The organism is Sphingomonas sp. DC4900 (assembly GCF_049896485.1).
In the GTDB taxonomy this organism is placed as follows: domain Bacteria; phylum Pseudomonadota; class Alphaproteobacteria; order Sphingomonadales; family Sphingomonadaceae; genus Sphingomonas; species Sphingomonas aquatilis.
The window spans coordinates 223,935-280,972 of record NZ_JAFCUK010000001.1; the positions used below are offsets into that span (position 1 = coordinate 223,935).

Sequence of the window (57,038 nt, forward strand, 5' to 3'; positions counted from 1 at the left end):
CATCGATCGCTTTGCCGTTCGCCATAGCCGCTTTCCCGCCGCCTGCCAGCCGGATAGGCTCGCGCGCACAGAGGAGAGGGGCATGATCATATTGGGGGATAGCGGCCTGCTGCGGCCGGGCCGATGGCGGTGGCTGGCGGCGCTCGGCTGGATGGTCGCGCTGTTCGCGGTGATGAGCGTCCTGCTCTTCCCCGGCTGGCTGCATGCGGCGCCTGCCTATCGTAACGCAGTGCGGATCGGATCGGTGCTGGTCGCCTATGCGGTCTATGCGCTGGCGGTCCGCTACGGCGAGCGGCGCGCGCCGGTGGAGATCGCCGCCCGGCCGCTGCTGCCCGAACTGGTCGCCGGCCTCGCGATCGGGGCGGGAATGTTCGCGCTGGTCTTCACTAGCCTGCGCCTGCTCGGCGTCTACACGCTCGCGCCCGGCCAATGGGGCGACTGGCCGACCGACATCGTCTGGGCGCTGCGCACCGGCTTTGCCGAGGAATTGCTGCTGCGCCTCGTCGTGTTCCGCCTGCTGATGCGCGCGGGCGGCCTGTGGCCGGCGCTGGCGATCTCGGCGCTGCTGTTCGGGGCGATGCACCTCGCCAACCCCAATGCGACGCTGGTCGCCGCGCTGGCGATCGCGGTGGAGGCGGGGCTGATGCTCGCCGCTTTCTACCTCGTCACCGGACGCATCTGGATGGCGGTGGGGGTGCATGCCGCGTGGAATTTCGTCCAGGGGCCAGTGTTCGGTGCGCGCGTCTCCGGAGGCACCGATACGGGCAGCCTGTTCGTCAGCGCGCCGGTGCAGGGCAGCCCCGACTGGCTGAGCGGCGGCGCCTTCGGACCCGAAGCGTCGCTGCCCGCGGTGATCGTCGGCTTCGTCATCTTCGTCGTGGTGCTGCGGGCGGCGTTGCGGCGTTGGAACCGGGAACCCGTTCGCTGAGTAGAACCATCATGACCCGCCATGTCGCCCTCGCCGCCCTGATGCTCGCCGCCTGCTCCAGCCAGCCGCAGGCCGACGCGACGCCAACCCGGACGCCGGAGGCCACGCCCCGCACGGCGGCACGTGCGCCCGCGACGGCGAAGACGGGTGCGCCGGTCACGCCGAAACCCGGCGTGCTCAAGACGTTCGGCGACTGGCAGGTCGGCTGCGACAATGGGCTGGTGTGCACCATGGCGTCGCTGCTGCCCGACGATGGTGCCGGTGCGGGCGCGACGCTCAACCTCACGCGCGACCCGGGCCCGCAGGGTCGCTATCATGCGATGTCGGGGGAGGGCGTAACCGATGCATCGGGGCGCACGCCCGCGGCCCGTTTCACCGTCGACGGTCGTGATCTTGGCCGCGACGCGAATGCCCTCGCCGCCGCGATGGCGAACGGTCGGGTTCTGAAGGTGCCCGGCGGCACGATCTCGCTGAAGGGTGCCTCGGCCGCGTTGCGCTACATCGATGCGATGCAGGGGCGCGCCGGGACCGTGACGGCCACCGTCGCGAAGGGCGCCAAGCCCGCAGCGAGCGTGCCGCCCGCACCGGCGCTGCCGATCGTCGCCGCACAGCGGCTGACGCCCTATACCGCCAAGCTGTCAGCATCCGTCGTCGCAACGATGAAGCGGATCGGCCGGTGCGACCTGTCCGAAGGGATGGACTCGACCCCCTCGGTCGCCAGGACGCCGGACGGTCGCCTGCTGGTGATCCAGCCCTGTTCGGCGGGGGCGTATAACGTCATCGGCGCGCTGTTCGTCGTCCGCGGCACCGACGTCCGCCCGGCGCAGACCGACGCGCCCGCCGGCTTCGACGCGACCGGCGCGGATTCGCAGACCCCCGTCCACAGCGTCGTCAACGGTGATTTCGACCGCAACGTCCTGACCAGTTACGCCAAGGGCCGTGGCCTGGGGGATTGCGGTGTGGGCCAGACCTTCGCGTGGGACGGCAGCCGCTATCGTCTGGTGTCGCAGGACGAGATGAGCGAATGCCGCGGCAACACCGACTATATCGCGACATGGCGCGCGACGATGCGGCCGTGACGCCTTGCGGCGGCTGGCGCGCTTACGGCGCCGGCCGCTCCGGCTGCGCTTCGGCGAGGTAGAGGCCGAACAGCCCCTTGGGGTCGGTCCATTCGCGGATCGGCGTCCACCCGCCCGAACGCAGCAGGATACGCGCATCGCGCGAGGCGTATTTGTGGCTGTTCTCGGTGTGGATGCTTTCGCCCGCACCGATGGCGAAGGGGCGCCCTTCGATGGTGAAGGCGACGTCGCGCTGCGCCACCAGATGCATCTCGATCCGCGCCCGATCGTCGTTCCAGCGCGCTTCGTGCGCGAAGGCGTCGACCGGGATCGTGCCGTCCAGCTCGCGATTGATCCGGTCCAGCAGGTTGAGGTTGAACGCCGCCGTCACGCCCGCCGCATCGTCATAGGCGGCGACCAGCGTGCTTTCGTCCTTGATCCGGTCCATGCCGATCAGCAGCATCGCGCCTTCGCCCAGCGACGCGCGCATCGCGCGCAACAGGTCGACCGCCATCAGCGGGATCATGTTGCCGATCGTCGAACCGGGGAAGAAGCCGAGCTTCGGCGTGTCCGCCACCTCGGCCGGCAGCGTCAGCGGCCGCATGAAGTCCGCCTCGAACGGCAGCACGGTCAAATCGGGGAAGGCCTCGCTGAGCACGCGCGAGGATTCGCGCAGGAAATCGCCCGAAATGTCGATCGGCACATAGGCGGACGGCGCGGCACAGCGCAGCAGCAGCGGCGTCTTGGTCGACGATCCCGACCCGAACTCCACCACCGCGCGGCCGCGGCCGACGACCTCGGTCACCTCGGGGCAGATCTCTTCCAGGATCGCGGTTTCGGTGCGCGTCGGATAATATTCCGGCAGCACGGTGATGTCCTCGAACAGCTCCGATCCGCGGCGATCGTAGAACCAGCGCGCGGGGATCGCGCGCGGGCGCCGCTCGAGCCCCGACAGCACGTCGGCACGGAATTGCGGATCGGCGAGGCTCGCCTGACCGTCCTCGATTTCGGGCTTCAGCATCAGATATCCTTGGCGAGCCGGACGCCGGTGAATTGCCAGCGCTGGTGGGGGTAGAAGAAATTGCGATAGCAGGGGCGCACATGGCCGCGGGGCGTGGCGCAGCTGCCGCCGCGCAGCACGAACTGCCCGCTCATGAACTTGCCATTATATTCGCCGACCGCGCCGTCGACGGTGCGAAAGCCGGGGTAGGGGCGATAGGCGCTGCCCGTCCATTCCCACACGTCGCCGAAAAAGGCGGGATCGCCGGGGGCGGCGGGGCGCGGCTCGACCGGGCCGGCGGCGTCCATCTGGTTGCCACCCGCCGCGTCGGCTGCTTGCGCAGCGGCCTCCCATTCGAATTCGGTCGGCAGGCGCGCGCCAGCCCAGGCGGCATAGGCGTCCGCTTCGTACAGGCTGACGTGCGTCACCGGCGCGGCGGGATCGATCGGCCGGCGCCCGTCCAGGCCGAAGCGCGTCCACACGCCGTCCTGCCGTTCCCAATACAGCGGCGCGGCGATACCGTTCGCCTTCACCCATGCCCAACCGTCGGCAAGCCAGTGCCCCGCGTCCGCATAGCCGCCGTCGGCGATGAACGCCGCCCATTCGCCATTGGTGACCGTGCGGTCGGCGATCGCATGGCGGGCGAGCAACGCATCGTGCCGCGGCCCCTCGCAATCGAAGGCGAAACCATCGCCATCGTGCCCGACGCGGACGATTCCCGCATCGCGCTCGATCCAGCGGATCGGCCCGGGCATGGCGACCGGCACCTTGGGCGCAGCGGGCCACAGCGCGGGCTCCAGCGGATTTTCACCGAACAGGTGCAGGATATCGGTAACGAGCAGTTCCTGATGCTGCTCTTCGTGATGACAGCCCAGCGCCACCAGCTCGCACGCGGCATCGGGCAGGTCGGGCAATGCCGATAGCAGCGCCGCATCGACATAGGCGCGATAGGCCAGCACCTCGTCCAGCGTTGGCCGGGTGATCATGCCGCGGCGGTCGCGTGCATGGCGGCGGCCTTCCGCCTCGTAATAGCTGTTGAACAGGAACGGGAAGCGTTCGTCATGCAGCACATAGCCGTCCACGTGATCGCGGAGCACGAAGGTTTCGAAGAACCAGGTCGTATGCGCGAGATGCCATTTGGCCGGCGAGGCATCGGGCATCGACTGCACGCTGGCGTCCGCGTCGGAGAGCGGCGCGGTCAACGCGACGGTAAGGGCGCGGACCCGATCATAACGTGCGGCAAGGGCGGCGTCGGGGCCGGGTGCGATCTTCAACATGGCCGGCCCCTCCTGCGCAAGGCGCGTCCGTCACGCGCGCGCAAGATGCTGAAGCGCATGACAGCTCAAAGAGTTGCGCCGAGCCGATGATAAAGTGGATTCGTCCCGATCGATATCCGGAGCGATGCTAAGTCCTCCCCCGCCAGGGGGAGGTGGCATGCCGAAGGCATGACGGAGGGGGAGGTCAGCGCAGCGCTCCGGCCCCTGTCCGCCTCTCCCGTCCCGCCTCCCACAGCGCCATCCCCGGCGGGAGAGGACCAGCCCGCCCCATCGCACGGCGATTGCCCCAGCCTCTTGAAAGCAAAGGCCGCCGAACCCGTCACACGCGCCAATCCCTTTGACGCGCGCGCCAAAGCCGATAGGGTCCGCGCGATGGACGACACCCACGCCGCGCCGATCCCGCGCTCGCTCTTCGCCTTTTCGATCTTCTACGGCGGCATGGTCTGCATCGCGGGCGTGCTCGGCAACAAGCAGGTGGCGCTGGGGCCGTTGTCCGCGCTCGGTCCGCTGGTCGGGCTGGGGCCGCTGGCGGTGGAGGCGGGAATCTTCGCCTTTCTGCTGCTCGTCGTCACCTCCAGCGCAATGGCCGAACTGCACGGGCGCAGCATCGCCAACCGGCTGGTGCAGATCGGCTTCGTGCCGCTGATCGTTTCGATCCTGTTGTCGTTCATCGTCCATGCGCTGCCCGCCGCGCCCGAGATGCAGCCGGCCAATCGCGATGCTATCCAACTCGTGCTCGGCGGTACGTGGCGCATCTGGCTGGGCGGAATCGTCGCCTATGGCATCTCGCAGACGCTGAACGTCACGATCTTCGCGGCGCTGAAGGGGCGCGAGGGCGGCGGCCTCCTCTGGCTGCGTGCCGGCATCGCCAGCATGCTCAGCCAGATCGTCGATACCTTGCTGTTCGTCACCATCGCCTTCGCCGGCGTCTTCCCGATCGGCGAGCTGCTGGCCGGGCAGATGATCGTCAAGGTCGTGCTCTCGGCGCTCCTCGTGCCGCCGCTGATCTACGTGTTCGTCGGCCTCGGCAAGCGGCTCGACCGCCAGGCCTAAGTTCCCCAAGTCCTCCCCCGCCAGGGGGAGGTGGCAGCGAAGCTGACGGAGGGGGCGGTCAGCGACGCCGCCCGTTATGACCCGCCGCGCGTCGGTCCGGCGGCAGGACTATGAGGACCGCCCTCGGACCGCTAAAGGCCGCCGCATGACCGACTCCGCCGCCACCGCTGCCCTGCTCGCCAAGGCCGAAACGCTGACCGAGGCTCTGCCCTATCTGCAGCGCTATGCCGGTCAGACCTTCGTCGTGAAATACGGCGGCCATGCGATGGGCGATCCGGAACTGGCGCGCGATTTCGCCGAAGACGTCGTGTTGTTGAAGGCGGTCGGCATCAATCCCGTCGTCGTCCACGGCGGCGGGCCGCAGATCGGCGCGATGCTGAAGCGGCTTGGGGTCGAATCGCGCTTCATCGACGGCCTGCGCGTCACCGATGCCGAAACCGCGCGCATCGCCGAAATGGTGCTGGCCGGATCGATCAACAAGGAAATCGTCGCCTGGATCGGGCAGGCGGGGGGCCGCGCGGTCGGCATTTCGGGCAAGGACGCGAACCTCGTCACCGCGATGAAGGTCGGGCGCGACACGCCCGATACGTTGCAGGGGATCGAACGTCACGTCGATCTGGGCTTCGTCGGCGAACCGGTGGCGGTCGACCGCACCATCATTGACACGCTGTCGGCCAGCGGCATCATCCCCGTCGTCGCGCCGATCGCTCTGGGTGCGGACGGGCATACCTACAACATCAACGCCGATACGATGGCGGGGGCGATCGCCGCGGCGCTGGGTGCCTCGCGCTTCTTCCTGCTCACCGACGTCGCGGGCGTGCTGGACAAGGACAAGGTGCTTTTGACCGACCTCGACCCTGCGGGCATCGCGGCGCTGAAGGCGGACGGCACGATCTCGGGCGGCATGATCCCCAAGGTGGATACCTGCGTCGCCGCGGTCGAGGCGGGTGTGGACGCCGCGGTGATCCTCGACGGGCGGGTGCCGCATGCGATGCTGCTCGAAATCTTCACCTCGGCGGGCGCGGGGACGTTGGTCCACGCCTGACCGACAGCGCTTGGCCGCGCCGGGTTTAATCGCTAGGTCCGGCCTCTACCCATAATCCGGAGCCCAGGCGTGGTCGCGCTTTCCCTGATTCAGATCATCATGATCCTGCTCGACGTGCTGTGGTGGATCATCATGGTCCAGTTCGTGCTGTCGCTGCTGATCGTGTTCAACGTCATCAACACGTCGAACAATTTCGTGCGCTCGCTGCACTACGGGCTCGATTCGCTGACGGAGCCGCTCTACCGCCCGCTCCGCCGCGTTCTGCCCAACATAAATGGAATCGATCTGGCGCCGCTCGCGGTGCTAATCATCATCCGCATCCTAGACTCCGTCCTCCTCCCCAATATCGCCGCTGCGATCCTGACCAACGGCGCGGCCTGAGGCGTCGCCGATGGCCGCCTGGACGGTGCGCGACGATGGCATCGTCCTTGCCGTTCGAGTGACACCCCGTAGTGGGCGCGATGCCTTACTGGCTGCCACCGAAGATCATTTTGCCGCGCGACTGGCCGCCGCACCGGTCGACGGCAAGGCGAATGCGGCGCTTCTCGCGCTGGTGGCGGACCGGTTCGGCGTTCCGAAGCGCGCGGTCGCGCTTATCGGCGGAGACACCGCGCGATTGAAGCGGCTGCATGTTGCGGGGGATGCGGCCGTGCTGGCGAAAACCGCTGCCGCCCTCTATGACGTGGCGCCATGACCGCCACGATCATCGACGGCAAGGCGCACGCCCTTGCGCTCCGTACCCGCACCGCCGCGCATGTCGCCGCCTTCCGCGACGCGACCGGCCGGGCGCCCGGCCTAGCCGTCGTCCTGGTCGGCGAGGATCCGGCGTCGTCGGTCTATGTCCGTTCCAAGGGCAAGGCGACGCGTGAGGCCGGGATGGAGAGCTTCGAGCATCGCCTGCCCGCCGACACGGATGCGGATGCTTTATTGGCTCTGGTACGGCGGCTGAATGCCGATCCGACCGTCGACGGCATCCTTGTTCAGCTGCCCCTGCCGAAGCATATCGATGCCGAAGCGGTGCTGCTCGCGATCGATCCGGACAAGGACGTCGACGGTTTTCACCCGGTCAACGCGGGACGCCTCGCGATCGGTGCGGAGGGGTTCGTGCCCTGTACGCCGCTGGGTTGTCTGATGCTGCTGCGCGACATCCATCCCAGCCTGTCGGGCATGGAGGCGGTGGTCGTCGGTCGGTCGAACATCGTCGGCAAGCCGATGGCACAGCTGTTGTTGCAGCAAAGCTGCACCGTCACCGTCGTCCACAGCCGCACGCGCGATGTCGCGGCGCATTGCCGGGCCGCCGATATCGTCGTCGCGGCGGTGGGCATCCCCCATTTCATCCAGGGCGACTGGATCAAGCCGGGCGCGACGGTGATCGACGTGGGCATCAACCGGACCGAGACGGGGCTGGTCGGCGACGTCGATTTCGCTGCCGCCAAGGACGTGGCTGGCGCCATCACGCCGGTCCCCGGCGGCGTCGGTCCGATGACGATCGCCTGTCTGATCCGCAACACGTACATATCCGCCTGCCGCCGCGAGGGCGTGAGCGTCGCATCGTGATCGAGCTGTTCGTCTCGTCGCTCATCACCTTCTTCGTGGTGATCGACCCGCCGGGGTGCGCACCCATCTATGCCGGCCTGTCGTCGGGCGCGTCGCCGCTGCAGCGCCGCAGCATGGCCATCCGCGCGGTCGGCGTAGCAAGCGCGATCCTGTTCGTCTTCGCGCTGTTCGGCGAGAAACTGCTCCACGGCCTGGGCATCAGCCTGGCGAGCTTCCGCATCGCGGGCGGCATCATGCTGTTCCTCATCGCGCTGGAAATGGTGTTCGAGAAGCGCACGCAGCGCCGCGAGGATCGCGCCGCGGAGGTCGCCGCCGATCCGGAAGTGGAGGACGTGTCGATCTTCCCGATGGCGATGCCGATGATCGCCGGACCGGGATCGATCGCGACCGTGATGCTGCTAATGGCGCGTACGAACGGGCTGGAAGCGACGCTGGTCGTGCTGGCCGCGATGGTGACGATCCTGCTGCTTACGCTGGTCGCGCTGCTCGCCGCGGGGCCGCTGATGCGGCTGCTCGGTACGCGGATCGAGGCGGTGATCACGCGTCTGCTCGGCGTTCTGCTGGCGGCGCTGGCGGTGCAGTTCGTGATGGACGGGTTGCAGGTCAGCCTGCGCTGATCGGCTTTATCGCGGCGCCACCAGCGGTGCGAAGCGGGCGACCTGACGACCGATCAGGCACAGTTGATCGTAGACGGCGGGATCGCTCGCGCCACCTTCGTCATCGAATTTGGTGATCTGCGTGTTAATGGCCGCGGCAAAGGGCGTCGGCCAGCCGCGCAACGCGTGGACGATCGAGCGCAGCGCCGCAATCGTCGATCCCGTCGCCTGCCAGCCATAAGCGGTGGCGATCAGCCCCACGGGCAGGTCGGCGAGATAGGGGCGTTCGTCGCGCGCGGTTTCCTCCAGCAGGTCGAGCGCGTTCTTGACCACGCCCGAGATGCTGCCGTGATAGCCCGGGCTGGCGATGATGACCGCCGATGCGCCGCGCACCGCGGCGACGAACGCCTGTTCGTCCTCCGTCCGGCTCGTCGCGCGCGGATCGTAGAGCGGCAGGCGCGCCATGTCGGCGCCGCCGAACATCCGCGTTGCAAAGCCCTCGCGTTCCGCCGCGTCGAGCGCAATGCGCAACGCGCGCTCGGTCGAGGAAACTCCGCCGATCGTGCCGCCGATACCGACGACGAGCGGGGGTGAGGAGGGCTGCTGGGTCATGACCCCGCGATAGCGCTCCCCGCGAGCCTGCGCCAGCCGCTGGCGTTCGCGCCTGCAAAAGGGTAAATGGGCCTGCACCTCCCCCACAGCGTCCGGCCCTTGCGCGTGCTGTTATAGGATAGTAATACACGTCATGGCTGACCGCTGGGACGAGCCGATGCGTCACGAACCGATCGATACCAACCGCCGCGGCAGCATCGGCCAGCGCTACGACCTCGACGACGGGGAAGATCGCTTCGAATCGGCGCCGCGCTGGCGTCGCGACGAGGCGCGGGCGCCGGACGAGGATCGGTACGCCGGGCGGTTCGACGCCTTCCTCGATTCCGAACAGGACGCCGTGGCAGAGCCGCCGCCCCGTCGGCCTCGCCATATCGGCCGCTGGATTTTGCGCGGTATCGCCGCGGGCATCGTCCTGCTGGTCATCGCGATCGGCTGGCTCGCCGTGACCGCGCCACTCAGCAAGTCGCTGCAGCCGCCGACGCCGCCGTCGATTACGCTGACCGCGGACGACGGCACGCCGATCGCCCGGCGGGGGGCGATCATCGACAAGCCGGTCGACGCCGCCAAGCTTCCCCCGCACGTCACCGAGGCGTTTCTGGCGATCGAGGACCGGCGCTTCCGGTCGCACTGGGGCATCGATCCGCGCGGCATCTTGCGCGCTTTCGTCCACAACGTCGGATCGGGCGGCGTGCGGGAGGGGGGCAGCACGATCACGCAGCAGCTCGCCAAGAACGCCTTTCTCGACTCAGACCGCACCGCGGCGCGCAAAATCCGCGAGGTCATGATCGCCTTCTGGTTGGAAGCGTGGCTGTCGAAGGATGAAATCCTGTCGCGGTATCTGTCGAACGTCTATTTCGGCGACAACGTCTATGGCCTGCGCGCGGCGTCGAAACATTATTTCGGCCGCGAACCGGAAAAGATGAATATCGGGCAGGCGGCGATGCTGGCGGGGCTGGTCAAGGCGCCCTCGCGCCTTGCCCCGACGAGCAATCTGGAAGGTGCGCGCAAGCGCGAGATGGTCGTGGTGCGCGCGATGGTCGATGCCGGGTTCCTGACCAAGGCCGAAGCCGCAGATGTCCAGCCGCAGCGCGTGCTGGCGAGCCGCCCGACGAGCCTGCCGAGCGGCACCTATTTTGCCGACTGGGTGCTGCCGCAGGCGCGCGACCAGGCGGGCGAGATCAAGACCGAAGCGACGGTGAAGACGACGCTCGACCGCCGATTGCAGCGCACCGCCGAACGTGTCGTGCGGCAGGCGGGGCTGCGGCAGGCGCAAGTGGCGCTGGTCGCGATGCGACGCGACGGCCGCGTTGTCGCGATGGTCGGCGGCAAGGATTACACCAAAAGCCCGTTCAACCGGGCGACGCAGGCGCAGCGACAGCCCGGATCGACGTTCAAACTGTTCGTCTACCTTGCCGCGATGCGGAAGGGCATGACGCCCGACACGATGGCGGACGACACGCCGGTCGAGATCGCCGGGTGGAAGCCGAAGAACGACGATGGGCGCTATCTGGGGCCCATCCCGCTGCGCCGTGCCTTCGCGCGTTCGTCCAACGTGGTCGCGGCTCGGCTGACGCAGGAAGTCGGGGTGCGCAACGTCATCAAGGCGGCGCGCGACCTGGGCATCACGACGCCGATCCCGAACGAGGCGACGATCGGCCTCGGCACGGCGGAAGTCTCGTTGCTCGAACTGACCGCAGCCTATGCGGCGATCGCCAACGGCCAATATCCGGTGCGACCGCGCGGGCTGGAAGAAACGGGCGACAACAAGAGCTGGTACGAATCGCTGACCGGCGGCACCACCAAGATGCCCGACGACATCCGCGAGAAGATGCTCGACCTGCTGTCGTCGTCGCTGCGCGGTACGGGACGCGAGGCCGTGCTGAGCACGGACGCTTATGGCAAGACCGGCACGTCGCAACAGAGCCGCGATGCGTGGTTTATCGGCTTTGCCGGCGATCTGGTCGTCGGTGTCTGGGTCGGCAACGACGACAGCTCGCCCAATCCTGGCCTGCACGGCGGCGGCGTACCGGCGCAAATCTGGCGGAACTTCATGGTTTCCGCGCTCGGCCTCGCGCCGCCACAGGCACCGGTGGTGGTCGAGGAGAATGCCAGCGATCCCGAAACGATCGTCGGGCCGGAAGACCCCGTCGGCGACATGATCGACCAGGCGGGGCCGGAGGTCGAAGGAACGCTCGACGGCCTGGGCCTGCAGATGAAGATGGGGCGCGACGGCAGCATCAGCATCACGCCCGGCCGCGACCGCGAACCGGATGCCCCACGAGAGCCTCGCGAGCCGCGTGCACGGGGTGATGAGGGTGGCGAACGGGAATGATCCGGACGGCCCAAGGCATTTCGATGAATCAGCCCAACCTTCGGCTTTACAAACTACTCCTGCGGCGATGACGCGGAGGGACGATGCAGCCGGTGCAGCTCCGGCTGATGTCGGCCCATCTTTTCCGGTCACCGTTCACTGTGCCAGCCCGTGCTCACTGACGCTGATCCTAGCGGCGGAGGACGACCCGATCCTGCCGATAGCCGGCGGCCACCAACTCGCCGCGCTCGGCCGCCGGGGGAATGCGATCCGGTGGTGCCCTCTCCCTTATGCCGGCCACGACTTCAATGCGGCCTATGAGGGCATTCCCAATCAGACGGTGCGTCAGATGGTCGGACGGTTCCTGGCCGAGAATGATCCCGGCCCGGCCCGCTGATCCATTACTTCGTCGCCATCCACGCGCGGACCTTATCCTCCAGTACCGGCATCGGCAGCGCGCCGCTGTCGAGGACGGCGGCGTGGAAGCCGCGCGGGTCGAAGGATGCGCCCTGCTTGGCCTGTGCTTCCGCTTTCAGTTTCAGGATGGTGAGCTGGCCGATCTTGTACGCGAGCGCTTGCCCCGGGATGGCGATGTAGCGTTCGACCTCGGCGGTCGCGTCCGTCTTTGCCATGGCGGAGTGGGTCAGCATGTAGTCGATCGCCTGCTCGCGGCTCCACCCTTTTGCATGGATTCCCGTGTCGACGACGAGGCGCATTGCGCGCAGCATTTCGTCGTTCAGGCCGCCCATCCGCTGGTAGGGATCGGTTTCCATGCCCAGCGGCTTCCACAGCGTTTCCGCATAGAGCGCCCACCCTTCGACATAGGCGGTGTTGCCGCCGAAGCGCATGAAGGCGGGCAGCGCGGCATTTTCCTGCGCGAGACTGATCTGGAAGTGATGGCCCGGCACCGCTTCGTGCAGGAACAGCGTTTCCATGCCCCAGGTGTAGCGGACCGGCAGGTCATAGGTGTTGTAGTAGAAGACGCCCGGCCGCGTCCCGTCGGGGGTGCCGCCCTGATAGCTGCCTGCCGCATCGCTCTTCGCGCGGTAATCGGGCACCGGCCGGATCTCGAGCGGCGTCTTGGGGATGACGCCGAACTGTTCGCGCACGCGGGCGTCGATGCGCTTGCCGATCGCCTCAAAGCCTTCGCGGACGGCTTCGGCGCTCGTTGGCTGGAAGCGCTTTTCGGTGCGGAGATAGTCGAAGAAGGCGGGCAGCGTGCCTGTGAAGCCCGCAGCGGTCTTCTGCGCCTCCATTTCGCGCGTGATGCGCGTGACTTCGCTGAGGCCCAATTGGTGGACCTGTTCGGCCGCCAGCGGCAGCGTCGTATTCTGCTCGATGCGATAGGCATAGAGCGCCGCGCCGCCGGGCAGGGCCGACAGGCCGACGGTCGCGCGCGCCTTGGGCAGATAGTCGGTCTTCAGGAAATCGCGCATGCGCGTGTGCGCCGGGGTGATGACGTCGCGAACCTGCGCGGCATAGGCCGCGGTCAACCGCTGCCGGTCCGCCGCGGAGATGCTGGCGGGGAACATCGTGACCGGCGCGTAGAACACCGATCCTTCGACGCCCTGCGCGATCAGCGCGTCGAACTGCGCGATCATATTCTCGACGACCAGCCGCGGCTGGACGACGCCTTTCGCCATGCCTTCGCGGAAGCGGGCGATCGCGCGATCGTATAGCGCCGCATAGCCGGCGTTGCGCTTCAGATTGTTCTCGTAATCGGTGACCGTCTTGAACGGTGCCGCCCCCTTGCCGCCCGCGAAATCGGGATAGAAGGTCTGGAAACCGCTGAAATGATCCATCGGCAGCAGCCGGTCGACCGCCTGGATCGCGGGGGCATAGCCGCGCAGGTTGATCTCCGCCTGGTTGCGGAACACGTCATAGGCGAGCTGGTCGACGCGGGTCAGCTTCGACCGGTCGATCGCCTTCAGCGCGGCGAGGTCGGATTCGAGATTACGCTTGTCGCGCGCGGTCGCGGGATCGCTGATGTAATCGCCGAAGCGATCCGCATAGCGCAGGTCGCCGCGGAAGATCGCACTGATCGGGTTCAGCGCCAGATCGCGTTCGTCGCTGTCGTAAAATAGGCGCTTGAGCTTCATGTCCTCCGCGCCATCGCCGGGCAGCGGGGCGGGCGGCGGCAGTGCCTGGCCGAGGGCCGGCGCGGCGACGGAGGCGAGCAGCAAGGCCGCAGCAAGAAAACGCATCTATAAATCCCCTTCTACAGCGCCACTTAGCAAGGCCGGGCGGGGATGCGATAGCCATGGTTGACGCTGTACCCCGTTGCGCCGCAAGGCAGGGGCATGCGCTTCTTTTCCGACAATGCCGCGACCGTGCATCCCCGCGTGATGGCGGCGATGGCCGACGCCAACCGCCTCGATACCGCCTATGACGGCGATGGCCTGTCGCGCAGCCTCGATGCGCGTCTGTCCGATCTGTTCGGCACGGATGTCGCGGCCTTGTGGGTGCCGACCGGGACCGCGGCCAACTGCCTCGCGCTCGCCGCGCTGTGTCCGCCGCATGGCGGGGTGATCTGCCACCGCGACGCGCATATCCAGAACGATGAGGGCGGCGCGCCGGAGTTTTTCACCCACGGCGCCAAGCTGTTCCTGGCCGACGGTGACGGTGCGAAGGTGACGCCCGAGACGATCGCGGCGGTGGCCGATGCGATCCCCAACGACGTCCACCGTGTGCAGCCGCATGCGATCTCGATCACCAACGCCACCGAATATGGCCGGGTCTACACGCCGGACGACGTGGCGGCGATCGGCACGCTGGCGAAGCGCCGGGGTCTAGGCCTGCACATGGACGGTGCGCGCTTCGCCAATGCGGTGGCGACGCTCGGCTGCACGCCCGCCGCGGTGACGTGGCAAGCGGGCGTCGACGCGCTGAGCTTCGGCTTCGTCAAGAACGGCGCGATGAGTGCGGAACTGCTGGTCTTCTTCCGCCCGGACCTTGCCGACGTGACCCGCTATCGCCGCAAGCGGGCCGGGCTGCTGTTTTCGAAGGGGCGCTATCTCGCCGCGCAGGTGATCGCGATGCTGGAGGACGACCTGTGGCTGGCGAACGCACGCGCCGCCAATGCCTGCGCCAGCGCACTCGCGGCAGCGGCTGGCGGCCGGCTGGTCCACCCGGTCGAGGCGAATGAGGTGTTCCTGCGGGTGACGCCCGAGGAAGCGGCGGCGCTGAGGGCGCAGGGCTTCGATTTCTACGATTGGGCGCCCGGCGAAATCCGGCTGGTAACGGCGTGGGACAGCGCGGCGGATCATGTCGCGGCACTCGCCAAGGCGATCGCGGCGCTGTGAGCGACACCGTGACGGGAGGGGCGCCGCCGCCACAATCGACCCGGGCCGCGATCCTGATCCCGTTCGCCATCGTCACGCTGATCTGGGGATCGACATGGCTGGTGATTCGCGATCAGCTGGGCGTCGTGCCGCCGAGCTGGTCGGTGACGTATCGCTTCATCGTCGCAGGGATCGCGATGGCGCTGGTCGCGACGGTGAAAGGCGAACGGTGGGCGCTCGATACACGCGGCTGGGTGTTCGCGGGCGCGGTCGGGCTGCTGCAATTCTGCCTGAACTTCAACTTCGTCTATCGGGCGGAACATTACATCACGTCGGGGCTGGTCGCGGTGGTGTTCGCGATGCTGCTCGTGCCCAATGCGCTGCTGGCGCGCCTGTTTCTCGGCCAGCGGATGGGGCGGCAGCTGATTGCCGGGTCCGCCGTGGCGATGGCGGGCATCGCGCTGCTGTTCCTGCACGAAGCGCGGACCGGACCGGCGGGCGCCGCGGCGACGCTGGCAGGGATCGGTTTTACTGCCATCGCGATCCTGTCGGCGTCCGGTGCCAACGTGTTGCAGGCGACGCCGACCGCGAAACGCTATCCGATGCTGTCGACGCTGGCGGTCGCGATGCTGATCGGGGCGGCGATCGACGGGGCGGTCGCCTGGACGCTGACCGGACCACCGGTGGTCGAGATGCGCGCGGGTTATTGGGCGGGCATCCTGTATCTGGGGCTGTTCGGCTCGGCCTTCGCCTTCCCGCTCTATTACCGCGTGCTGCGCGTGATCGGGCCGGCCAAGGCGGCCTATTCCAGCGTCATCGTCCCCGTCATCGCGATGCTGCTGTCGACGCTGTTCGAGGATTATCACTGGTCGCCGCTCGCCGCGGCGGGCGCGGGGCTGGCCGGCATCGGACTGGTCATCGCATTGAGCGCGCGCAGGCCCAACCGGTAATCGGGATAGGCCGGGCGCCAGCCGAGCAGGCGTTTGGCCTTGCCGTTCGCGACGCGGCGGTTCTCGGCGTAAAAGGCGCGTGCCATCGGCGAGAGCGTCTCCAGCGCGACGATCGGTGGCGGCGGAAGGCGGAGCAGCCCGGCGGCGAAGGCGACCACGTCGTCCTGCGGGCAGGGGCGATCGTCGGCGAGATTATAGGCGCCCGGCGGGGCATTGCGGGCGGCAAGGACGCCGGTGACGATATCGTCGACATTGACGCGGCTGAACACCTGGGTCGGCAGGCCGACACGATGGGCGCGACCCTCTGCCACGCGCTCGAGCGGCGAGCGGCCGGGGCCGTAGATGCCGGGCAGGCGGAAAACATGCGCGCCGCGGGACAGCCAGGCGGCATCGGCGGCGGTGCGCGCGGAGCGGCGGCCCGAGCCGGTGGGGGCGGTTTCGTCGACCCAGGCGCCGCCCGCGTCGCCATAGACCCCTGTCGAGGACAGATAGCCGAGCCAGCGGTCGTGCAGCGCATCGCCGTAGCGGGACAGGACGGGGTCGGCGTCCCCCTCCGGCGGGACCGAGGACAGGACATGGGTGGCGGTGGCCAGCGCGGCGCGGACGGCGGGTTCGTCGTCGAAGCGAAGCGTGCCGTTCCGGCCGTCGCGGGTGGTGCCGATGGTTGCGTCCGGCCAGGCGGCGGCGATGCGGGCGGCGGTGTAGCCGAGGCCGAAGATCAGGAGCATGGGGTTTCCCCGCATGCTCCGTCACCCCGGACTTGGTCCGGGGTCCACTCTGCGGCTAGGGGGACGGCTGGCGCCACTTGCCGTTCCCTTGCGGCCCGGTGGACCCCGGACCAAGTCCGGGGTGACGAGAAGGAGGGGCCACTCACTGCGCCATCGGGCCGTTGTAGGTGGTGCCGAAATAATCGCCCTTGTTCCACGTCGGGCGCTGTGGCGCGTCGGCGACGGCGCGGGCGATGGCGTAATTGGTCGCGACGAAGCGGACGCCCTGATCCCACAGGATCGGCTGGCTGAGGTCGTCGCAGGGACGATGGTAGCAGTGCTCCAGGAAATCCTCGAACGGCTTGGCGCCGGCGCCCTTGACCCCCGGCCACAGGAACAGCGAGGGAATGCCCTTCTTGACGAAGTTGAAGTGATCCGAACGGGTGAAGAACCCCTGTTCGGGCATCGGATCGGGCGACAGGCCGATGCCGATCGCGTTCACCGCCTTTGTCACGATCGGGCCGAGGCTGGAACGGTCGGCACCGAAAGCGATCATATCCTCGAACGTATAGAGCAGCACCGGCATGTCGAGGTTGATATCCGCGACGATCGTTTGGAGCGGCACGGTGGGATGATCGACGAAATAGCTCGATCCGATCAGCCCTTTCTCCTCGCCCGTCACGGCGAGGAACATCACCGTCCGCTTGGGGCGCGTGGGCGCCGTGGCGAAGCGTTTGGCCTCTTCGATCAGGCTGGCGATGCCGATCGCATTGTCGAGCGCGCCGTTGTTGATCCGATCGCGGCCGGGCGCGTCGTCGGGGCGGGCGGGCGAGACGCCGATATGGTCGAGGTGCGCCGACAGGATGACGACCTCCTTGCCGACCATGGGGTCGGTGCCGGGGACGATGCCGACGACGTTGCTGCTGGCGGCGGGGGTGAAGCTGGTTCGCGTCGTTGCCGCGAGCGTGCCACTGAGCGCGACGGGCGTGTAGGTCGGGTCGGCGCGCTGCGCTTCGGCGACGATCGCCGACCAGGGCGTCGCGGCGCCCTCGAACAGGGTCGCGGCGGCGGCCTGGCTCAGCGTGCCGAGCACCGGGGTGGTGGGTGCGGCGCTGGTGCCGGTGCCGTCGGGCTTGGCCCAGGTGGTCTTGGGCGAGGCATAGCCGCCGACCAGCGCCGCGAACGGACGCTGGCGCGGACCGGCGCGCGGGGCATCCAGCATGACGATGCCGACGGCGCCGCGGGCCGCCGCGATCTGCGCCTTGGTGGCGGCGGAGCCGAAATAGGCACGCTCTTCGCCGGGAAAGCGCGTCGGCGATCCGGCGAAGATCGCGACGATCTTGCCGCGCACATCCATGCCCCGATAGTCGTCGACGCCGAATTGCGGCGCGACGATGCCGCGGCCGGCGAAGACGACCGGCGCCGTGACGCTGGTCTCGGCGCGCGCCGGGTTGGGGCTGGGGATATAATCGGTGCCGAACACGAGCGGCCGGGCGCGGCCTGCTGCGTCGGTCCAGCGCATCGTGCCTTCGCTGGCAGCTTTGTAGATCGTCAGCGGCACCTGTTGCAGGTAGCTGCCGGCATCGCCCGCCGGGCGCAGGCCCGCCGCCTGGAATTGCGCCGCGACATACTGCGCGGCGACGTCGTAATCCGGCGTCCCCGCCTCCCGCCCCCGCAACGCATCGGAGGCGAGAAACATGACATGTGCACGCATCGCGGCCTGATCGGCCGGCAGGACGGCTGCGGTGTCGGCCGCGGCCATCTTGGTAGGGCCGGTCTGGGCGGGAGCGGACGCGACGAGGGTCAGCGCGGCAAGCGCGCTAGGAATACGGATCATGCTGGAAAGTCCCGACTATCGATCGTGCCAGCGTAACGGCACCGCCGCGGGTGACAAGATACCGGAAAAGGCCGCAAGCGATGGCTGGCGGGGGGCGTGGGGGCTCCTATAAAGGACTCATGCTCGACGTTTCCAACAGCATCGCCCAGCCCGCCGTCTCCGCGCCCGCCACGGCGATCAGTCGGCACGATTACCGGCCGCCGGCCTGGGCCGTGCCCGAAACGCGGCTGGTGTTCGATCTGGATGCCGCCGCGACGCGGGTTACGGCGACGCTGTCGGTGACGCGCAATCCCGATGGTGGTGCGGGCCAGCCGCTGCGGCTCGACGGGGCGGGGCAGGAATTGCTCGCTGTGCGAGTGGACGGCGTCGCGGTGCGCGACTGGCGGATCGAAGGCGAGCAACTGGTCGTGCCGCTGCCCAGCGACGCGCATACAGTCGAGACCGAGGTGGAGATCGCCCCCGAACGCAACACGCAGCTGATGGGCCTGTACGCCAGCGGCGGCATCCTGTGTACGCAATGCGAGGCGGAAGGCTTTCGGCGGATCACCTATTTCCCCGACCGTCCCGACGTGCTGAGCCGCTACAGCGTGCGACTGGTGGCGGATAAGGCGCGCTATCCGGTGCTGCTCGCCAATGGCGATCCCATCGAGAGCGGCGATCTGGAGGATGGGCGGCATTGGGCGGAGTGGAACGATCCCTTCCCCAAACCCAGCTATCTGTTCGCGATCGTCGCAGGGAATCTGGCGGTCAATCGCGGTAGCTTCGTCACGCAATCGGGCCGCGAGGTCGCGCTGGGCATCTGGGTCCGCGCCGCCGATATCGACAAGACGCATCATGCGCTCCACGCGCTGAAGCTGTCGATGGCGTGGGACGAACGCGTCTATGGCCGCGAATACGACCTCGACGTGTTCAACATCGTCGCGGTCGACGATTTCAACTTCGGTGCGATGGAGAACAAGGGGCTGAACATCTTCAACAGCCGCTACATCCTCGCCGATCCCGACACGGCCACCGATTACGATTACGACGCGATCGCCGCAGTGGTGGCGCACGAATATTTCCACAATTGGTCGGGCAACCGCATCACCTGCCGCGACTGGTTCCAGCTGTCGCTGAAGGAAGGCTTCACCGTATACCGCGACCAGGGCTTTTCGGCGGACCAGGGTTCGGCGGCGGTCAAACGGATCGAGGACGTGCGCGGCCTGCGCGCAGCGCAGTTCCCCGAGGACGCCGGCCCGCTCGCGCATCCGGTGCGTCCCGAAAGCTACCTCGAGATCAGCAACTTCTACACGGCGACCATCTACAACAAGGGCGCCGAGCTGATCCGCATGATGGCGACGATCCTGGGCCCCCAGGCGTTCCGCGCCGCGACCGACCTGTATTTCAGCCGCTTCGACGGGACGGCGGCGACGTGCGAGGATTTCGTCGCCTGCATGGAAGAGGCGAGCGGCATCGACCTGACGCAATTCCGCTTGTGGTACAGCCAGGCCGGCACGCCGCGTGTCGCCGCCAGCCTGGGCCATGAGGCGGGCGAGGGCCGTGCCACGCTGCGCCTCGCCCAGCACGTCCCCGCAACGCCGGGGCAGGAGACGAAGCAGCCGATGGTGCTGCCGCTCAAAATCCGCCTGTTCGGCGCGGAGACGGGCCAGCCGATCGGGCCGGAGCGGCTGGTGCTGCTGGACGCGGCGGCGAGCACGATCGTGTTCGACGGCGTTACCGAACGCCCCGTCCTGTCGATCAACCGCGGCTTTTCGGCGCCGGTGATCGTCGAAAGCGACCGCAGCGCGGCCGATCTCGCCTTCCTCAGCGGGCATGATGACGATCCGTTCGCCCGCTACGAGGCGATGCAGCAGCTGATGCTGGATACGTTGGTGGCGGGTGCGGTCGAGGGGCGGGCGGACCATGGTGCGGTGATTGCCGCGGTCGCCGATACGCTGGGCAATCGCGATCTCGATCCCGCCTTCATCGCTGAAGCGGTGCTGCTGCCGTCGGAAAGCTTCATCGGCGACCAGCTGGCGCTGGTCGATCCCGATGCGATCTTCGCGGCGCGCGAAAGCCTGCGCCGGGCGCTCGGCACCGAACTCGCCGATGTGTGGCGGCATGCCTATGAGGCGGGTCCGCGCGACGCCTATGCCTATACGCCGGTCGCCAAGGGGTTGCGCCGGCTGCACAATGTGGCGCTGGGCTATATCGCCGCGAGCGGTGCGGGGGATGCGGCGAGCCTTGCCTTCCACCAGTTCGAGCGCGCCGACAACATGACTGATCGGCAGGGTGCGCTGACGACGCTGGCGAGCGGTTATTCGGACGAGCGCGAGGCGGCGCTCGACATCTTCTACAACCGCTATGCCGGCAACAGCCTGGTCATCGACAAATGGTTCCAGACGCAGGCGCTCGCCAGCCGTGACGATACCGGGCGGCTGGTCGAAGATCTGGCGCGACATCCCGATTTTACGCTCGCCAACCCCAATCGCGCCCGCTCGCTGATCGGGGCGTTCGGGGCGAACCAGCGCGCGTTCAATGCGGCGGATGGATCGGGGTATCGCTTCCTCGCCGAACAGCTGATCCAGCTCGACAAGCTGAACCCGCAGACCGCGGCGAAGCTGTTGCCGCCGCTGGGGCGCTGGCGGCGCTTCGATTCGACCCGGTCGGCGGCGATGCGCGCCGCGCTGGAGCGGATCGTCGCGGTCCCCGGCCTGTCGCGTGACCTGTTCGAGCAGGCCTCGAAGAGCCTGGGGTGATCGGGCGGCCATCACGGCAAGGGGGACCGGACGCCGAGAGCCGGTGGCGATCCGCCGATCGGGGAGTCGCGCGCCGATCGGTGTAAAGGTTTGCCGACGCCGAATACTTCGGCTGGGCGTGCCGATGTCCTTGCCGTTAACAACCGGCGAAGATGTGCCGCCGACGTACTGCCGCGGCAAGACAGGACGCTGATCCAGATTAATTCGCTTGTTACTGCGATCCATGTTGCGTGTCTTTCGGCGCAAGCATAGGCTGCACAGGTCTCGGGGTGGGAGAAGACGTGTGAGCGTACGGCGTGGGGTTGGGATTCTGGCGCTGGCGGCGCTGTTGTCGGGCTGTGGTGACGGCGGTTCGGGCGGCGGCGGGGCGACGGGCAGCACGCCGACTCCGACGTCCACGGCGACACCGACCCCCACGGCCAGCAATGGGTGTTCGCTGCGCAGCCGCCAGGATTGGGTCGCGGCGCAGATGAAGGAATGGTATCTGTTCTACGATACCCTGCCGAACAGCCTGGATCCGAGCGGCTACACCAACGTCGACGATTATCTGGATGCGCTGACCGCGACGGCGCGGTCGCAGCGCAAGGATCGGTATTTCACCTATCTGACGTCGATCCAGCAGGAAAACGCCTATTACAGCCAAGGGTCCAGCGCGGGTTTCGGCTGGCGGCTGGGGCTCGATTCGACCGGGCGGCTGTACGTCACCGAAGCCTATGAGAGCGCGCCGGCGCTCAACGCCGGGATCGATCGTGGCGCGGAAATCCTGGCGATCGGCACGTCGTCGAGCAATTTGCAGACCGTCAGCAGCCTGTACAATGCCGGCGGCAGCGCGCTGAGCGATTCGCTGGGGCCGAGCACGACCGGTACGCAGCGCTATTTCCAGATTCGTGACGCCAGCGGCACGCGGACCGTGGCGGTGACGAAGACCGACTTCACGCTCAGCCCGGTGTCCAACCGGTACGGCGTCAAGATCATCACCGACAACGGCCAGCGCTACGGTTACGTGAACCTGCGCACCTTCATCACCACGGCGAACGACCAGCTGCGCAGCGCCTTCGCCCAGTTCAAGGCGGCGGGCATCACCAACGTCGTCGTCGACCTGCGCTATAATGGCGGTGGCCTTATCGACACTGCGGTCGTCATGAGCAACCTGTTGGGTGGCAACCGCGCGACGACCGACGTGATGAGCTACATGAGCTTCCGTCCGGAAAAGGCGTCGGAGAACACGACCTATCTGTTCCAGTCCGAGCCGAACGCGATCGCGGCGACCAAGATCGCCTTCATCGGCACGGGTAGCACGGCATCGGCGAGCGAATTCGTCATCAATGCCTTCGTCCCCTATCTGGGCGCCAACGACGGGCTGATCGGCGGCAACACCTATGGCAAGCCGGTGGGGCAGATCGCGCTGGACCAGAAGTCGTGCGACGACCGGCTGCGCGTGATCGCCTTCGCGTTGCAGAATGCGGCGCGGCAGGGGGCCTATTATAACGGCCTCGCCAGCACGATGGTGTCGACCTGCCAGGCGGGCGACGACATTTCGTATCCGATGGGCGATGCGCGCGAGGCTTCGACACGGGCGGCGCTCGACTTCCTGCAGGGCAAGAGCTGCACGCGCATTTCCGCCTCGGCGAGCGCGAGCGCGAATGCGGGTAGCGGAACCGGCCCGATGGCGACGCGCAGCTCGCTGCTGACCGACGTGCCCGAGCGCGAGGCGCTGATGCCGCCGGTCGAACGCCGTACGCCGGCGCAGCGCGAGGTGCCGGGGCTGTACTGACGCCGCGCGCTTTTGCCGATATGGCCACCCTCGACCAACATCGGGGGTGACATGCAGGACGACGACAGCTTCGTGTACGACGAGGCGAGTGGTGAGTGGATCAGCGCCAGCGACGCGGCGGCGAAGGCGGCCGCGTCCGGTGGCGCGGTCGGTGGCGGCGACAGCGCCGTCGCGGTGCGCGACGCGGTCGGCAATTTGCTGGCCGATGGCGACCAGGTGACGCTGATCAAGGACCTGACCGTCAAGGGCGCGGGCCAGACGCTGAAGCGCGGCACGCTGATCAAGAGCATCCGATTGACCGGCGATGCGCAGGAGATCGACTGCAAGTTCGACGGGATCAAGGGGCTGGTGCTGCGCGCCGAGTTCGTGCGGAAGCGCTGAATGGACGTGGCGGACATCGGCCGGCGGCTGGACCCGAGCTGGCGTGCAGCGCTCGACCCGGTGCTGGCGGGTGAGGCGATGGCGGAGCTGCGCCGCTTCCTGACCGCGGAAGAGGCGGCGGGGAAGGCCATCCTGCCGCCGCCGAACGACTGGTTTCGGGCGCTGGAGCTGACGCCGCTCGACGCGGTGAAGGTCGTGATCCTGGGGCAGGACCCGTACCATGGGCCGGGGCAGGCGCATGGCCTGAGCTTTTCGGTGCAGCCGGGGGTGAAGGTGCCGCCGTCGCTGCGCAACATCTTCAAGGAATTGCACGACGATCTGGGCGTTTCTCCGCCGGGCCACGGGCATCTGGAGCGCTGGGCGAGGGCGGGCGTGCTGCTGCTCAACAGCGTGCTGACCGTCGAACAGGGGCGTGCCGCGGCGCATGCCGGCCGGGGGTGGGAGGCGTTCACCGATGCGGTGATCCGCGCGGTCGCGGCCAAGCCGGAGCCGGTCGTGTTCCTGCTGTGGGGCGCGCATGCGCAGAAGAAGGCGGCGTTCGTCACCGACGTGGCGCACGGCGGGCGGCATCTGGTGCTGCGAGCGCCGCACCCGTCGCCGCTGTCGGCGTATACCGGCTGGTTCGGCAGCAAGCCATTCAGCCAGGCGAATGCCTTCCTGACCGCGCACGGCCGCGGGCCGGTGGATTGGGCGTTGCCGGCGGTGTGAGGCAAGGCATGGCCGCGTCCTTCCGTTCACCCTGAGCCTGTCGAAGGGTGCTTGTCCGCAAGCGTAACGCTGGGGGCGGACCCGCCCTTCGACCGTGAGCAGGTGAAGCCATCCCCCGGATGGTTTCAGCCGATCCTGGGAGGCTCGGCGACCTGCTTACCAAGGCGAACGGGATGGGGGCAGGCGGTTTCCTCGGGCCGATTGCGCGCGGAAGTGGACGAAGTGGACGGTACGTCATCGTCCGGAATCACGCCGAGCCGGCGTCGCCCATCGCCGCGAGGTCGCGCTCCCACGCTTCGTCGCTGGCGCGCAGCTCGGCGCGGTGCGCCGCCTCTTCACGCGCCGCCGCGGCCCGCTCCTCGATCGCATCCTGCTCCGCCTCCGACACGAAGCGCGGCGGCTGGTAGCGGACGAAGGGTTTCGGCAGCGGATCGCCGGCCTCGCGCGCATAGGCGTCCGCCTCGACCTGATCGATCACGCGGTTGAGGCAGAGCGTCGCGGCATCGGGCGAACGCTCGGCGCGCACCGTGTCCATCCACGCGCCGTAGCGGACGGGATCGCGGTAGCGCAGCAGGAACATCGTCAGCTTTTCGTCATAGCGGCGGCGTTCGCCGATCTGTTCGCCCTTGTAGAAGATCGGCGTGGCGACACCGTGGATCGCGCGGGAAAAGGCGGCGTCGGACAGGCGCTGGATCGCCTGGTCGAGCGCGGCATCCCAGGCGAAGCGGAAGCTCTGCGCATCGGTGCGCGCGCGCAGCGCATAGGCCGCGCTGGTGCTGATCCCGACGCGCTTACACGCACTGTCGACGCAGCCGCATTCGGCGAGCGCGCGGATGAAATCGACCTGCCGCTGCGGCGTCCAGCCATCGTGGCGATGGCGCAGTTCGACAGTGTCGAAATCGAGCGGGTTACGGGGCGCGGCCTTGCGGCGGCGGGGCGAACGATGGGGTGCATGAGACATGCGTCGCCATTGGGCAGGTTTTGCGCGTGTAGGACAGGGGGTGGGGGAAAGGCGCGGTTTTCTGCGGGGTGTGGGGCGGAGGCGTCCTATGGGGTGAAGGCTGTCGTATTGCGGCGGGTGATTGACATTGGACAAGTCGTTGTCCATCTTCGCTGTCATGCAGGCCGTCAGCTATTCTGAAGCGCGTGAAAACCTGAAGGCGATGATCGACAAGGTCGTCGCCGACCGTGCGCCGCTGGCCATCACGCGCCAGCGCGGCGAGGGCGCGGTGCTGATTTCCGAAAGCGAATGGGCGTCGATCGAGGAGACGCTGTACCTGTTGCGCTCACCGAAGAACGCCGAGCGCTTGCTGCAGGCGGTGCGTGGGTTCGAAGCGGGTGAGGAAGGCGTCGCGTTTCCGTGAGGGTGTCGTTCTGGCCGACGGCGTGGGACGACTACCGTCAGTGGCAGGACAGCGATCCGAAGACGACCGACAAGATCAACGCGCTGATCGAGGAATGCCGGCGTCACCCGTTCAAGGGGACGGGCAAGCCCGAGCCGCTCGGCGGTAATCTGTCAGGCTGGTGGTCGCGCCGGATCAACTCCGAGCATCGGCTGGTGTATCGCGTCGCGGGCAGCGGCGAGGAGCAGGTGCTGCAAGTGGCGCAGTGCCGTTATCATTATTGATAAGTCTTGATGGCCATTACGCCTCCGGCGGTAAAGGCCCATCTGAGTCGTCGCGCTCAAGTTTCTTGTCGCGCCGGGCGTCCCAAACCCGCTCCTGCTGCCGCGTCAACGTTACCGGATCGGACGTGCTGCCTCGCAGATCGATGAGCTGAAGATGGACAAGGCGCGTTTGTAGCGAGATCGTGTTCGACCGGTCGAACAGGTTCTTAACACCGAACCGCAACGCCTCGCCGCGCGTCCCGTATTTGCTGTCGACTTGGCCAGCGACGACCAGCAACCCCTCTTCGACGTTGGTCGACGTCTGGATGAAGGCGCCGATAATGCCTTCGACGGTGATCATGACGCTCTGCGACGGTTCGACAATGACATATTCATGGGCCGCGAGTTCGAATGTTGGCCCGTCTTCCAGCAGCGAATGCACGACGCTCCAGCGGCCCGCCCGATTCATCCGCAAAATTCGACCGGGGTTCAGCGTGTAGGCCGCTTCCTTGAGTGCGTCGGGCGTGAAGGGTCTGATCTGTAACAGCCGCTCGCTGTGCAAACGGCTGATCTGCCGGTTGGTGAGGACGTTACCGTACATGCTGCTCTCCCAAGCCGGCTACAACGACGCCGTGCAGGCCGGCAATGATGCGCTCCAACTCCGCCCGCCGTGCCGCGTATGTATTGCGTTCTCGGAGTAGCTCGGCTCCGGCCGGGCCGGCGGCATTCCGGTCCGCCAGATGCGCGAGCCGGTCATCGTAATATCCCATCAGGAATGTCAGCGCGTTGAGATGCGTCGAGCGCTGCTGGACGGCGAGCGTCGCTGCAGCCTCGGTCCGGATGCTATCGGACTCAGCGCGCTGTGAGCGCATTTGGACCTGCTGCAGGATTAACGTGCAGATCAGTCCCGCGACGGCCAGGCCTGAGAACAACGCGTTCGTGACCCCAAACGCATCGCCGAACTGCCCGCGCGCGGCGAGGTTGGGGATCATCCATGCCACACCGGCATAGACGCCCGCCTGGACCACGATCACCGCCACGGCCAGGATCGCCGCATCCCGCCAACCAACACCGTTTATCGTCACGCCGCTCGCCATCGCAGCAACGATGGCCAAGCGCCCGAGCGGCGACCAGCGGAGATTACTCCGAAACGGCGGGACCTCGCCGGCGTGGTGGTGGGTTCACTCCGCCGCCGGCAGATACACCTCGCTGCCCTTCTCGCGGAACTTCTCGCTCATTTCCGCCATGCCGGCTTCGGCGTCCGTTTCGCTTGGGGCTGCCCCTCCACCATGCTGCGCATGGTCCCCCTCCCCGCGGAGCGGGGAGGAATTGAGGAAGGTGTCGATGCCGGCATTCTGCTTCGCGGCGAAGTCGCGGACTTCCTGCGTGATCTTCATGCTGCAGAATTTGGGGCCGCACATCGAGCAGAAGTGGGCGGTCTTGGCGCCTTCCGCCGGGAGCGTCTGGTCGTGGTATTGCTCGGCCGTTTCGGGGTCGAGGCTCAGGTTGAACTGGTCGCGCCAGCGGAACTCGAACCTCGCGCGGCTGAGGGCGTCGTCGCGGACCTGGGCGGCGGGGTGACCCTTGGCGAGGTCGGCGGCGTGGGCGGCGAGCTTGTACGTCACCACGCCGACCTTCACATCGTCGCGGTCGGGCAGGCCGAGGTGCTCCTTGGGCGTGACGTAGCAGAGCATTGCGGTGCCGTACCAGCCGATCATCGCAGCGCCGATGCCGCTGGTGATATGGTCGTAGCCGGGCGCGATGTCGGTGGTGAGCGGCCCCAATGTGTAGAAGGGGGCTTCGCCGCACGCTTCGAGCTGCTTGTCCATGTTCGCCTTGATCTTGTGCATCGGCACGTGGCCGGGGCCTTCGATCATGACCTGAACGTCCTGCGCCCAGGCGCGGTGGGTCAGCTCGCCAAGCGTGTAGAGCTCGCTGAACTGCGCTTCGTCGTTGGCGTCGGCGATCGATCCGGGGCGCAGGCCATCGCCGAGGCTGTAGGCGATGTCATACGCCTTCATGATCTCGGTGATCTCGTCGAAGCGTTCGTAGAGGAACGATTCCTTGTGATGCGCGAGGCACCATTTCGCCATGATGCTGCCGCCGCGGCTGACGATGCCGGTGACGCGCTTGGCGGTCATCGGGATGTAGGGCAGGCGGACGCCGGCGTGGATGGTGAAATAGTCGACGCCCTGTTCGGCCTGTTCGATCAGCGTGTCGCGGAAGATCTCCCACGTCAGGTCCTCGGCGATGCCACCGACCTTTTCCAAGGCCTGGTAGATCGGCACGGTGCCGATCGGCACGGGGCTGTTGCGGATGATCCATTCGCGCGTGTCGTGGATGTTGCGGCCCGTCGACAAGTCCATGACCGTGTCCGCGCCCCAGCGGATCGACCAGACGAGCTTGTCGACTTCGCTGGCGACGTTGCTGGCGACCGCGCTGTTGCCGATGTTGGCGTTGATCTTCACGAGGAAGTTGCGGCCGATCGCCATCGGTTCGGATTCGGGGTGGTTGACGTTGTTGGGGATGATCGCGCGGCCGCGGGCGACCTCGTCACGGACGAATTCGGGCGTCACGTAATCGGGGATGGCGGCGCCGAAGCTTTCGCCGTCGCGGGCGTATTCGCGCAGACGTTCGCGGCCGAGGTTTTCGCGGGTGGCGACGTACTCCATTTCGGGCGTGATGATGCCGCGGCGGGCATAGTGCATCTGACTGAGGTTGCCGCCGGCCTTGGCGCGGAGCGGCTTGCGCCCGGTGTGCGGGAATTGGGGGACGCCGCCGGACCGGTCGGGGCCGAGCTGGCCGTTGTCTTCGGGGCGGATGGCGCGGCCATCGTACGCCTCGGTGTCGCCGCGGGCATCGATCCACTGGCGGCGCAGCTGCGGCAGGCCGGCCATGATGTCGATGCGGGCGTTGGGGTCGGTATAGGGGCCGGAGGTGTCGTAGACGCGGACGGGGGGCTCGCCCGACGACGGGTCGAGGTGGATTTCGCGCATCGCGACGTTGAGCGGGCCGACGTGGACTTTCTTCGAGCCGCGGATGGGCCCGGTGGTGACGCCGATGGCGCTGCCCGCGAGGGGGATTTCGGTGCGGGCGGGGATGTCAGCCATGGGTCTTGCTCTCCAAATACGGAGAGCGGGCGGTGTACTGGTGTAGACCGCTCCCTCCCTCCGCCGGTCTTAACCGGATCAGGTTCAGCGGGTCGCGGCCTCGTGGCCGCCTCTCAAGCGCCGATAGGGACCCCATCAAAGTATTACTTTGATGGGAACCCGGTAGCGCTCCCCCGGGGATGACAGGGGTTTACGCGCTTTTTCGGAAGGGCGCCATCCTATTCCTCCCCCGCCAGGGGGAGGGGGACCGTTCGGCGTCAGCCGAATGGTGGAGGGGGAGGTCGGCGGCGTCGTCTGCTTTAACAGAGTACGCCGCCGTCCTCCCCCTCCGTCAGCTTCGCTGCCACCTCCCCCTGGCGGGGGAGGACTTGTTGGGGTTAGCCGCTGGCAGCGCTGGTGCGGATGTTGCCGTTGATGCCGTTGGGGAAGAAGCCGCCCGCCGTTACCGCCGCCTTGTTGAGGAAGACGATGTTGAGCACCTGGCCGGTCGAGCGGCTGTAGACGATGCCGTTCGAATCGGTCGGCACGATGTTGGCGGTGGTGGTGTCGCCGATGCCCTGATCGGTGTCGCTGGCGCCGTCCAGGCTGTCGCGCGCGTCGGAGATGAGGCGTGCGTTGTTGAGGATCGCCGGGTTGTAGAGGATCGACGAGGCGTCGATGCCCTTGCGGTACAGGACCGAGCGGATGAGGCCGGCGTGATAGCTTTCGGCGGCGAGGATGCCAGCGGCGGCCTCCAGATACACCTTGTTGCCGATCGCGGGCGCGGCGCCCTTGTACGCGCTGACGCCGACGTCTTCGAACAGGTACGCGCCGAGCAGGAAGCTGATGTCGTCGGCATAGGGGTTGAACGTGCCGCTGGCGCCGACCACGCCGGCCGCGCGGGCGGCGGCGGTGAAGGCACCGTTGGCGTCGCCCGAGATGTTGATCGCCGGCATCGCCACCGCCGCGCCGACGCCGTTCGCCCCGGCGCCCAGAGCGGTGCGCAGGAAGGTGACGTGGGCGATTTCGTCATTGGCGATCTCGCGCGCATATTGCGCGACGACCGGATCCTGGAAGGGCACCTGCGCGCCGCCGGTCACCGTGCCGCCGATGCCGACGCCGGTGGTGAGGCCGGGGTTCAGGCCTTGGCCGAAGGCAGCCCAGCTGTAGAATTGCGCCTCGAGATATTCGAGGTTGAGCGCGAAGTTGAGCACGTCCGCGTCCGCGGCGATCGGCGTCGGGCTGCCGGTGGGCGTGGGGGTCGGGGTCGCGGTGCCGCCGGTGTCGCCACCGCAGGCGGCGAGCAGCGAGAGTGCACCCGCCGAGGCGGCGGCGCCGCCGGCATAGCGCAGGAAGGCGCGGCGTTCGGCACGGCGATCGGCGATCGCGGAAAGGATGGTATCGGTCGGAAGATCGGTCATCGGGTCTGTCCCTGGCGAAATCGGTTGGAGCGCGTCGGCGATCAGGAGGCGGTGGCCGCCTTGATCGTGCCGTTGAGGCCGGCGGGGAAGAACCCGCCCGCGCTCGTCGCCGCGGCTTTGAGATAGACGATGTTGAGCACCTGATTGGGGCTGCGGCTGTAGACCACGGCGTTCGCGTCCGCCGGCACGATGTTCGACACCGGGAAGGTCGGCGCGGGCGTCGGCGAGGCGGTTGCGGTGGGGGTCGGCGTCGGCGTGGGGGTGGGCGTCGGCGTCGGGGTGGGCGTAGCGGTGACGCCGCCCGCGGGCGCAGTGGTGGTGCCGGGCGTGATGCCCTGATCGATGTCGGTCGCGCCGTCCAGGCTGTCGCGCGCGTCGGAGATGCCCTGCACCCAGCCGATCAGCGGCGACCCCGAGACGAGGCCCTTGCGGTACAATTCGCCGCGGATCGTCGCGGCATGATAGGCCTCGGTCGCCATGATGCCGGCCGCAGCCTCGACATAGGTCTTGGTGAGCAGCGGCGCGGCGCCCTTGTACGCGGTGACGCCGACGTCTTCGAAGATGAAGGCGGCGAGGAGGAAGGCATCCTCGTTCGCATACGGATTGAACGTCTGGCCGGCGGTGATGATCTTCGCGGCGACCGCGGCGGCGGAGAAGGCGCTGTTCGGGCCGACCGACAGGTCGAGCGCGGGCTGCGCGACGACCGTGCTGCTGCCCAAGGCATTGCGCAGGAAGGTGACGTGCGCGACCTCGTCCGCAGCGATTTCACGCGCGTAGCGGGCGATGATCGGATCGGCGAAGGGCACGGCGGTCGCGCCGGTCGCATTCACCGACCCCGCCGTGCCGGCGCCACCGAGCAGGCTCGACGAAATGCCCGCACCGGTGGTGGCGTACGCGTAGAATTGCGCTTCGAGATATTCGAGGTTCAGCGCGAAGTTCAGGATATCCTGATCGGTATAGGTCGGCGTCGGGGTCGCGGTGGGTGTCGGCGTCGGCGTCGACTGGGCGGACGCGCCGCTGGCGAGACCCAGCGCCCCGGTGACGGCCATGGCGCCCAAAGCATCGCGGAAGAAGGCGCGGCGCTGTTCGCGGCGGTCGACGCGGGCGTCGAGGGCGGCGATCAGCCGGTCGCTGTCGATATCGGTACGGGCGGTCATGACTTCAGGGTCCTCCCCAAACACGCGGGCGGCGGCGGACCGCCGAGAATGGCAACAGCCGTTCCGCATCCCGCCGGACGCGTCAACCCCGCATGGCGGGGAAAGCGCTCGGCTCGGCGTGTCTTCGTAACTTTGGGGAAGGCCGGGGTGCGGTCGTCAGGGGGCGGCGGCGGCGATGGTTCGTGCGAAGCCGCGAAGCCGCGAAGGAAGAACGGATTTCGCGCAGAGGCGCGGAGGACGCAGAGGGGGGGCTATGCGCCCTTGGGGTGAGGGAAAAGGGGTATCGCGCGGATCAAGACCGAAGGGGGCTTGCGCCCACGCTCATTCCTCCCCCGCCAGGGGGAGGTGGCATGCCGGAGGCATGACGGAGGGGGAGGAAACACCAAGCTATGTGTCTCTTACCGCCCCCTCCGTCACCGCTTCGCGGCGCCACCTCCCCCTGGCGGGGGAGGAATGACTCCGGCCGTCATACTGGCGTGGGCTTGAAGCTTTTGATCAGGGCGCTGGCAACCGCGAAAGACCCCAGTCTGCGCTGGGGTGACCGTTCCGCCGTGGTGGAGCAAATCTTGAAACGAAAATCCTCCCCCACCCGGGGGGCAGGTGGAGGAGGATCCATGACCGGCCCGTCCACGGAAGGAACGGACGGTCGCCGGGCACCCAAAGGGGGGAGGGGGAGCGGGTGCCCGAGGTGTTACCCGTCAGCCGAGGCCGACGGTGAAGGCGGGATTGGGATTGTTGGTGCCGTTGGGGAAGAAACCACCACGCGTGCGGTTCGATCCATTGACGTTGAGATAGGCGATATTGTGGACCTGCTGGCTCGTCCGGCTGTACGCGATGCCGTTCGCGTCTGTCGGCACGATGTTCGAAATGCCGGTCGTGAGGTTGCCGATATTGCTGCCGGCAATGCCCTGATCGTCGTCGCCGTTGGTGCCGCCGGTCGTGCCGTCGAGTAGATCGCGCGCGTCGGAGATCTTGGTCGTCGCGGTGATGATGTCGCCATTGGTGACGCCGCGCGTGTACAGGATCGTGCGGACGAGGCCTGCGTGATAGGCCTCTGCCGCGAGGATGCCTGCCGCCGCATCGAGGTACATCGACGAGATGACCGGCGAGGCGCCCTTGTACGCGGTCACGCCGATATCTTCGAAGATATAGGCGCCGAGCAGGAAGTTGGTCGGGCTGGCGTACGGATCGAACAGGCCGTCCGACGCGACCACGCCGGCGGCGCGCGCCGCGGCGGTGAAGGCGCCGGTCGACGTGCCCGAAATGTCGATCGCCGGTTGTGCCACCACCGACGTGCCGAGCGCGGCGCGCAGGAAGTTGACGTGGGCGATTTCGTCATAGGCGATCTCGCGGGCATATTGGCCGATCAGCGGATCGCCGCTGAAGTCGACCGCGCGCGGGAAGCCCGCCCCGCTGCCGGTGATGACCGCGCCCTGCGTGCCGCTGCCGGTCAGCTGCGCGGCGGTGAGGCCGGTGCCGAAGGCGGCGTAGCTGTAGAATTGCGCCTCAAGATATTCGAGGTTGAGCGCGAAGTTCAGCACCGCGACGTCGGTGCTGACCGCGGTCGGCGTCGGCGTAGGGGTGGGAGCCGGCGTCTGCGCCGAATCGTTGTTGTCACCGCAGGCGGCGAGCAGCGACAGGCCACCGACGGCGGCGGCACCGCCGACGGCGGTCTTCATGAAGGCGCGGCGCGCGTTGCGGCGGGCGGTCGTCTTCTCGATGATCTCGAGGACCGAAACTTCCTTGGTCATGTCGGGTCCCCTCAGTTCGCGCCGCTGGTGCGGATGGCGGCGTTGCCGTTGTTGATACCGGCCGGGAAGAACCCGCCCGACGAAACCGCAGACCGGTTCAGGTAGACGACGTTGAGCGTCTGCGCGGGCGTGCGGCTGAAGGCCAGGCCGTTGCTGTCGAGCGGCACGATGTTCGACACGAGGTTCCCCGACTGGGTGGTCGGCGAGATGCCCTGGTCGAGATCGGTAGAGCCATCGACCGAGTCGCGCAGGTTCGAGATCGAATCGGCGGCGGTGCGCAGCGACGCGACGTTGAGCCCGCGCGCATAGAGCGCGGTGCGGACCAGCGCGGCGTGATAGGCCTCTACCGCGAGGATGCCGGCGGCCGCCTCGAGATAGGTCTTGTTGTTGATCAGCGCGCCCGCTGCGCCCTTATAGGCGGTGACGCCGACGTCTTCGAAGATGTAGGCGGCGAGCAGGAAGCTGTTGTCGTCGGCATAGGGATCGAAGCCGGCGAGCGACGGGCTGGTGCTCGATGCCGCGGCGGCGAAGGCGCCGCCCGAAGATCCAGAGATGCTGATCGTCGGCTGTGCGGCGATCAGCGCGTCGCTGCCGCTGCTGCCACGGATCGCGGTGCGCAGGAAGGTGACGTGCGCCACCTCATCCGCCGCGATTTCGCGCGCATAGGCGGCGATGGCGGGATCGGTGAAATTGACCTTGCGTGCCGAGCCGGCGCCGGTGCCGGTGATGACGGCGCCCTGCGTGCCCACGCCGCCGGTCAGCAGGTTGTTGGGCAGGCCGGTGCCATAAGCGGCATAGCTGTAGAATTGCGCTTCGAGATATTCGAGGTTGAGCGCGAAGTTCAGGACGTCGATTTCCGACAGCGCGGTCGACTGCGCCTGCGCGGCGGTGGCCAGCGAAAGGCTGGCGGCACCCGCGGCGGTCATCGCAGCGGCGCCCATCATGTTGCGGAAGAAGTCGCGCCGGTCTTCGCGGCGCCTCGCTTCGGCGTCGAACGCCTCGATGAGCTGATCCGTTTGAGTCATCGTCAGCCTGCCTTTCCTCACCTGTCCCGGCCAGCCTCACGTCTCTCAGGCGCGGCGATGCGCTTGGATCGGGATGACCAACGGCAGGTACGTTCGGCGGCGACAAAAAGATGCGCGCAATAAAAATATATAATGCGCAGCGCCTTATGACGGGCTGGAGGCTTGCCCGGCCGGCGGCGGCCGCTTAGCCTTCGCCCCGTGGTGCCCGCCGACGATCCTGCCGACCTGCCCCCCCTGCCCGCCGCGGCGGCGCGTGCGCGCCTGGTCGAGGCGCTGATGGCGACGGGGGCGGCGGACCGCGAGGCCTTCCGCCGCGTCTATTCGCTGACCTCCGCGAAGCTTTTCGGCATCTGCCTGCGTATCTGCGGCGACAGGCAGGCCGCGGAGGACGTGTTGCACGACGTCTATATCACCATCTGGCAGCGCGCGGGCGCGTATCAGCCGGGGCGGGCGAGTCCGATTTCGTGGCTGGCGACGATCGCGCGCAACCGGGCGATCGACTGGCGGCGGCGGCACGGGCGAGCCACCGCGCCGATCGAGGAGGCCGAGGCGGTGGCCGATGGCGCGCTGCGCCAGGACGACGTGCTGATGGCTGAAGAGGCGCAGGCGCGGCTGCATCTGTGCCTGGAAAGGTTGGAGGAACGGCAGCGCGGGGCGATCCGCCGCGCCTTTTTCGGCGGCCTGACCTATGCCGAGCTGGCGGTGCAGGCGGCGGTGCCGCTGGGGACGATGAAGAGCTGGGTGCGGCGCGGGCTGCTGGCGCTGAAGGGATGCCTCGATGGCGAGCGCTGAACCGGACGATATCGGGCCCGACGACCTCGCCGCGGCCGAACTGGCGCTGGGGCTGCTGGATGGCGAGGCGCGGACTGCGGCGCTGGCGCGGGTAGCGGCGGACCCGGCGTTCGCGCTGGCGGTCGCCTGGTGGGAGGCGCGCTTTGCCGCGCTGTTCGCCGATGGCGCGGACGTGGCGGTGCCGCCGGCGGTGCTGCGGCGGATCGAAGCGTCACTGGATGGCTTTGCGCTGGATGGCGGGCGACGCGTGATGGCCGCAAACGACAATCCGGGCGTCGGCGCATGGCGCGGCGCGGCGATCGCGGCGGGGCTGGCGGCGTGCCTGCTGCTCGCGGTGACGGTGATGCTGGCGCTGCGACCGGCGCCCGAACCCGTGCGCGTGCCGGTGCCGGTCGCGGCGCAGGCGCCGTTGCTCGCCGCGCTGGCGCCGAGCGAGGGCAAGGGCGCGCCGATCGCCGCGGCTTATGATCGCGAGACCGGCGTGGTGCGGATCGGCGGCGCGGTGGTGGTGCCGGCCGGGCGGTCGGCCGAGCTGTGGGCGATCCGCGGCAGCGCGGCGCCGCGCTCGCTGGGCGTGATGGCGGCGGGCCGGGTGGTCGTGCCGGCAGGCCTGCGCGCCGAGATGGCGGCGGATACGGTGCTGGCGATCTCGATCGAGCCGGCGGGCGGATCGCCGACCGGGTTGCCGACCGGGCCGGTGGTGGCGGCGGGTAAGCTGGCGGGGTGAGGTGCGGGGCGTTACGGCCGCCCCACCTACGTCGTCACCCCGGACTCGTTCCGGGGTCCACTCTGCGGCGAGGGGGGTGGTTTGAGCCTCTTGCCGTCTCCGTGCGGCCCGGTGGACCCCGGACCAAGTCCGGGGTGACGGGGATATTGGGGTGAGGGTTCGTGACCTACTCCAGCCTCAGAACGTGTACGCCACGCCCACCGCGCCGAGCCACTGGTTGCGCGAGCCGGCGATGCTGACCACCGGGCTGTCGCCGAAGTCGTTGAGCATGCGGCGATAGGTGCCGCCGGCGACGACCTTCCACCCGTGCAGCAGGTTGCCGGTCAGCGAATAGGTGGCGAGGCCGCCGATCGAATAATTCTTCCAGCCGCCCCGCGCATTGTAGGTCGGCAGGCCGCTGGCGATCGCCTGTGTCGGTGAGATCGAGAAATAGCTGGTCGCATAGCCGCGACCGGCATGTTCGGCGGTGGCGAACAGGCCGACCGCCGCCTTGGTGCTGAGCGGGGTGAGATAGTTGATGCTCGGCTGCCAGATGCCGCTGTCGTGCGCGCCGGCAACGTCGTGGCGGTAGCTCAGCGAGACCGACAATTTGTCGTACGGGCTGGTGATGACGCCGGTCTTGCCGATGCCGACATAGCCGCCGAGTTCGATCGCGGTCTTCACCTTGCCCAGCGCCTTCACGCGCGGATCGTCGATGCTGTCGAGGCTGGAGCGATTGAAGTTGACGACGCCGATCGGGCCGGCTTGGATATCCCACACGGGGCCCGGTTCGTTGCGGATCAGGTCGACGCTGGCGCGGTTGCCGGCGAGCAGGAAGGCATAGCCCTTCACCGATCCGACCGCGGCGGGCGCAGGCACCCAGCGATAGTCGTTCGAGCCTTCATAGTCGCTGAGGTACACGCCGGCGACGCCCGCGGTGATCGTGTCGCGGTTCGTGTCGAACTCGGCAGGGGTTTCCTGCGCGAACGCGGGTACGGCGAACGCGGCGGACGCGGCGAGCGCGGCCAAATACTTGAACGACACGGGGAAGGCTCCAACCTGTTACGTGACCGTAACGCAGCGATTGCGGAATCTTTCCCGTAGCAACCGATTAGAAGATGTAGCGCATTCTGATCTGTTGCTGATTTGCATCACTCGTCACCGTGAAGCGCGCGGCGGCGAAGCGCGGCGCGCCGAAGCGGATCGGCGGGTTGCGCGAGAAGCCGAAGCCTTCGCGCGGGATGCCGGCGAGTGTGTCGAGCTTCGCATTGTTGTTTTCGTCGTGAATCACCGCGACCGCATAATTGCCGAGCGGCAGCCCGTCGAAGTGCAGCGCATGCGTCGAGGCGGGGACGGAGCGGGTGACGGCATTGGCATCGTCGACGCAGGCGGGGAAATTGTCCGGGTCCGCGGTCAGGCAAACGCGCAAGCTTCCCTTGGCCGAGCGCATCTGGCTGACGCCGACGTCAAGCCGCGCGATCGGCGCGGCGCCCAGCATCAGCACCGCCGCCGGCAGCAGGCCCGCCAGCGCCAGCGTGCGCGCGCGCCGCCTTGGCGTGCGCCCGCGCGAAATCCCCGACCCCCCGGTCGGTGCCGCACAGGCGATCCCAGAAGCGGAAATACAGCCCATAATTGCACCCGTATTGCTCATGATGGCGTTGATGATGGCTCGCGGTAATGAGCCAGCCCCCCAATGGTCCCCCCCACATGAACCGCGGGAAAACCTCCCATCCCATGTGATTGGTTACGCCCATAACGGTCATGAGGCCGAGCACGAAGCCCAGCGCGCCGATGTGGATCGGAATCAGCAGCACCAGTAGCGGAATTACCACAGCGCCGGTCACCGCCTCGATCGGGTGGAACGCCATCGCCGCCCAGGCGGTGGGCGGCCGGCTGGCGTGGTGGACGGCATGCGCGGCCTTGAACACCGCGGGCCGGTGCATCCAGCGATGTGTCCAGTAGAACCAGGTGTCGTGGAGGAACAGGTACACGACCACCGACAGCGGCACGTACCAGAGCGGCCGCGCGTGGATGTCGTCGTAGATGCGGGTCCAGCCATGCGCCTTCCACCCCCAGGCGAGCACCCCTGCCGGAATGCCGTAGATCGCGGCGGAGGCGAGGCTCCAGGCGATCTCGCGGCGCATCTGCGCATCAAGGCCGCGGTAGAGGCCGGGGTGCTTCAGGCGCGTCGCCGCGGCGAAGGCGCCCGACACGATCAGATACCGGACACCGACAATCAGCGTCATCGCCAGAGCGGACAGGGTGACGGCGAGCAGCATGCGGGTGGTGTAGCGGATTGTGGGGGTGGGGGATACGGGGTGCCCGCATCCGTTCGTCACTCCGGACGCTTTCCGGGGCCACCGGGCCAAAGGAGAGTCGGTGCCCAGCGCTCATTCCTCCCCCGCCAGGCGCATCGGGATGAACGGCCCCCGGCCGTTCATCCCGATGCGGTGGCGCCGCCGAAGGCGGTGACGGAGGGGGCGGACAGGAACGCCTCCGGCTGTCGAAGCGCTGCCCTTACCTCCCCCTCCGTCATGCCTGCGGCATGCCACCTCCCCCTGGCGGGGGAGGACTTTTCGGCCAAACCGGAGGTGACGGAGGGGGGCGAGGGTTCGTGCGACTCAACGTGGACGGCGCGGCGCTTGTCGGCCGCATTGCGCCTGCGCTGTTGCCCGGCTTGGTGGGTGACGAAGCCCGCCACATCTCCTTCGTCACCCCGGACTTGGTCCGGGGTCCACCGGGCCGCGGGGGGACGGCCTGCGCCTCCAGCCTTCCCCCTCGCCGCGGAGTGGACCCCGGAACGAGTCCGGGGTGACGGAGTGGGTGGGGGGCGCGTCGGTGTCTCGCGAGGGGGGTGGACGTCGATCAGCGTTCGAGGATGTGGATGGGGCGGTCCTTGTACAGGGCGTCGCGCGCCGCGGTGTAGCCGAGCTTGGCCGCCAGGCGGAGCGAGGGGGTGTTGGCGGGGTCGATGATGCAGGTGGTGCGGGCGATGCCCTGGGCGTCGGCCCAGCCGAGTGCCGCCGTCATCGCCGCCTGCGCGAATCCGCGGCCGTGGGCGTGGGGGGCGAGGACCCAGTTCGCCTCTGGCAGCGCGAGCGGCGGGTCGATCGTCCGGCGCGCCTCCATCAGGCCGCCTTCGCCGAGGACGGTGCCGTCGGGCGCGCAGAACACCCAGCTGCCATAGCCGAACGCCTGCCACTGGCCGATCGAGCGGAGCAGGCGCAGCCACACCTCTTCGCGGCTGCGGGGCACGCCGCCGATCATCGTATAGACCGCTGGGTCCGCCCACAGGGCGGCGAGCGCGTCGAGGTGATCGGGGTGGTGGCCGGTGAGGATCAGCCGGTCGGTGGTGACGACGGGGGCGATCATGCGCGCCGTTACATCCCGACCGAGGTGGTTTCCTGCGTGTTCGTATCGGGATCGGTCGTCGGCGTGGTATCGGCGGGCGTCTGGGCCTGCACCGTCGTCGCCGGGATCGGGCGGGCGACCGCCTGGCCCATCAGCGCGGCGTTTTCGATGAGATCGAGCGCGCGGCGCGCCTCGATATAGCGGTCGGCGGCCTGCATCCAATTGCCGGCCTGCGCGGCGCCGGGCAGGCGCGCGACCTCGGCACGGGCGGCCTCCACCTGGCCACCGTCGAGCAGGCGGCGCGCGCGGGCGAGCCGGTCGGCGGGGCGAGGCGAGGGGGTGCCGGCCTGGCGCAGCACGACGAGGCCGGCGACTTCGCGGCGCAGGCTGGCGAGCCAGCCGTCGGTGCTGACCGAGGCGATGTCGGGCGCGATCGCCTCCAGCCCCTGGCGCAGATCCTCCAGCGTCACCGGTTGGCGCGCGGCGTCGATGACTGCGGCGACCGCCTTGGGCTGCGCGGTGCCGAAGCGGCTGCGCAACTGCTCCTCGAGATAGCCGAGGCCGACACCGCGATCGAGCGCACGGCGCGCGGCGACGGCGATCAGCAGCCCCTCGGCGCGGCCGGCCTGCGCGGCGGCGGCGTTGGCATCGGTGGTGATGGCAGCGGTGCGCGTCTCCAGCGCCGACAATTGTCCGGCGAGCGTCGCTTCGCGCGAGGCCAGCGCATTGGGATCAAGCTGCGGGTTGGTCCGCTCGCCATTGGCGTTGAGCGGCAAGGCGGGGTTGTAGTTGACCGGCTCGGGCGTCGCCTTTTGCGCGCTTGTCGTCCCGCCCAGCCACGGCACATGGCGCATCAGATAGCCGGTCAGCACCGCGCCCGCGACGAAGGCCAGCGCGATGATCGCCAGGAAGACGCCGGTGCGCAGGCCCTGCGCTCCGCGGGCGCCCGACGGCGGATCGATCGGCACGTAATCGCTCATGGCGCCTTATCCCCGGCCCCCGCCGCAGGGTCAATCGCTGGCGTGCATGCCGCCGCCCCGACCCGGCACAGTGCGGCGTCGGTGGGGGTGTCGGCGGTGAGCGCGAGCGCCCAGCCGTCGCCGGCCGCGGCACGGACCGCGGGGCTGAGCGCGGCGATGCCGGAGGCGCTGCGGTCGGGCAGCAAGGCGGCGACGCGGGCGGCGGCGCGGACCGAATGGAGCAGGACGACGCGGCATCGCGCGGCGCGGGCGAAGGCGGCGGGGTCTACGGCAATCGTGTCGCTGGCGTAGACGATGCGCGTCGGGTGGCCGCTGTCGATGTGATCGCGGCCGGCGAGGTGGAGCGGGCGGGTGAAGCTGGCGGCGGCGAGGGCCTCGGCGACGCCGCCGGTGCCGACGACCGCGACCGTGAGGCCGGCGCCGCGCGCTGCCTCGGCGGTCTGCGCGCCCACCGCGATCACGGGCAGATGCGCGAGGCATGCGAGCGTGGGGCCGGCGTGGCGCACCGCATTGGCGCTGGTGATCAGCAAGGCGTCGAAGGCCGCGGGATCGGGCGCCTGCCATGGCACCGGCACGGTCGCGAACAGCGGGAATGCGGCGGCGTCCACACCGAGCGCGCGCAGCCGGGCGAGGGTGCGCGCGGTGCCGGGTTCGGGGCGGACGACCAGCACGCCCGAGAGGGCGATGCCCGTCACGGCGCGAACAGGCTGCGGACGCTGGAGGGCGCGCGGGCGAGCAGGTCGGCGGCGAGTTCCGCAGCGATGAGCGCGCCGTCGGTGCCTTCGCCGGTGCCGTCGACGTGGAGGCTGCCGTCCTCGGCGATCAGTTCGGCGCGTAGCGTCAGCATCTCGCCCGACAGTGCGGCAAGCGCGGCGACGGGGGAGTGGCAGTCGGCGCCCAAGGCGGCGAGCAGCGCGCGCTCGGTCAGGACGCAGGCGCTGGTCGCGGGATCGTCGATCGCGGCGACGGCGACCATGGCCTCGTCATGGCTGGCGAGCACCTCGATCCCGACGGCGCCCTGCGCGGGGGCGGGCAGCATCTCGTCGGTCGGGATCGCGCGGCCGACGCCGTCGCGCCCCAGCCGGTCGAGCCCGGCGGCGGCGAGCAGGGTGGCGTCCGCCTCGCCTGCGGCGAGCTTGGCGAGGCGGGTGTCGACGTTGCCGCGGAAGAGCACGACCTTGAGGTCCGGGCGCAGCCGCAGCAGCTGCGCGCGGCGGCGCGGCGAGCTGGTGCCGACGACGGCGCCGCGGGGCAGCTCCGCGACGCTGTCCGCGCCGATCAGCCGGTCGCGCACGTCGGCGCGCGGCAGCATCGCGGCGATGCGAATCTCGGCCGGCCGTATCGTTTCGACATCCTTCATCGAATGGACCGCGGCGTCGATCTCGCGGGCGATGAGGGCCCGGTCGAGTTCCTTGGTCCATAGCGCCTTGCCGCCGATCTCGGCGAGCGCGCGGTCCTGCACGCGGTCGCCGGTGGTGCGGATGACGACGAGGTCGATCTCGTCCGGCGTCCAGCCGTGCGCGGCGCACAAAGCGTCGCGGACCATATTGGCCTGGGTCAGCGCCAGCGGCGATCCGCGCGTGCCGAGTTTGAACCTGATCGCCATCGTTTCATCCATTCACACCCTCACCCTTCCGGCGCTGCGCGCCTCCCTCCCTCTCCCACCGGGAGAGGGAAGAGCCGCCAAAGGCGGCGAAGGGTGAGGGTGTTTTACAATCCTGCCGCCAGCCATGCCCAAACCCCCACCCTTCGACAACCTCCGTGCGGCGCGATAGAAGGCCGGCCATGCCCCCCCGGATCATCCTCGGCCTCGAATCCTCGTGCGACGAAACCGCCGCCGCGCTCATCACCAGCGATCGGCAGGTGCTCAGCCACCGGCTGGCAGGGCAAGAGGCGGCGCATGCGCCCTTCGGCGGCGTGGTGCCCGAAATCGCGGCGCGTGCGCATGTCGAGGCGCTGGAGCCGTTGGTCGCGGCAGCGTTGCAGGATGCTGGATTGCGACTCGATCAGGTCGATGCGATCGCGGCGACCGCGGGGCCCGGGCTGATCGGCGGCGTGATGGTGGGCCTCGTCACCGGCAAGGCGCTGGCCCATGCGGCGGGCAAGCCGTTCGTCGCGGTCAATCATCTGGAGGGACATGCGCTGAGCCCGCGGCTGTCCGACCCGGACCTCGCCTTTCCCTATCTGCTGCTGCTGGTGTCGGGCGGGCATTGCCAGCTGCTGCTGGTCGAGGGTGTCGGCCGCTATCGCCGGATCGCGACGACGATCGACGATGCCGCGGGCGAGGCGTTCGACAAGACCGCGAAGCTGCTCGGCCTGGGCTTTCCCGGCGGGCCGAACGTGGAAAAGGCGGCGGCACTGGGGCGGCCGGTCGTGCCGTTGCCGCGGCCGCTGAAGGGATCGGCCGAGCCGCATTTCTCGTTCGCCGGCCTCAAGAGCGCGGTCGCACGCGCGGCGGGGCATCATGCGCCCGAGGATATCGCCGCATCCTTCCAGGCGGCGGTGGTCGATTGCCTGATCGACCGGACGCGGCGGGGGATCGCCGGTGTCGAAGCGACGGCGCTGGTCGTCGCGGGCGGGGTCGCGGCGAACGGTGCGGTGCGCGCTGCGCTGCAGGCGCTCGCCGCCGAGCATGGCCTGCGCTTCGTCGCGCCGCCCCTGTGGCTGTGCACCGACAATGCGGCGATGATCGGCTGGGCGGGGGCGGAGCGCTTCGCCGCCGGGTTGACCGATCCGCTCGACACGCCGGCGCGGGCCAGATGGCCGCTCGATCCGGGGGCAGAGGCGGTGCGCGGTGCGGGGGTGAAGGCGTGATGGCACAGGACGTGACGGCGACGGCATGATGCCGTACCCCCGTTCGTGCTGAGCCTGTCGAAGCACAGCTATCCACGGGCGGTGCCCCTGCGGCACGGCGCCCTTCGACAGGCTCAGGGCGAACGGAGTGGGTGAGGTTGGGCGTCCAGGGATGAGCAGCATGAAGATCGGGGTCATCGGCGGCGGCGCCTGGGGTACGGCACTGGCGCAGGTCGCGGCGCATCGCGGCGAGCCGGTAACGCTGTGGGCGCGCGAGCCCGAGGTGGTGGCGGGGATCAACGACGTCCACGAGAACCGGCTGTTCCTGGCCGGTGTGCCGCTGTCGCCGTCGATCCGCGCGACGTCCGATTTCGGCGACCTTAATGCAGCCGACGCTCTGCTGGTCGTCGCGCCGGCGCAGCATGTCGGCGGGGTGCTCGCGCAGATCGACGTCGGTACGCGGCCGCTGGTGCTGTGCGCCAAGGGGATCGAGGCGGGGACGCGGCGGCTGGTGGGCGAGGTGGCCAAGGCCGTCCATCCGCAGGCGCCGATCGCGGTGCTCTCCGGCCCGACCTTCGCGCATGAGGTGGCGGCGGGCCTGCCGACCGCGGTGACGCTGGCGGTGGCGGACGAAGCGCTGGGCGAGGCGCTGGCTGCACGGCTCGCGGCGCCGCACTTCCGCCCCTATGCCAGCCGCGACGTGGTCGGCGCGGAGATCGGCGGGGCGGTGAAGAACGTGCTCGCGATCGCGTGCGGCGTGGTGGAGGGCGCGGGGCTGGGGCAGAATGCACGTGCGGCGCTGATCGCGCGCGGCTTTGCCGAGATGACGCGCTTCGGCTTGGCGCGTGGCGCGCGGGCGGAGACGCTCGCCGGCCTGTCGGGGCTGGGCGATCTGGTGCTCACCTGTTCATCGACGAGCAGCCGCAATTTCTCGCTGGGATTGGGCCTGGGGCAGGGGCGCGCCGCGGCGGACCTGCTCGCCGACCGGCGGACGGTGGCGGAGGGCGCATTCACCGCACCGGTGCTCGCCGAGGCGGCGGCGGAGGCCGGCGTCGACATGCCGGTGACCGCGGCGGTGTGCCGCCTGCTGGATGGCGCGCCCTCGGCGGACGTGATCGGTGCGCTGCTCGCCCGCCCGCTGCGCGCCGAACTGGGCTGAATCGCGCCGCAATCCGAACGCTGCATGAACGAGCGCGTCGTGCGGGCGGGCGTTCGGCGCCCGCTGCGCACGGCTCGGCGTGGCAAAAGGGTGAGTGATGCTTTCCTGTCACAGCGGTGACAAAATGGTATGCAAAGGTATCACTGCGGTATTGACGCCGTCTCCCGGATAGGAAAACTTGTCTGACGTAAAGAGGCTCCATGGTAGCGAGCCTCGGTGAGAGGCAAGGCTATGATTGGGAAGAATGGGGTTTCGCTCGTGGCGCTGGCAGGCAGCCTGGCGATGGTGAGCGCACCCGCGCTGGCACAGACCACCACGACCGACGATACCAATATCGGACAATCGCCGCAGGAAGCCGCCGCCAAGGCCGCCACCGCCGCGGGCGAGACGCCGCCGGCCGCGCAGCCGGGTGGCGATATCGTCGTGACGGGCACGCGCATCGTCCGCCCCAACGTCACCGCCGCCGCGCCGATCACCTCGGTCACCTCCGCCGACATCCGCGCGCAGGCCGCGGTCAACGTCGAGGACGTGCTGAACCGCCTGCCGCAGGTCGCGCCGGACGCCCAGCAGACCTATAACGATTCCGACGGGCGCCAGCGCATCAAGCTGCGCAGCCTGGGTTTCGAGCGCACGCTGGTGCTGATCGATGGCAAGCGCCTGGGCACGCAGAACGGCCAGGATACGGGCATCATCCCGACAACGCTGCTGGAGCGCGTCGACGTGCTGACTGGCGGTGCGTCGTCGGTCTATGGCTCGGACGCGGTCGCAGGCGTGGTCAACTTCATCCTGAAGAAGGATTTCGAAGGGCTGCAGCTCGACGCCAATTACAATTTCTACAACCATAACAACAAGGACACGGTCGTGTCGCCGCTGGCGCGTGCGGCGGGCTTCACGTCGCCCCGCGGCTGGACCAACGACGGCGGCCGGGCCGACCTGACGCTGACCGCGGGCCATGGCTTCTTCGACGACAAGGTGCATGTCAGCGGCTTCGTCAATTACAAGAACACCGACGAGGTCGCGCTGACCTCGCGCTCGAACGCGGGCTGTTACCTGACGCAGCTGCAGCTCAACGGCCCGCTGTCGTGCGGCCTGACGCCGAGCAGCTCGACCAGCGGCCTCATCACGCCGCAGTCGGGCCCGAATGCCGGCGCGCAGCTGGTCAACAACCCCAATGGCACGCGCACCTTCGTGCCGTTCGGCGCGGGCCAGGGCAATGCGTCCAACTATTTCAGCGGCTATGCCTATCAGCGTCCCAGCGAGCGCGTGAACGCCGGCGGCTTCGTGACCGCCGAGCTGGCGCCGGAAGCGGAGCTCTACGCCTCGGGCCTGTGGTTCCGCGACAAGTCGTACACCAACTATCCGACGATCGCGAGCGGCACGGTCAACGTGTCCTGCGCCAACCCCTTCCTGTCGGCGGCCCAGGCGACCGCGATCGGATGCGGCGTCGCGGGTGCGACCAGCGTGCCGGTCAGCCTCGCCTATCGCCTGGGCGAGATGAACGACCGCCCCGACACCTTCGTCAACACCGGCGTGCGCCTGACCGGCGGCGTGCGCGGCAAGGTGGGCGATGCGTGGACCTATGACGTCGGCGGCGTCTATGCGCGCAACCATCAGGATTACATCCCGAGCTTCCGCACCCCCGGCAATCTGCAGAATGCGGTGAACGTCGGCGGCACCGCGGCCAACCCGGTCTGCGCCAGCGGCGCGGCGGGCTGCGTGCCCTTCGACATCTTCAGCGCGGGCAACACCAATCCGGCGCTGATCAACTATCTGTTCACGACCGGCACGTCGCAGACGACGGGGACGTTGTACGACGTGCTCGCCAACGTCAGCGGCGACCTGGGCAAATACGGCATCACCTCGCCGTTCGCCGAACAGGGCGTGGCGATCGCGCTGGGCGCCGAATATCGCAAGGACACGCTGAAATCGACCGCCGACGCCAGCTATCGCAGCGCGCTGGGCGGCACCGACAGCTACCTCAGCCAGGACGTGTGGGAAGCCAACGCCGAAGTGCAGGTGCCGCTGATCGAGCACAAGCCGTTCGTCGAGCTGGCGCAGGTCAACGGCGGCTATCGCCTGTCGAAGTACAGCAGCAATCCGTCGACCTTCAACACCTGGAAGATCGAGGGCATCTACGCCCCGGTGAAGGACATCACCTTCCGCGCCTCGTTCAACAAGGCGCAGCGCGCGCCGACGGTGGTCGAGATCCGGCAGGCGACGAACATCGACTTCGCCGCCGGCGGTGCGGGCACGTTCAACGACTTCTGCGCGCCGACGCCGATCCCCGGTCCGAATGGCGTGACGTACGGCGCGCCGCTCGCCTCGCGTGAGGTGTGCCGTGCGACCGGCCTGTCCGACGCGTTGTATGGCAGCACCAGCCTGTTGTGCAGCAACGGCACGACGCCGAACGGCACCGCGGCCTGCACCGTGCGCTCGGGCGGCTTCACCGCCGATCCGGAGACAGCCTATACCCAGACCTATGGCCTGGTGCTGAAGCCGCGGTTCGTGCGCGGCCTGGTGTTCTCGGTCGACCGGTATCGGATCAAGATCGACAACTCGCTGGGTTACAACGATTACAGCTATTACACCGATGGCTGTCTGCGCTCGGGCGGCGACCAGTTCTTCTGCCAGGGCATCGTCCGCAATGCGAACGGCACGTTGTTCTCGAACGCGGCGAGCAACCCGACGACGGGCTTTATCCGTCAGGGCACCAGCAACTATTACACCTCGATCGCGCGCGGTTACGACTTCCAGGCGCAATATCCGATGGAGCTGGGCAGCGCGGGCCGCATCGACTGGAGCTTCAACGGCTCGCTGACCACCTTCGCCGGGGGCCAGGATTCGCCGGTGCAGCCCGAGCGCAACTGCGCGGGCTATTACGGCAACGGCTGCGGCCAGCTGATCCCGAAGTGGAGCCACGGCCTGCGCGCGACCTATACGACCGAAGGGCGTGGCTTCAGTGCATCGTTCAACTGGCGCTACGTGGGGTCGCTGACCAACGCCGACAATTCGGGCGATCCCGCGATCGGCGGCACGGCGGCGCGGGCGCGGACGAGCTATTACCGGGTCGCCCCGGCGAGTTACTTCGACCTGGCGCTCAACTTCGCGATCGCCAAGCAGTTCTCGCTGCGCCTGATCGCGAACAACCTACTCGACAAGGCGGCGCCGATCGTGCCGGATTCGTACAATATCAGCCTGGCCCGCGGGAACACGATCCCGCAGCGCTATGACTCGCTGGGTCGCAACATCGCGATCGGGACGACGATCAACTTCTGATCGGTGCGTTTGGTATGAGGAAAGGCCCGTCGGAGCGATCCGGCGGGCCTTTTTTTGTTATTCCGTCACCCCCCCCCCGCTTCTTCGTCATTCCCGCGGAGGCGGGAATCCAGACACGCTAGCGTCGCGCCTCCAGCCGAAACGTCAGAGGTTATGGATTCCCGCCTTCGCGGGAATGACGGTGTGGGTGTGGGCGTGGGCGTGGGCGTGGGCTGGGCGGGGGTGCGGGACAAGCCTTACCGCGCCAGCTCGCGCCAGCCGATGTCGCGGCGGCAGAAGCCGTCGGCGAAGTCGACGGCGTCGACGCCGCGATAGGCCGCGTCGCGGGCGGCGCGGATGTCGGGGCCGGTGGCGGTGACGGCCAGGACGCGGCCGCCGGACGCTGCCAGCGTATCGCCGGACTGCTTCGTGCCCGCCTGGAAGACGATCGCGCCGGTCGCTTCCGCCGCATCGATGCCGCGGATCGTGCCGCCGGCCTTGGGCGTGCCCGGATAGCCCGCCGCGGCGAGGACGACGGTCATCGCGATGTCGTCCGACAAGGCGATGTCGCCGAGCAGCGCGAGCCGGCCTTCGGCGGTGGCCAGCATCACTGCGAGCAGATCGCCGTGGAAGCGCATCATCAGCACCTGGCATTCGGGGTCGCCGAAGCGGGCATTATATTCGATCAGCTTCGGCCCCGTCCGGGTCAGCATCAGCCCGGCGTAGAGGACGCCGCTGAACGGCATGCCTTCCTCCCGCATCGCCTTGACGGTGGGCGCGACGATCTCGGCGATTGCACGCTCCTCCAGGTCGGGGGTGAGGACGGGGGCGGGGCTGTAGGCGCCCATGCCGCCGGTGTTGGGGCCGGTATCGCCCTCGCCGACGCGCTTGTGATCCTGCGCGCTGCCGAAGGGGAGCAAGTCATGGCCGTCGGTGAGGACGAACAGGCTGGCCTCTTCGCCCTCCAGAAATTCCTCGAGCACGACGGGGGCGTCGCCCTGCGCGAACATCGCGTCGAACGCCTGCGCCGCCTCGGCCTCGCTGGTCGCGATTACCACGCCCTTGCCCGCGGCGAGGCCGTCCGCCTTGATGACGACGGGATAGCCGAAGGTCGCGGCGAGTGCGGCCTCCGCGTCGCGACGATTCTCGACGCGGACATAGCCGGCGGTCGGGATATCGGCGCGGCGGCACAGATCCTTGGTGAAGCCCTTCGACCCTTCCAGCTGGGCGGCGGCCTTGTCGGGGCCGAAGACGGGGACGCCGGCGGCGCGCAAACTGTCGGCAAGCCCGTCGACCAGCGGCGCTTCGGGGCCGATCACGACCAGGCCAATGGCTTGCGCCCGCACGAAATCGATCACCGCGGCGTGATCCGTCGCGTCGAGGGCGACGCACGTCGCATGCTGCGCGATGCCGGGGTTGCCTGGCGCGGCATAGAGCGTATCGAGGGTCGGCGATTGCGCCAGTTTCCACGCCAATGCGTGTTCGCGGCCGCCTGAGCCCAGCAGCAGGACGTTCATGCCAGAGTTCCTATCCGATACCGATGATGCCCGGCTGCTAGCCGAGGAGCGCCCCGGCGACAACGCGCTCGCGCTGTCGGTGGGCGAGCTGAGCTTCAAGCTGAAGCGGATGGTGGAGGGCGAGTTCGGCCACGTCCGGCTGCGCGGCGAGATTTCGGGGTACAAGCGGGCCGCCTCGGGCCACGTCTATCTGGCGTTGAAGGACGATGCCGCGGTGATCGACGGCGTGATGTGGAAGGGGCAGGTGAATGCGCTCGCCTTCGCGCCGCAGGACGGGATCGAGGTGATCGCGACCGGCAAGCTGACCACCTATCCCGGCCGGTCGAAATATCAGATCGTCATCGAGCGGATGGAGCTGGCCGGCGCGGGCGCGCTGATGGCGCTGTTCGAGAAATTGAAGGCCAAGCTGGCGGGCGAAGGGCTGTTCGATCGCGAGCGCAAGGTCGCGCTGCCCTTTCTGCCGCGCACGATCGGGGTGGTGACGTCGCCGACCGGCGCGGTGATCCGCGATATCCTGCACCGGCTGGAGGATCGCTGCCCCAGCCATGTCATCGTCTGGCCGGTCAAGGTGCAGGGGCAGGGCGCGGCGGAAGAGGTGGCGGCGGCGGTGCGCGGCTTCGATGCGATCCCCGCGGATGGCCCGGTGCCGCGACCCGATCTCGTCATCGTCGCGCGCGGCGGCGGGTCGATCGAGGATCTGTGGGCGTTCAACGAAGAGGTGGTGGTGCGCGCGGTCGCGGACTGCACGATCCCGATCATCTCGGCCGTGGGGCATGAGACCGACACGACCCTGTGCGATTTCGCTGCCGACCTGCGCGCGCCGACGCCGACTGCGGCGGCGGAGCTGGCGGTGCCGGTGCTCGCCGACCTGCGCTACACGATCCAGAGCCATGGCAGCCGGACGCAGCGGTGCGCCAATCGCTATGTCGAGCGCGGGCGCGAGCGGCTGACCGCGCTCGCCCGGCTGCTGCCGAAGCGCGAGGCGCTGCTGGGGCCGCAGCGGCAGCGGGCGGACGATGCCGGGCAACGGCTGGACCGGGGGCTGGAGCGGCGGGTGACGCTGGCGCGTGGTAGCCTCGACCGGTCGGCGGGGGCGCTGCGGCCGGCGGTGCTGGAGCGACAGGTGGAGCGCGGGCGCGAGCGGCTGGCGGCGACGTGGCGGTTGGTACAGTCGCTCAACCCCGATGCGGTGCTGGACCGTGGCTATGCACGAGTGACGGCGCGCGACGGCACGACCTTGTCCTCGGCGGCGGCGGTGCGCGCGGCGGGGGCGGTGACGCTGCGCTTCCGCGACGACAGCGTCGATGCGGTGGTGGGCGACGTTGCGCCCGAGCCCGCCCCAGTATCCCCTAAGGTTGAGCGCAAGGCGGCGCGCGCCTATGTCGCCCCCACGCCCGACCAGCCGACGTTATTGTGACGGCTGGGCTCTGATACGGACACAAGACATGCTCGTTTCCAATTCCGACCGGCCCGCGCGGCTGCACTATATGGCCAATGGCTTTCGCGTGCTGGCGCCCGGTGATCATGTCACCTGCGCGGTTAGCGGGGCACGCGTGCCGATTGACCTGCTGCGCTATTGGAGCGTCGCCAAGCAGGAAGCCTATGCGACGGCCGCGATCGCCAGCGAGGCGATGCGCCCGCAATGAGGCCTCGCGGCGGGCGAGGCGGCCTGTTGCTCGCGCTGATCCTTGGTGGGGCGGCGCCCGGCATGGCGCAGCAGGCGCCGATCCTGCCCGGCGCCCAACCCTTGCCGGCCAGCGCGTCCGCGCTGCGGCTGGAGGGGACGCCGATGCAGGGCGCGCTGGTGCGCGGCCATGCGCGCCCCGGCACGCGGCTGACGCTGGACGGGCATGACGTGGCCGTCGCCGCGGACGGGTCATTCGTCCTCGGCTTCGATCGGGATGCACCCGCCACGATGCGGGTCGCCGAGCATTTTACGGGACCGGCCGGCACCCCGCTGGGTGCGGTCACGGCGCTGACCGTTGCGCCGCGCGCGTGGCGGATCGAGCGGCTCAATACCCTTCCCCGCTTTCCGGCGCCCGATCCGGTGATGGCGCAGCTGCGCCCGCCCGAACTCGCGCAGATCGCCGCGGCGCGCGCGATCGAGACCGACGCGCAGGGCTGGCGGCAGCGCTTCGTCTGGCCGGCGGTCGGCCGCATTTCGGGCTGGTTCGGGTCGCAGCGCGTCTATCGCGGCGAGCCGGGGGCCTATCATTCGGGCACCGACGTGGCGCTGCCGGTGGGCGCGCCCGTCGTCGCGCCGGCGGACGGCGTCGTGATCCTGGCTGCGGATCACCCCTTCACGCTGGAGGGCAATCTGCTGATGATCGACCATGGCATGGGGCTGAACAGCGCGTTCCTGCACCTGTCGCGCATCGACGTGTCTGTGGGCGATCACGTCCGCCAGGGGCAGGTGATCGGCGCGGTCGGCAAGACCGGGCGCGCGACCGGCCCCCACCTCCACTGGAGCCTGCGCTGGCGCAATGCGCGCCTCGACCCGATGCTCGTCGCGGGGGCGATGCCGGCCAAGTAAGCCGGCTTTTTCACGATCGGATGATGGCGCGCGCGCTCGCAGGGCACGCGGTAGCGGACCCGCGTGCCGCACAGGCAGGGCATAGTAGATGTCCTATCCTTTTCGACTAGACCATAGCGACGGGTGACGGTTTGGGAGGGCCCAAACCAGGTCATTAGGTCAGCATACGTCCAATTTGCCCCGTCGCGCAGACGCAGGCTTTGCAGGCCGGACGATGTGAGTGTTCCGCCACACCCGGCGACATAAATCTATGATAAAAAGCCGTTTCGGAACAAATTGGCCGATCGGTGAACCAAGATGCCTGTCAGCGCGTTCTGCCCGTTACCGGGCAGGATTCCCGATCCGGCCTGCCATGCAGGGCAGGCATTGTGTCATTTCGGCGACACCGGCGCGCAAAGATGAGCCGCGGATGAATGACGGCTTTACACCCTAAATACGTGAACGCATTCCTGTCCCATGTCCTTTGGAAGCCGAATGCGGCTTGAGGGGGCTTGGCCATGCCTGGAACCGGCACCGTCACAACGGGCCGGCCATCCGGGTCAAGCGAGGGAAGACGATGACCACGATGTACCGCTTTACGCGAAAGGCGGCCCTGCTCGCCGCCGCGACGCCGTTCGTGCTGCTGTCCGCCGGCGTCGCCGCGGCGCAGACCACCCCGGCGCCGCAGCCGACCACCGATTCGTCGGATCAGACCGCAGCCGCCGCGCCGCAGACCCCAGCCCAGCCGCAGGAAGCGTCGACCGGCAACGACATCGTCGTCACCGGCTCGATCATCCGCGGCGCCGATGCCGGCCCGTCGCCGGTCAGCACGATCACGACCGAGAACCTCGACGTGCGCGGCATCAACACCGTGCAGGCGGGCATCCAGGCGCTGTCGTCGAACAACGGCCCGGCGCTGACCAACTCGTTCACCGCCAATGGCGCGTTCGCGTCCGGCGCATCATCGGTGTCGCTGCGCGGCCTGTCGACCAACTCGACGCTGGTGCTGTTCGACGGCCTGCGCGCCGCTTACTATCCGCTGTCGGATGACGGTTCGCGCAACTTCGTCGACCTCAACACCATCCCGGACGATATCGTCGAGCGCGTCGACGTGCTGCGCGACGGCGCCTCGTCCAGCTACGGCGCGGACGCGATCGCGGGCGTGGTCAACATCATCACCAAGCGTTCGTTCCAGGGCATCGCCGGCCGCGTCGAAGCGGGCATCGCGGAGCGTGGCTACAACGCCAACCAGCGCCTGTCGCTGACCGCCGGCACCGGCGATCTCGATGAGAAGGGCTATAACGCCTATATCAGCGGCTTCTATTACCGCAGCGAAGGCGTGAAGGCGTCGTCGCTGCCGGCGCCGTACAACACGAGCGACGAGCGCAGCCTGTGCAGCAACCGCACCGGCACCACGGTGTGCGGCCCGAACAACATCGCCAACAGCGTCGGCCCGAACGGCACGCTGCCCGGCTTCTCGATCGGCACCGGCAACTTCTACGTCCGTCCGGCCGACGCGACCAACACGACCGCGCTGGGCCGCTATCAGTTCCTGAACCCGGCGCTGGGCTGCGTCGTCGGCACGCCGTACAACCTGACCGCAACCGACCTCGCCAACAACCCGACCGCGCCGGGCACCGTCTGCCAGGTCGACACCCAGAACCTGTACGGCAACGTGACCCCGGACATCGAACGCTTCGGCGGTTCGGCCAAGTTCACCGCCAAGGTCGGCGACACGTCGGAGGCCTATTTCCAGGTCAACTTCCAGCAGTCGACGTCGAGCTACACGGGCGTTCCGGCGACGATCCGCGCCAACGCACCCGCGGGCATCCTCTTCCCGCAATATTCGACCTCGCAGGGCCCGACGCCGTCGATCGATCCGCGTTCGGCGATCCTGGCGCTGCCGGTCTACATCTGCCCGCGCGGTACGACCGCGGCCTGCACCGCGGCGAACGGCACGCTCAACCCGAACAACCCGTTCGCAGGGCTCGGCCAGGTGGCGCGCATCGTCGGCACGCTCGCCAACGAGCGTGAGTTCAACGAAACCCGCAGCCGCGTCTATCGCGCCGCGATGGGCATCAACGGCACCATCTTCGGCGACGTCGACTATCGCGTCGACGCCACCGCGATGCACACCGATCTGCGTCGTCGCACCGATGGCTACGTCTACATTCAGCACCTGCTCGATGTGATCAACGACGGCAGCTACAACTTCCTCAACCCCGGCCAGAACAGCCAGGCGGTGCGCGACTATCTGACGCCGCAGTTCATCAACAACAGCTCGTCGGATCTGTACCAGGCGCAGTTCACCCTGGGTAAGGCGCTGATGGCGCTGCCGGGTGGCGACCTGCGCGTGGCGCTCGGTGGCTCGATCTTCTACGAAGCGGTCGACGCGCCCAGCGGCAACCCGGACACCAACGGCCCGACGCAGCGCTATTTCCGCCTGAACGCATTCGGCACCAGCGGCAACCGCACCGTCACCTCGGCCTTCGGTGAAATCAACGCGCCGATCCTCGACCAGCTGACGCTGAACGCATCGGGTCGCTACGACCATTATTCGACCGGTCAGAGCGCGTTCTCGCCGAAGTTCGGCGCGATCTTCAACCCGATCCGTCAGGTCACCGTGCGCGGCACCTATTCGCGTGGCTTCCGCATCCCCTCGTTCGGCGAGGCGAATGCTCTGCCGACGACGGGTTACGTGACGCAGCAGCTGTCGAGCATTCCGGCGGCGTTCCTGGCGCAGTACACCAACCGCGGTTCGACCACGCCGTGCTCGGCCGCGGCACCGACCGCCTGCTCGTCGTACATCACGGCCTATTCGATCGGTCAGACCACGCTGGCATCGCCGAACCTGCAGCCTGAAAAGTCACGCAGCTTCACCGCCGGCATCAAGTTCGAGCCGATCCGCAGCCTGTCGTTCACGGTCGATTACTACAACATCCGCAAGACCGGCGCGATCACCACGCCGGATCTGTCGCCGGCGATCGCCGCTTACTATGCGGGCACGGCGATCCCCGCCGGGTTCGACGTCATCGCCGACGCGGTCGACGTCAACAACCCGACCGCCAAGCCCAAGATCGCGTTCGTCCGCTCGCAGCTGATCAACGCGCAGACGATCAAGTCGGAAGGCATCGATTTCGGCGCCAACGGCTTCGTCAACTTCGGCAACGTGAAGTGGACCACGGCGCTGAACGCCAGCCTCATCCTGGAGCTGAGCACCACCGTCGACGGCGTGCGCCAGACCTATGTCGACACGCTCGGCAACTTCAACCTGACGGCCGGTTCGGGCACGTTCGAGTGGAAGGGCAACTGGGCCAACACGTTCGACTTCGGCGATTTCGCGCTGACCGGCACCGTCAACTACACGTCGGGCTACGACCTGTCGGCGATGGACCAGGGCGACGCGTACAAGGACTGCGGTCAGGCACCGGCCTATTTCGGCTGCCGCGTGAAGAGCTACATCACGGCGGATGCGAACGCGACGTTCCGGGTGAACGACAAGTTCTCGTTCTATGTGAACGTGCTGAACGTCTTCAACCGCCTGCCTCCGATCGATCCGGTCACGTACGGCGCGTATCTGTACAACGCCGTCCAGGGCGGCGACGGCATCTTCGGCCGCCAGTATCGCGCGGGCGTGAAGTTCGGCTTCTAAACGCCTGTATCCTGCCCCTCCGCGGAGGGGTGGCGACTCAAGGACGGGGCGGCTCTGCGGGGCCGCCCCTTTTTTGTGCTTCGAAGCGGCAGTGGCGCTGTATGAAAAAGAAGCGGGTGCCCTCCTGCCGCTACAAAAAGCGGCACCCGTACGGATGAATTTGAGGAACAGCGGCGCAAACGTGGCATTTTTGCTACAGGCTCGACTAAACGTACCTCAGTCCGGATCGGTCTGTTTACAGCCGAAATGTGTCGGATCATTTCTGTCCCATGTCGTTCCTGCGTCGCTTGGCGGCGAAGGGAGGGCGCAGCAGCCTTTGTCCAGCGATCTTCAGGGGAGCGGGCTGGGGCAAGCAAAAGGGACCATGATGACAGCTTTCACCCGTTCGACGCGCAAGGCCGCGCTGCTTGCAGCCGTGACGCCGTTCGCGATTTTGTGCGCTGGCACGGCTTCGGCTCAGGCCACGACGGATACGACGACGGCCGCGGATGCGACCGCTGCGGCAGCGCAGACTTCGCAGGATACGCCGACGAGCGGCGCCGACATCATCGTCACCGGATCGATCGTTCGTAATCCGGCTGCAGCAACGGCCTCGCCGGTCATCTCCGTGTCGGCGCAGGACCTGCAGAATCGCGGTGTCACGACGGTCGCCGACGCGTTGCAGCTGCTGACCGCGAACAATGCCGGCACCGTGCCGCCGAGCTGGTCGTCGTTCGGCTTCGCGACGGGTGCCAGCTCGCCGTCGCTGCGCGGTTTGAACAATGCTTATACGCTGACCTTGTTCGACGGCCTGCGCACCGCGCCATTCCCGCTTGCCGATGACGGTTATCGCAACTTCGTCGATATCAATACGATCCCCGGCTCGGTGGTCGATCGCATCGACACGCTGCTCGACGGTGCCTCGGCGACCTATGGTTCGGACGCGATTGCGGGCGTCGTCAACGTTATCATCAAGCGGCAAGTCACTGGCGTGCATCTCAATGCCTCGGCCGGTATCTCGCAGCGCGGCGATAACGGCGAGCAGCGGATCAGCGGCACGGCAGGCTATGGCGATCTCGATAGCCAGGGCTTCAACGTCTACGTCAATGGCGAGTACCAGAAGAGCGATCCGCTATTCCTGCGCAACCGTGGCTATCCGTTCAATTCCGCCGACCAGAGCCGCATCTGCGGCACTACGGCGCAGGGCTGTCTGACCAACGGCATCCGTAATGGCATCCAGTACGATGGTACGTATAACGGCTTCCAATCGACCCGTGTGCCCTTCGTCCGTCCGTACGATCCGACCACGGGTGCCGCGCTTGGTGGCTATCAGCTGCTCAACCCGGCACTCGGCTGCCAAGGCTTGCAGGCGCATACGATTACCGCGGCGGAACGCGCTGCGTCGGCTGCCGCTGGTATTCCTATTGCCGGTTCGACCCCGGCCACGGTCTGCCAGGAGGATCTGGTCAACGAATATCGTGCGTACAATTCGAATATCGAGCGCAAGGGTGCGACGATCCGGGCGACGGGTCGCCTCGGCGCGGACACCGAAGTCTACGCGATGTTCAACTATTACAACACGACGACCCGCGATAACAATTCCGGCCCGCAGGGCTTTACGGGTCAGACGGCTGCTGGCGGCCTTCAGTCGACCGTCAGCAGCATCCTGCTGCCGGCCTATGTCTGCGCCAGCGGCATCGGATCGATCGGCACCGTCGGCGGCCTGACCAATGCAATCGTCGCCAACGGCTGCACCGCAGCCAACGGCACGCTGAACCCGAACAACCCGTTCGCAGCTCAGGGCCAGCTCGCGCGCCTCGTCGCCCTTCCGCAGACGACGCGGAACACCTCGACCAACACCAAGACGTATCGCTTCTCGGCGGGCATCAATGGTGTGTTCGGCGATGGTTTCAATTACAACGTGGCAGCCACGGCGTCGAAGGTCACGCTTCAGACGATCAACAATGGCTACATTTATCTTCAAGGCCTGTTGAACGCTATCGCGCAAGGTACGTATAACTTCGTCGACCAGACGCAGAATACGGCAGCGCAAACCGCGCAGGTGTTCCCGGAGAACCGCAACACCTCGTTCTCGAAGCTTGGTCAGGTCCAGGCGTCGGTAAACAAGGACCTGTTCACGCTGCCGGGCGGCCGCTTCAATGTCGCGGTGATCGGCGGGTATCGTCACGAGGAGATCAACAACCCGAGCGCTAACCCCGCGAACAACGTCAATCCCAATGCACGCTACTTCGGTGTCAACGCCGTTGGCGTGTCCGGCAAGCGCGACGTCTGGTCGGCTGGTTATGAAATCACCGCACCAATTCTCGACTCGCTGAAGGTCAAGGCCGAAGGATCGTACGATCATTATTCGACCGGCCAGAGCCGCTTCTCGCCGAAGTTCGAAGCGGAATTCCGTCCGATCGAGCAAGTCAAGCTGCGTGGCACCTATTCGCGCGGGTTCCGTATTCCGAGCTTCAGCG

Annotated in this window: 50 protein-coding genes (1 of these 50 only partly in view); 28 read left to right on the forward strand and 22 right to left on the reverse strand. The window is 68.2% G+C overall.

Features of this window, described 5'->3' with window-relative positions; all coding sequences use genetic code 11:
* Nucleotides 1–82 precede the first annotated feature (82 nt).
* The gene (locus tag ACP690_RS01110) at nt 83–928 is read left to right on the forward strand and encodes a CPBP family intramembrane glutamic endopeptidase (RefSeq protein ID WP_426259872.1); all 846 of its coding nucleotides are present in this window, start codon (nt 83–85) and stop codon (nt 926–928) included.
* Between the two features lie 11 nt (nt 929–939).
* Entirely contained in the window at nt 940–2,007 is a 1,068-nt protein-coding gene (locus tag ACP690_RS01115) for a DUF1176 domain-containing protein (RefSeq protein WP_426259873.1), read from the forward strand.
* 22 nt (nt 2,008–2,029) lie between these two features.
* On the opposite strand, the gene egtD is transcribed toward ACP690_RS01115, so the two are convergent.
* Both egtD and egtB read right to left on the reverse strand, forming a co-directional pair.
* Nucleotides 2,030–3,007 carry an L-histidine N(alpha)-methyltransferase gene (gene egtD, locus ACP690_RS01120; protein ID WP_294313707.1) on the reverse strand — a complete coding sequence of 326 codons (978 nt, stop codon included), beginning with the start codon at nt 3,005–3,007 and terminating at the stop codon, nt 2,030–2,032.
* Complete coding sequence (gene egtB / locus ACP690_RS01125; RefSeq protein ID WP_426259874.1) at nt 3,007–4,263, reverse strand: ergothioneine biosynthesis protein EgtB; 1,257 nt, start codon at nt 4,261–4,263, stop codon at nt 3,007–3,009. Before egtB ends, egtD begins: the two co-directional genes overlap by 1 nt.
* Nucleotides 4,264–4,635: 372 nt before the next feature.
* Between egtB and ACP690_RS01130 the strand changes: the two genes are divergently transcribed.
* The 6 genes from ACP690_RS01130 (at nt 4,636) to ACP690_RS01155 (ending at nt 8,535) form a co-directional block, all read left to right on the forward strand.
* A complete protein-coding gene (locus tag ACP690_RS01130; protein WP_063689782.1) occupies nt 4,636–5,316 on the forward strand; it encodes a queuosine precursor transporter in 681 nt (226 codons plus the stop codon).
* Nucleotides 5,317–5,461: 145 nt separating this feature from the next.
* The gene (gene argB / locus ACP690_RS01135; RefSeq protein WP_043060974.1) at nt 5,462–6,361 is read left to right on the forward strand and encodes an acetylglutamate kinase; all 900 of its coding nucleotides are present in this window, start codon (nt 5,462–5,464) and stop codon (nt 6,359–6,361) included.
* 69 nt (nt 6,362–6,430) lie between these two features.
* Nucleotides 6,431–6,742, forward strand: a complete 312-nt coding sequence (locus ACP690_RS01140) for a YggT family protein (RefSeq protein ID WP_017980388.1) — start codon at nt 6,431–6,433, stop codon at nt 6,740–6,742.
* Between the two features lie 10 nt (nt 6,743–6,752).
* A complete protein-coding gene (locus ACP690_RS01145) occupies nt 6,753–7,055 on the forward strand; it encodes a DUF167 domain-containing protein (RefSeq protein WP_426255516.1) in 303 nt (100 codons plus the stop codon).
* Nucleotides 7,052–7,918 (forward strand): bifunctional methylenetetrahydrofolate dehydrogenase/methenyltetrahydrofolate cyclohydrolase FolD, encoded by an 867-nt coding sequence (gene folD, locus ACP690_RS01150; RefSeq protein WP_294210778.1) that lies wholly within the window; start codon nt 7,052–7,054, stop codon nt 7,916–7,918. The genes ACP690_RS01145 and folD overlap by 4 nt, the downstream gene beginning before the upstream one ends.
* The gene (locus ACP690_RS01155; RefSeq protein WP_043060971.1) at nt 7,915–8,535 is read left to right on the forward strand and encodes a MarC family protein; all 621 of its coding nucleotides are present in this window, start codon (nt 7,915–7,917) and stop codon (nt 8,533–8,535) included. Before folD ends, ACP690_RS01155 begins: the two co-directional genes overlap by 4 nt.
* Before the next feature lie 6 nt (nt 8,536–8,541).
* Here ACP690_RS01155 and ACP690_RS01160 read toward each other — a convergent pair whose 3' ends face one another.
* Complete coding sequence (locus ACP690_RS01160; RefSeq protein WP_017980384.1) at nt 8,542–9,126, reverse strand: NADPH-dependent FMN reductase; 585 nt, start codon at nt 9,124–9,126, stop codon at nt 8,542–8,544.
* A gap of 133 nt (nt 9,127–9,259) precedes the next feature.
* On the opposite strand from ACP690_RS01160, the gene ACP690_RS01165 reads away from it, so the two are divergent.
* Both ACP690_RS01165 and ACP690_RS01170 read left to right on the forward strand, forming a co-directional pair.
* Complete coding sequence (locus ACP690_RS01165) at nt 9,260–11,458, forward strand: transglycosylase domain-containing protein (protein WP_426255518.1); 2,199 nt, start codon at nt 9,260–9,262, stop codon at nt 11,456–11,458.
* A gap of 67 nt (nt 11,459–11,525) precedes the next feature.
* Nucleotides 11,526–11,834 carry a hypothetical protein gene (locus ACP690_RS01170; protein ID WP_426259875.1) on the forward strand — a complete coding sequence of 103 codons (309 nt, stop codon included), beginning with the start codon at nt 11,526–11,528 and terminating at the stop codon, nt 11,832–11,834.
* Between the two features lie 4 nt (nt 11,835–11,838).
* Here the strand turns inward: ACP690_RS01170 and ACP690_RS01175 are convergent, their stop codons facing one another.
* Nucleotides 11,839–13,641, reverse strand: coding sequence for a DUF885 domain-containing protein (locus tag ACP690_RS01175; RefSeq protein WP_426259876.1), 1,803 nt, complete (start codon nt 13,639–13,641; stop codon nt 11,839–11,841).
* Between the two features lie 96 nt (nt 13,642–13,737).
* Here ACP690_RS01175 and ACP690_RS01180 point away from each other — a divergent pair, with 96 nt between their 5' ends.
* Both ACP690_RS01180 and ACP690_RS01185 read left to right on the forward strand, forming a co-directional pair.
* Nucleotides 13,738–14,739, forward strand: coding sequence for a threonine aldolase family protein (locus ACP690_RS01180; protein ID WP_426259877.1), 1,002 nt, complete (start codon nt 13,738–13,740; stop codon nt 14,737–14,739).
* Nucleotides 14,736–15,668, forward strand: coding sequence for a DMT family transporter (locus ACP690_RS01185; protein WP_017980380.1), 933 nt, complete (start codon nt 14,736–14,738; stop codon nt 15,666–15,668). Before ACP690_RS01180 ends, ACP690_RS01185 begins: the two co-directional genes overlap by 4 nt.
* On the opposite strand, the gene ACP690_RS01190 is transcribed toward ACP690_RS01185, so the two are convergent.
* Both ACP690_RS01190 and ACP690_RS01195 read right to left on the reverse strand, forming a co-directional pair.
* On the reverse strand, nt 15,581–16,396 hold the full coding sequence (locus ACP690_RS01190) for an NAD(P)-dependent oxidoreductase (protein WP_426259878.1): 816 nt from the start codon (nt 16,394–16,396) through the stop codon (nt 15,581–15,583). The two genes, ACP690_RS01185 and ACP690_RS01190, sit on opposite strands and share 88 nt — an antisense overlap.
* A gap of 142 nt (nt 16,397–16,538) precedes the next feature.
* Nucleotides 16,539–18,212: a M28 family metallopeptidase gene (locus ACP690_RS01195; protein ID WP_426259879.1), complete on the reverse strand. Its 1,674-nt coding sequence runs from the start codon at nt 18,210–18,212 to the stop codon at nt 16,539–16,541.
* Between the two features lie 119 nt (nt 18,213–18,331).
* Between ACP690_RS01195 and pepN the strand changes: the two genes are divergently transcribed.
* The 4 genes from pepN to ung all read left to right on the forward strand — a co-directional run bounded on the left by pepN (nt 18,332) and on the right by ung (nt 23,813).
* Complete coding sequence (gene pepN, locus ACP690_RS01200) at nt 18,332–20,950, forward strand: aminopeptidase N (RefSeq protein ID WP_426259880.1); 2,619 nt, start codon at nt 18,332–18,334, stop codon at nt 20,948–20,950.
* A gap of 283 nt (nt 20,951–21,233) precedes the next feature.
* Nucleotides 21,234–22,724 (forward strand): S41 family peptidase, encoded by a 1,491-nt coding sequence (locus ACP690_RS01205; RefSeq protein ID WP_426259881.1) that lies wholly within the window; start codon nt 21,234–21,236, stop codon nt 22,722–22,724.
* A gap of 51 nt (nt 22,725–22,775) precedes the next feature.
* Entirely contained in the window at nt 22,776–23,105 is a 330-nt protein-coding gene (locus ACP690_RS01210; RefSeq protein ID WP_426259882.1) for an alkylphosphonate utilization protein, read from the forward strand.
* A complete protein-coding gene (gene ung, locus ACP690_RS01215) occupies nt 23,106–23,813 on the forward strand; it encodes a uracil-DNA glycosylase (protein WP_426259883.1) in 708 nt (235 codons plus the stop codon).
* 247 nt (nt 23,814–24,060) lie between these two features.
* On the opposite strand, the gene ACP690_RS01220 is transcribed toward ung, so the two are convergent.
* Nucleotides 24,061–24,774: a hypothetical protein gene (locus tag ACP690_RS01220; RefSeq protein ID WP_426259884.1), complete on the reverse strand. Its 714-nt coding sequence runs from the start codon at nt 24,772–24,774 to the stop codon at nt 24,061–24,063.
* A 127-nt stretch (nt 24,775–24,901) separates the two neighbouring features.
* Here ACP690_RS01220 and ACP690_RS01225 point away from each other — a divergent pair, with 127 nt between their 5' ends.
* Together ACP690_RS01225 and ACP690_RS01230 are read left to right on the forward strand one after the other, a co-directional pair.
* Complete coding sequence (locus ACP690_RS01225; protein WP_426259885.1) at nt 24,902–25,177, forward strand: type II toxin-antitoxin system Phd/YefM family antitoxin; 276 nt, start codon at nt 24,902–24,904, stop codon at nt 25,175–25,177.
* A complete protein-coding gene (locus tag ACP690_RS01230) occupies nt 25,174–25,440 on the forward strand; it encodes a Txe/YoeB family addiction module toxin (RefSeq protein WP_426259886.1) in 267 nt (88 codons plus the stop codon). Before ACP690_RS01225 ends, ACP690_RS01230 begins: the two co-directional genes overlap by 4 nt.
* Nucleotides 25,441–25,456: 16 nt before the next feature.
* Here the strand turns inward: ACP690_RS01230 and ACP690_RS01235 are convergent, their stop codons facing one another.
* From ACP690_RS01235 to ACP690_RS01265, 7 genes are all read right to left on the reverse strand, one after another.
* Nucleotides 25,457–26,020: a hypothetical protein gene (locus ACP690_RS01235; protein ID WP_244057108.1), complete on the reverse strand. Its 564-nt coding sequence runs from the start codon at nt 26,018–26,020 to the stop codon at nt 25,457–25,459.
* The gene (locus ACP690_RS01240; protein WP_426255528.1) at nt 26,010–26,534 is read right to left on the reverse strand and encodes a hypothetical protein; all 525 of its coding nucleotides are present in this window, start codon (nt 26,532–26,534) and stop codon (nt 26,010–26,012) included. Before ACP690_RS01240 ends, ACP690_RS01235 begins: the two co-directional genes overlap by 11 nt.
* Before the next feature lie 66 nt (nt 26,535–26,600).
* Nucleotides 26,601–28,529 (reverse strand): phosphomethylpyrimidine synthase ThiC, encoded by a 1,929-nt coding sequence (gene thiC, locus ACP690_RS01245; protein WP_426259887.1) that lies wholly within the window; start codon nt 28,527–28,529, stop codon nt 26,601–26,603.
* 377 nt (nt 28,530–28,906) lie between these two features.
* Complete coding sequence (locus ACP690_RS01250) at nt 28,907–29,929, reverse strand: ferritin-like domain-containing protein (RefSeq protein ID WP_244057099.1); 1,023 nt, start codon at nt 29,927–29,929, stop codon at nt 28,907–28,909.
* Between the two features lie 41 nt (nt 29,930–29,970).
* Nucleotides 29,971–31,086: a ferritin-like domain-containing protein gene (locus ACP690_RS01255; RefSeq protein ID WP_426259888.1), complete on the reverse strand. Its 1,116-nt coding sequence runs from the start codon at nt 31,084–31,086 to the stop codon at nt 29,971–29,973.
* Between the two features lie 698 nt (nt 31,087–31,784).
* Nucleotides 31,785–32,837 carry a ferritin-like domain-containing protein gene (locus tag ACP690_RS01260; RefSeq protein WP_244057096.1) on the reverse strand — a complete coding sequence of 351 codons (1,053 nt, stop codon included), beginning with the start codon at nt 32,835–32,837 and terminating at the stop codon, nt 31,785–31,787.
* Nucleotides 32,838–32,848: 11 nt separating this feature from the next.
* Nucleotides 32,849–33,862, reverse strand: coding sequence for a ferritin-like domain-containing protein (locus tag ACP690_RS01265; protein ID WP_426259889.1), 1,014 nt, complete (start codon nt 33,860–33,862; stop codon nt 32,849–32,851).
* A gap of 198 nt (nt 33,863–34,060) precedes the next feature.
* Between ACP690_RS01265 and ACP690_RS01270 the strand changes: the two genes are divergently transcribed.
* Nucleotides 34,061–34,654 (forward strand): sigma-70 family RNA polymerase sigma factor, encoded by a 594-nt coding sequence (locus tag ACP690_RS01270; RefSeq protein ID WP_426259890.1) that lies wholly within the window; start codon nt 34,061–34,063, stop codon nt 34,652–34,654.
* Entirely contained in the window at nt 34,641–35,381 is a 741-nt protein-coding gene (locus ACP690_RS01275) for an anti-sigma factor (protein WP_426259891.1), read from the forward strand. The genes ACP690_RS01270 and ACP690_RS01275 overlap by 14 nt, the downstream gene beginning before the upstream one ends.
* Nucleotides 35,382–35,558: 177 nt before the next feature.
* On the opposite strand, the gene ACP690_RS01280 is transcribed toward ACP690_RS01275, so the two are convergent.
* The 7 genes from ACP690_RS01280 to hemC all read right to left on the reverse strand — a co-directional run bounded on the left by ACP690_RS01280 (nt 35,559) and on the right by hemC (nt 41,297).
* On the reverse strand, nt 35,559–36,404 hold the full coding sequence (locus tag ACP690_RS01280; RefSeq protein WP_043060957.1) for a MipA/OmpV family protein: 846 nt from the start codon (nt 36,402–36,404) through the stop codon (nt 35,559–35,561).
* Nucleotides 36,405–36,471: 67 nt separating this feature from the next.
* A complete protein-coding gene (locus ACP690_RS01285; RefSeq protein ID WP_017980361.1) occupies nt 36,472–36,858 on the reverse strand; it encodes a DUF2141 domain-containing protein in 387 nt (128 codons plus the stop codon).
* On the reverse strand, nt 36,827–37,639 hold the full coding sequence (locus ACP690_RS01290; RefSeq protein ID WP_426260019.1) for a sterol desaturase family protein: 813 nt from the start codon (nt 37,637–37,639) through the stop codon (nt 36,827–36,829). Before ACP690_RS01290 ends, ACP690_RS01285 begins: the two co-directional genes overlap by 32 nt.
* Before the next feature lie 586 nt (nt 37,640–38,225).
* Nucleotides 38,226–38,732 carry a GNAT family N-acetyltransferase gene (locus tag ACP690_RS01295; RefSeq protein WP_426259892.1) on the reverse strand — a complete coding sequence of 169 codons (507 nt, stop codon included), beginning with the start codon at nt 38,730–38,732 and terminating at the stop codon, nt 38,226–38,228.
* An 8-nt stretch (nt 38,733–38,740) separates the two neighbouring features.
* Nucleotides 38,741–39,691 carry a hypothetical protein gene (locus ACP690_RS01300; protein WP_426259893.1) on the reverse strand — a complete coding sequence of 317 codons (951 nt, stop codon included), beginning with the start codon at nt 39,689–39,691 and terminating at the stop codon, nt 38,741–38,743.
* Nucleotides 39,688–40,386 carry a uroporphyrinogen-III synthase gene (locus ACP690_RS01305; protein ID WP_426259894.1) on the reverse strand — a complete coding sequence of 233 codons (699 nt, stop codon included), beginning with the start codon at nt 40,384–40,386 and terminating at the stop codon, nt 39,688–39,690. Before ACP690_RS01305 ends, ACP690_RS01300 begins: the two co-directional genes overlap by 4 nt.
* Complete coding sequence (hemC, locus tag ACP690_RS01310) at nt 40,383–41,297, reverse strand: hydroxymethylbilane synthase (protein WP_426259895.1); 915 nt, start codon at nt 41,295–41,297, stop codon at nt 40,383–40,385. Before hemC ends, ACP690_RS01305 begins: the two co-directional genes overlap by 4 nt.
* Before the next feature lie 179 nt (nt 41,298–41,476).
* Between hemC and tsaD the strand changes: the two genes are divergently transcribed.
* The 3 genes from tsaD (at nt 41,477) to ACP690_RS01325 (ending at nt 46,919) form a co-directional block, all read left to right on the forward strand.
* A complete protein-coding gene (tsaD, locus tag ACP690_RS01315) occupies nt 41,477–42,505 on the forward strand; it encodes a tRNA (adenosine(37)-N6)-threonylcarbamoyltransferase complex transferase subunit TsaD (protein ID WP_426259896.1) in 1,029 nt (342 codons plus the stop codon).
* A gap of 160 nt (nt 42,506–42,665) precedes the next feature.
* Entirely contained in the window at nt 42,666–43,643 is a 978-nt protein-coding gene (locus tag ACP690_RS01320) for an NAD(P)H-dependent glycerol-3-phosphate dehydrogenase (protein WP_426259897.1), read from the forward strand.
* 231 nt (nt 43,644–43,874) lie between these two features.
* Complete coding sequence (locus tag ACP690_RS01325; RefSeq protein WP_426259898.1) at nt 43,875–46,919, forward strand: TonB-dependent receptor domain-containing protein; 3,045 nt, start codon at nt 43,875–43,877, stop codon at nt 46,917–46,919.
* Between the two features lie 236 nt (nt 46,920–47,155).
* On the opposite strand, the gene purD is transcribed toward ACP690_RS01325, so the two are convergent.
* Nucleotides 47,156–48,415 (reverse strand): phosphoribosylamine--glycine ligase, encoded by a 1,260-nt coding sequence (purD, locus tag ACP690_RS01330; RefSeq protein ID WP_426259899.1) that lies wholly within the window; start codon nt 48,413–48,415, stop codon nt 47,156–47,158.
* On the opposite strand from purD, the gene xseA reads away from it, so the two are divergent.
* From xseA to ACP690_RS01355, 5 genes are all read left to right on the forward strand, one after another.
* Entirely contained in the window at nt 48,414–49,832 is a 1,419-nt protein-coding gene (gene xseA / locus ACP690_RS01335; protein WP_426259900.1) for an exodeoxyribonuclease VII large subunit, read from the forward strand. The two genes, purD and xseA, sit on opposite strands and share 2 nt — an antisense overlap.
* Nucleotides 49,833–49,860: 28 nt before the next feature.
* Nucleotides 49,861–50,061 carry a DUF2093 domain-containing protein gene (locus ACP690_RS01340; protein ID WP_017980350.1) on the forward strand — a complete coding sequence of 67 codons (201 nt, stop codon included), beginning with the start codon at nt 49,861–49,863 and terminating at the stop codon, nt 50,059–50,061.
* A complete protein-coding gene (locus tag ACP690_RS01345; RefSeq protein WP_426259901.1) occupies nt 50,058–50,948 on the forward strand; it encodes a M23 family metallopeptidase in 891 nt (296 codons plus the stop codon). Before ACP690_RS01340 ends, ACP690_RS01345 begins: the two co-directional genes overlap by 4 nt.
* Nucleotides 50,949–51,504: 556 nt before the next feature.
* Entirely contained in the window at nt 51,505–54,579 is a 3,075-nt protein-coding gene (locus ACP690_RS01350) for a TonB-dependent receptor domain-containing protein (protein ID WP_017980348.1), read from the forward strand.
* 91 nt (nt 54,580–54,670) lie between these two features.
* On the forward strand, nt 54,671–57,038 hold the 5' portion of the coding sequence (locus ACP690_RS01355; protein ID WP_426259902.1) for a TonB-dependent receptor domain-containing protein. The gene runs 1,007 nt beyond the window's last position; only the first 2,368 of its 3,375 coding nucleotides appear in the window; it begins with the start codon at nt 54,671–54,673; the stop codon falls past the right edge of the window.

What these genes read in the sequence shown, in the direction of transcription:
- ACP690_RS01195 (WP_426259879.1), bottom strand. Translation starts at nt 18,212, where the DNA reads ATGATCCGTATTCCTAGCGCGCTTGCCGCGCTGACCCTCGTCGCGTCC.
- ACP690_RS01260 (WP_244057096.1), bottom strand. Translation starts at nt 32,837, where the DNA reads ATGACCAAGGAAGTTTCGGTCCTCGAGATCATCGAGAAGACGACCGCC.
- ACP690_RS01115 (WP_426259873.1), top strand. Translation starts at nt 940, where the DNA reads ATGACCCGCCATGTCGCCCTCGCCGCCCTGATGCTCGCCGCCTGCTCC.
- ACP690_RS01220 (WP_426259884.1), bottom strand. Translation starts at nt 24,774, where the DNA reads ATGTCTCATGCACCCCATCGTTCGCCCCGCCGCCGCAAGGCCGCGCCC.
- ACP690_RS01300 (WP_426259893.1), bottom strand. Translation starts at nt 39,691, where the DNA reads ATGAGCGATTACGTGCCGATCGATCCGCCGTCGGGCGCCCGCGGAGCG.
- ACP690_RS01350 (WP_017980348.1), top strand. Translation starts at nt 51,505, where the DNA reads ATGACCACGATGTACCGCTTTACGCGAAAGGCGGCCCTGCTCGCCGCC.
- ACP690_RS01345 (WP_426259901.1), top strand. Translation starts at nt 50,058, where the DNA reads ATGAGGCCTCGCGGCGGGCGAGGCGGCCTGTTGCTCGCGCTGATCCTT.
- ACP690_RS01320 (WP_426259897.1), top strand. Translation starts at nt 42,666, where the DNA reads ATGAAGATCGGGGTCATCGGCGGCGGCGCCTGGGGTACGGCACTGGCG.
- ACP690_RS01325 (WP_426259898.1), top strand. Translation starts at nt 43,875, where the DNA reads ATGATTGGGAAGAATGGGGTTTCGCTCGTGGCGCTGGCAGGCAGCCTG.
- folD (WP_294210778.1), top strand. Translation starts at nt 7,052, where the DNA reads ATGACCGCCACGATCATCGACGGCAAGGCGCACGCCCTTGCGCTCCGT.
- ACP690_RS01235 (WP_244057108.1), bottom strand. Translation starts at nt 26,020, where the DNA reads ATGTACGGTAACGTCCTCACCAACCGGCAGATCAGCCGTTTGCACAGC.
- purD (WP_426259899.1), bottom strand. Translation starts at nt 48,415, where the DNA reads ATGAACGTCCTGCTGCTGGGCTCAGGCGGCCGCGAACACGCATTGGCG.
- ACP690_RS01160 (WP_017980384.1), bottom strand. Translation starts at nt 9,126, where the DNA reads ATGACCCAGCAGCCCTCCTCACCCCCGCTCGTCGTCGGTATCGGCGGC.
- ung (WP_426259883.1), top strand. Translation starts at nt 23,106, where the DNA reads ATGGACGTGGCGGACATCGGCCGGCGGCTGGACCCGAGCTGGCGTGCA.
- ACP690_RS01255 (WP_426259888.1), bottom strand. Translation starts at nt 31,086, where the DNA reads ATGACCGCCCGTACCGATATCGACAGCGACCGGCTGATCGCCGCCCTC.
- ACP690_RS01275 (WP_426259891.1), top strand. Translation starts at nt 34,641, where the DNA reads ATGGCGAGCGCTGAACCGGACGATATCGGGCCCGACGACCTCGCCGCG.
- hemC (WP_426259895.1), bottom strand. Translation starts at nt 41,297, where the DNA reads ATGGCGATCAGGTTCAAACTCGGCACGCGCGGATCGCCGCTGGCGCTG.
- ACP690_RS01210 (WP_426259882.1), top strand. Translation starts at nt 22,776, where the DNA reads ATGCAGGACGACGACAGCTTCGTGTACGACGAGGCGAGTGGTGAGTGG.
- ACP690_RS01340 (WP_017980350.1), top strand. Translation starts at nt 49,861, where the DNA reads ATGCTCGTTTCCAATTCCGACCGGCCCGCGCGGCTGCACTATATGGCC.
- ACP690_RS01180 (WP_426259877.1), top strand. Translation starts at nt 13,738, where the DNA reads ATGCGCTTCTTTTCCGACAATGCCGCGACCGTGCATCCCCGCGTGATG.
- ACP690_RS01265 (WP_426259889.1), bottom strand. Translation starts at nt 33,862, where the DNA reads ATGACTCAAACGGATCAGCTCATCGAGGCGTTCGACGCCGAAGCGAGG.
- xseA (WP_426259900.1), top strand. Translation starts at nt 48,414, where the DNA reads ATGCCAGAGTTCCTATCCGATACCGATGATGCCCGGCTGCTAGCCGAG.
- ACP690_RS01290 (WP_426260019.1), bottom strand. Translation starts at nt 37,639, where the DNA reads ATGCTGCTCGCCGTCACCCTGTCCGCTCTGGCGATGACGCTGATTGTC.
- tsaD (WP_426259896.1), top strand. Translation starts at nt 41,477, where the DNA reads ATGCCCCCCCGGATCATCCTCGGCCTCGAATCCTCGTGCGACGAAACC.
- egtB (WP_426259874.1), bottom strand. Translation starts at nt 4,263, where the DNA reads ATGTTGAAGATCGCACCCGGCCCCGACGCCGCCCTTGCCGCACGTTAT.
- ACP690_RS01285 (WP_017980361.1), bottom strand. Translation starts at nt 36,858, where the DNA reads ATGCTGGGCGCCGCGCCGATCGCGCGGCTTGACGTCGGCGTCAGCCAG.
- egtD (WP_294313707.1), bottom strand. Translation starts at nt 3,007, where the DNA reads ATGCTGAAGCCCGAAATCGAGGACGGTCAGGCGAGCCTCGCCGATCCG.
- ACP690_RS01170 (WP_426259875.1), top strand. Translation starts at nt 11,526, where the DNA reads ATGACGCGGAGGGACGATGCAGCCGGTGCAGCTCCGGCTGATGTCGGC.
- thiC (WP_426259887.1), bottom strand. Translation starts at nt 28,529, where the DNA reads ATGGCTGACATCCCCGCCCGCACCGAAATCCCCCTCGCGGGCAGCGCC.
- argB (WP_043060974.1), top strand. Translation starts at nt 5,462, where the DNA reads ATGACCGACTCCGCCGCCACCGCTGCCCTGCTCGCCAAGGCCGAAACG.
- ACP690_RS01110 (WP_426259872.1), top strand. Translation starts at nt 83, where the DNA reads ATGATCATATTGGGGGATAGCGGCCTGCTGCGGCCGGGCCGATGGCGG.
- ACP690_RS01165 (WP_426255518.1), top strand. Translation starts at nt 9,260, where the DNA reads ATGGCTGACCGCTGGGACGAGCCGATGCGTCACGAACCGATCGATACC.
- ACP690_RS01175 (WP_426259876.1), bottom strand. Translation starts at nt 13,641, where the DNA reads ATGCGTTTTCTTGCTGCGGCCTTGCTGCTCGCCTCCGTCGCCGCGCCG.
- ACP690_RS01190 (WP_426259878.1), bottom strand. Translation starts at nt 16,396, where the DNA reads ATGCTCCTGATCTTCGGCCTCGGCTACACCGCCGCCCGCATCGCCGCC.
- pepN (WP_426259880.1), top strand. Translation starts at nt 18,332, where the DNA reads ATGCTCGACGTTTCCAACAGCATCGCCCAGCCCGCCGTCTCCGCGCCC.
- ACP690_RS01145 (WP_426255516.1), top strand. Translation starts at nt 6,753, where the DNA reads ATGGCCGCCTGGACGGTGCGCGACGATGGCATCGTCCTTGCCGTTCGA.
- ACP690_RS01130 (WP_063689782.1), top strand. Translation starts at nt 4,636, where the DNA reads ATGGACGACACCCACGCCGCGCCGATCCCGCGCTCGCTCTTCGCCTTT.
- ACP690_RS01295 (WP_426259892.1), bottom strand. Translation starts at nt 38,732, where the DNA reads ATGATCGCCCCCGTCGTCACCACCGACCGGCTGATCCTCACCGGCCAC.
- ACP690_RS01250 (WP_244057099.1), bottom strand. Translation starts at nt 29,929, where the DNA reads ATGACCGATCTTCCGACCGATACCATCCTTTCCGCGATCGCCGATCGC.